58 protein-coding genes and 1 pseudogene (2 of these 59 only partly in view) are annotated in these 57,671 nt (G+C 32.7%); 25 read left to right on the top strand and 34 right to left on the bottom strand.

Annotated features, from left to right (window positions below):
• Positions 1 to 131 carry the 3' portion of a DUF1456 family protein gene (locus HRU50_RS01125; RefSeq protein WP_296347272.1) on the top strand. Its footprint begins 127 nt before the window's first position, so 131 of the gene's 258 nt are visible here — the last part of the coding sequence; its start codon lies off the left edge, out of view; its stop codon occupies positions 129 to 131.
• A gap of 37 nt (positions 132 to 168) precedes the next feature.
• Here HRU50_RS01125 and HRU50_RS01120 read toward each other — a convergent pair whose 3' ends face one another.
• From HRU50_RS01120 to pta, 5 genes are all read right to left on the bottom strand, one after another.
• A complete protein-coding gene (locus HRU50_RS01120; RefSeq protein WP_296347270.1) occupies positions 169 to 522 on the bottom strand; it encodes a hypothetical protein in 354 nt (117 codons plus the stop codon).
• Between the two features lie 143 nt (positions 523 to 665).
• Complete coding sequence (locus HRU50_RS01115) at positions 666 to 1,058, bottom strand: hypothetical protein (protein WP_296347268.1); 393 nt, start codon at positions 1,056 to 1,058, stop codon at positions 666 to 668.
• Positions 1,059 to 1,218: 160 nt separating this feature from the next.
• A complete protein-coding gene (gene sucC / locus HRU50_RS01110; RefSeq protein ID WP_296347266.1) occupies positions 1,219 to 2,409 on the bottom strand; it encodes an ADP-forming succinate--CoA ligase subunit beta in 1,191 nt (396 codons plus the stop codon).
• Between the two features lie 153 nt (positions 2,410 to 2,562).
• Positions 2,563 to 3,732 carry an acetate kinase gene (locus HRU50_RS01105; RefSeq protein ID WP_296347264.1) on the bottom strand — a complete coding sequence of 390 codons (1,170 nt, stop codon included), beginning with the start codon at positions 3,730 to 3,732 and terminating at the stop codon, positions 2,563 to 2,565.
• Positions 3,733 to 3,751: 19 nt separating this feature from the next.
• Entirely contained in the window at positions 3,752 to 5,839 is a 2,088-nt protein-coding gene (gene pta, locus HRU50_RS01100; RefSeq protein ID WP_296347231.1) for a phosphate acetyltransferase, read from the bottom strand.
• A gap of 200 nt (positions 5,840 to 6,039) precedes the next feature.
• Here pta and lysA point away from each other — a divergent pair, with 200 nt between their 5' ends.
• Positions 6,040 to 7,242 (top strand): diaminopimelate decarboxylase, encoded by a 1,203-nt coding sequence (lysA, locus tag HRU50_RS01095; protein ID WP_296347227.1) that lies wholly within the window; start codon positions 6,040 to 6,042, stop codon positions 7,240 to 7,242.
• Positions 7,243 to 7,274: 32 nt separating this feature from the next.
• Here lysA and HRU50_RS01090 read toward each other — a convergent pair.
• A pseudogene (locus tag HRU50_RS01090) lies at positions 7,275 to 8,152 on the bottom strand (PPK2 family polyphosphate kinase).
• Between the two features lie 71 nt (positions 8,153 to 8,223).
• Between HRU50_RS01090 and HRU50_RS01085 the strand changes: the two are divergent.
• Positions 8,224 to 9,432 (top strand): hypothetical protein, encoded by a 1,209-nt coding sequence (locus HRU50_RS01085; protein ID WP_296347225.1) that lies wholly within the window; start codon positions 8,224 to 8,226, stop codon positions 9,430 to 9,432.
• Between the two features lie 10 nt (positions 9,433 to 9,442).
• Here the strand turns inward: HRU50_RS01085 and HRU50_RS01080 are convergent, their stop codons facing one another.
• The 6 genes from HRU50_RS01080 to HRU50_RS01055 form a co-directional block, all read right to left on the bottom strand.
• Complete coding sequence (locus HRU50_RS01080) at positions 9,443 to 10,606, bottom strand: sigma-54 dependent transcriptional regulator (RefSeq protein ID WP_296347223.1); 1,164 nt, start codon at positions 10,604 to 10,606, stop codon at positions 9,443 to 9,445.
• Positions 10,607 to 10,609: 3 nt separating this feature from the next.
• Positions 10,610 to 11,467, bottom strand: a complete 858-nt coding sequence (locus tag HRU50_RS01075) for a mechanosensitive ion channel domain-containing protein (RefSeq protein ID WP_296347221.1) — start codon at positions 11,465 to 11,467, stop codon at positions 10,610 to 10,612.
• Between the two features lie 5 nt (positions 11,468 to 11,472).
• Complete coding sequence (locus HRU50_RS01070; RefSeq protein ID WP_296347219.1) at positions 11,473 to 12,786, bottom strand: ABC transporter permease; 1,314 nt, start codon at positions 12,784 to 12,786, stop codon at positions 11,473 to 11,475.
• Position 12,787: 1 nt separating this feature from the next.
• Positions 12,788 to 13,714 (bottom strand): ABC transporter ATP-binding protein, encoded by a 927-nt coding sequence (locus HRU50_RS01065; protein ID WP_296347216.1) that lies wholly within the window; start codon positions 13,712 to 13,714, stop codon positions 12,788 to 12,790.
• A 217-nt stretch (positions 13,715 to 13,931) separates the two neighbouring features.
• On the bottom strand, positions 13,932 to 15,047 hold the full coding sequence (gene dnaJ, locus HRU50_RS01060; RefSeq protein WP_296347213.1) for a molecular chaperone DnaJ: 1,116 nt from the start codon (positions 15,045 to 15,047) through the stop codon (positions 13,932 to 13,934).
• Positions 15,048 to 15,055: 8 nt separating this feature from the next.
• Positions 15,056 to 15,610, bottom strand: a complete 555-nt coding sequence (locus tag HRU50_RS01055) for a nucleotide exchange factor GrpE (protein ID WP_296347210.1) — start codon at positions 15,608 to 15,610, stop codon at positions 15,056 to 15,058.
• Between the two features lie 165 nt (positions 15,611 to 15,775).
• Between HRU50_RS01055 and HRU50_RS01050 the strand changes: the two genes are divergently transcribed.
• Positions 15,776 to 16,435: a YceI family protein gene (locus HRU50_RS01050; RefSeq protein ID WP_296347208.1), complete on the top strand. Its 660-nt coding sequence runs from the start codon at positions 15,776 to 15,778 to the stop codon at positions 16,433 to 16,435.
• A 193-nt stretch (positions 16,436 to 16,628) separates the two neighbouring features.
• Here HRU50_RS01050 and HRU50_RS01045 read toward each other — a convergent pair whose 3' ends face one another.
• Complete coding sequence (locus HRU50_RS01045) at positions 16,629 to 17,141, bottom strand: fasciclin domain-containing protein (protein WP_296347206.1); 513 nt, start codon at positions 17,139 to 17,141, stop codon at positions 16,629 to 16,631.
• A 127-nt stretch (positions 17,142 to 17,268) separates the two neighbouring features.
• On the opposite strand from HRU50_RS01045, the gene HRU50_RS01040 reads away from it, so the two are divergent.
• Entirely contained in the window at positions 17,269 to 17,823 is a 555-nt protein-coding gene (locus tag HRU50_RS01040; RefSeq protein WP_296347204.1) for a sigma-70 family RNA polymerase sigma factor, read from the top strand.
• A 2-nt stretch (positions 17,824 to 17,825) separates the two neighbouring features.
• A complete protein-coding gene (locus HRU50_RS01035) occupies positions 17,826 to 18,617 on the top strand; it encodes an anti-sigma factor (RefSeq protein ID WP_296347202.1) in 792 nt (263 codons plus the stop codon).
• Here the strand turns inward: HRU50_RS01035 and HRU50_RS01030 are convergent.
• The 4 genes from HRU50_RS01030 to HRU50_RS01015 all read right to left on the bottom strand — a co-directional run bounded on the left by HRU50_RS01030 (position 18,577) and on the right by HRU50_RS01015 (position 21,254).
• The gene (locus tag HRU50_RS01030) at positions 18,577 to 19,524 is read right to left on the bottom strand and encodes a TIGR01777 family oxidoreductase (protein WP_296347200.1); all 948 of its coding nucleotides are present in this window, start codon (positions 19,522 to 19,524) and stop codon (positions 18,577 to 18,579) included. The two genes, HRU50_RS01035 and HRU50_RS01030, sit on opposite strands and share 41 nt — an antisense overlap.
• A gap of 115 nt (positions 19,525 to 19,639) precedes the next feature.
• Positions 19,640 to 20,311: a tRNA (5-methylaminomethyl-2-thiouridine)(34)-methyltransferase MnmD gene (mnmD, locus tag HRU50_RS01025; protein ID WP_296347198.1), complete on the bottom strand. Its 672-nt coding sequence runs from the start codon at positions 20,309 to 20,311 to the stop codon at positions 19,640 to 19,642.
• Positions 20,312 to 20,767: a hypothetical protein gene (locus tag HRU50_RS01020; RefSeq protein ID WP_296347196.1), complete on the bottom strand. Its 456-nt coding sequence runs from the start codon at positions 20,765 to 20,767 to the stop codon at positions 20,312 to 20,314.
• A complete protein-coding gene (locus HRU50_RS01015) occupies positions 20,745 to 21,254 on the bottom strand; it encodes a DUF4920 domain-containing protein (protein WP_296347194.1) in 510 nt (169 codons plus the stop codon). Before HRU50_RS01015 ends, HRU50_RS01020 begins: the two co-directional genes overlap by 23 nt.
• A gap of 119 nt (positions 21,255 to 21,373) precedes the next feature.
• Between HRU50_RS01015 and HRU50_RS01010 the strand changes: the two genes are divergently transcribed.
• Positions 21,374 to 22,441 carry a branched-chain amino acid aminotransferase gene (locus HRU50_RS01010; RefSeq protein ID WP_296347192.1) on the top strand — a complete coding sequence of 356 codons (1,068 nt, stop codon included), beginning with the start codon at positions 21,374 to 21,376 and terminating at the stop codon, positions 22,439 to 22,441.
• 80 nt (positions 22,442 to 22,521) lie between these two features.
• Here HRU50_RS01010 and HRU50_RS01005 read toward each other — a convergent pair whose 3' ends face one another.
• Complete coding sequence (locus HRU50_RS01005) at positions 22,522 to 22,908, bottom strand: nucleoside triphosphate pyrophosphohydrolase family protein (RefSeq protein WP_296347190.1); 387 nt, start codon at positions 22,906 to 22,908, stop codon at positions 22,522 to 22,524.
• Between the two features lie 400 nt (positions 22,909 to 23,308).
• On the opposite strand from HRU50_RS01005, the gene HRU50_RS00995 reads away from it, so the two are divergent.
• The 9 genes from HRU50_RS00995 to crcB all read left to right on the top strand — a co-directional run bounded on the left by HRU50_RS00995 (position 23,309) and on the right by crcB (position 31,093).
• A complete protein-coding gene (locus HRU50_RS00995) occupies positions 23,309 to 23,974 on the top strand; it encodes a hypothetical protein (RefSeq protein ID WP_296347187.1) in 666 nt (221 codons plus the stop codon).
• 3 nt (positions 23,975 to 23,977) lie between these two features.
• A complete protein-coding gene (locus HRU50_RS00990; RefSeq protein WP_296347185.1) occupies positions 23,978 to 25,693 on the top strand; it encodes a sensor histidine kinase in 1,716 nt (571 codons plus the stop codon).
• Between the two features lie 18 nt (positions 25,694 to 25,711).
• Positions 25,712 to 26,332: a response regulator transcription factor gene (locus HRU50_RS00985; RefSeq protein WP_296347182.1), complete on the top strand. Its 621-nt coding sequence runs from the start codon at positions 25,712 to 25,714 to the stop codon at positions 26,330 to 26,332.
• A 54-nt stretch (positions 26,333 to 26,386) separates the two neighbouring features.
• Positions 26,387 to 27,751, top strand: a complete 1,365-nt coding sequence (locus tag HRU50_RS00980) for a DUF5723 family protein (protein ID WP_296347180.1) — start codon at positions 26,387 to 26,389, stop codon at positions 27,749 to 27,751.
• Positions 27,752 to 27,771: 20 nt separating this feature from the next.
• Positions 27,772 to 28,191, top strand: coding sequence for a lipocalin family protein (locus tag HRU50_RS00975; RefSeq protein WP_296347179.1), 420 nt, complete (start codon positions 27,772 to 27,774; stop codon positions 28,189 to 28,191).
• A gap of 106 nt (positions 28,192 to 28,297) precedes the next feature.
• Entirely contained in the window at positions 28,298 to 28,972 is a 675-nt protein-coding gene (locus HRU50_RS00970) for a hypothetical protein (RefSeq protein ID WP_296347177.1), read from the top strand.
• 138 nt (positions 28,973 to 29,110) lie between these two features.
• Entirely contained in the window at positions 29,111 to 29,536 is a 426-nt protein-coding gene (locus HRU50_RS00965) for a LuxR C-terminal-related transcriptional regulator (protein WP_296347175.1), read from the top strand.
• A 152-nt stretch (positions 29,537 to 29,688) separates the two neighbouring features.
• Complete coding sequence (locus HRU50_RS00960; RefSeq protein ID WP_296347173.1) at positions 29,689 to 30,708, top strand: GyrI-like domain-containing protein; 1,020 nt, start codon at positions 29,689 to 29,691, stop codon at positions 30,706 to 30,708.
• Positions 30,709 to 30,727: 19 nt separating this feature from the next.
• A complete protein-coding gene (gene crcB / locus HRU50_RS00955; protein ID WP_296347171.1) occupies positions 30,728 to 31,093 on the top strand; it encodes a fluoride efflux transporter CrcB in 366 nt (121 codons plus the stop codon).
• A gap of 124 nt (positions 31,094 to 31,217) precedes the next feature.
• Here the strand turns inward: crcB and HRU50_RS00950 are convergent, their stop codons facing one another.
• Positions 31,218 to 31,814 (bottom strand): DUF1684 domain-containing protein, encoded by a 597-nt coding sequence (locus HRU50_RS00950; RefSeq protein WP_296347170.1) that lies wholly within the window; start codon positions 31,812 to 31,814, stop codon positions 31,218 to 31,220.
• 230 nt (positions 31,815 to 32,044) lie between these two features.
• Here HRU50_RS00950 and HRU50_RS00945 point away from each other — a divergent pair, with 230 nt between their 5' ends.
• Positions 32,045 to 33,256 carry an MFS transporter gene (locus HRU50_RS00945; protein WP_296347167.1) on the top strand — a complete coding sequence of 404 codons (1,212 nt, stop codon included), beginning with the start codon at positions 32,045 to 32,047 and terminating at the stop codon, positions 33,254 to 33,256.
• A gap of 38 nt (positions 33,257 to 33,294) precedes the next feature.
• Here HRU50_RS00945 and HRU50_RS00940 read toward each other — a convergent pair whose 3' ends face one another.
• Entirely contained in the window at positions 33,295 to 33,741 is a 447-nt protein-coding gene (locus HRU50_RS00940) for an Lrp/AsnC family transcriptional regulator (RefSeq protein ID WP_296347709.1), read from the bottom strand.
• Positions 33,742 to 33,856: 115 nt separating this feature from the next.
• Here HRU50_RS00940 and HRU50_RS00935 point away from each other — a divergent pair, with 115 nt between their 5' ends.
• Entirely contained in the window at positions 33,857 to 34,252 is a 396-nt protein-coding gene (locus HRU50_RS00935; RefSeq protein WP_296347165.1) for a hypothetical protein, read from the top strand.
• Positions 34,253 to 34,257: 5 nt separating this feature from the next.
• On the opposite strand, the gene HRU50_RS00930 is transcribed toward HRU50_RS00935, so the two are convergent.
• The 3 genes from HRU50_RS00930 to HRU50_RS00920 form a co-directional block, all read right to left on the bottom strand.
• Complete coding sequence (locus HRU50_RS00930; protein WP_296347163.1) at positions 34,258 to 34,716, bottom strand: RES family NAD+ phosphorylase; 459 nt, start codon at positions 34,714 to 34,716, stop codon at positions 34,258 to 34,260.
• 10 nt (positions 34,717 to 34,726) lie between these two features.
• Positions 34,727 to 35,230 carry an antitoxin Xre-like helix-turn-helix domain-containing protein gene (locus HRU50_RS00925; RefSeq protein ID WP_296347161.1) on the bottom strand — a complete coding sequence of 168 codons (504 nt, stop codon included), beginning with the start codon at positions 35,228 to 35,230 and terminating at the stop codon, positions 34,727 to 34,729.
• A gap of 266 nt (positions 35,231 to 35,496) precedes the next feature.
• Positions 35,497 to 38,940 carry a methylmalonyl-CoA mutase family protein gene (locus tag HRU50_RS00920; RefSeq protein ID WP_296347159.1) on the bottom strand — a complete coding sequence of 1,148 codons (3,444 nt, stop codon included), beginning with the start codon at positions 38,938 to 38,940 and terminating at the stop codon, positions 35,497 to 35,499.
• 143 nt (positions 38,941 to 39,083) lie between these two features.
• On the opposite strand from HRU50_RS00920, the gene purU reads away from it, so the two are divergent.
• The 3 genes from purU to HRU50_RS00905 all read left to right on the top strand — a co-directional run bounded on the left by purU (position 39,084) and on the right by HRU50_RS00905 (position 40,968).
• Positions 39,084 to 39,938, top strand: a complete 855-nt coding sequence (purU, locus tag HRU50_RS00915; protein ID WP_296347157.1) for a formyltetrahydrofolate deformylase — start codon at positions 39,084 to 39,086, stop codon at positions 39,936 to 39,938.
• 26 nt (positions 39,939 to 39,964) lie between these two features.
• Positions 39,965 to 40,672 carry a DUF4197 domain-containing protein gene (locus tag HRU50_RS00910; protein ID WP_296347155.1) on the top strand — a complete coding sequence of 236 codons (708 nt, stop codon included), beginning with the start codon at positions 39,965 to 39,967 and terminating at the stop codon, positions 40,670 to 40,672.
• Between the two features lie 98 nt (positions 40,673 to 40,770).
• On the top strand, positions 40,771 to 40,968 hold the full coding sequence (locus HRU50_RS00905) for a Lacal_2735 family protein (RefSeq protein WP_296347153.1): 198 nt from the start codon (positions 40,771 to 40,773) through the stop codon (positions 40,966 to 40,968).
• On the opposite strand, the gene HRU50_RS00900 is transcribed toward HRU50_RS00905, so the two are convergent.
• The 6 genes from HRU50_RS00900 to HRU50_RS00875 all read right to left on the bottom strand — a co-directional run bounded on the left by HRU50_RS00900 (position 40,965) and on the right by HRU50_RS00875 (position 46,449).
• Positions 40,965 to 41,471 carry a hypothetical protein gene (locus HRU50_RS00900; protein WP_296347152.1) on the bottom strand — a complete coding sequence of 169 codons (507 nt, stop codon included), beginning with the start codon at positions 41,469 to 41,471 and terminating at the stop codon, positions 40,965 to 40,967. The genes HRU50_RS00905 and HRU50_RS00900 overlap by 4 nt on opposite strands.
• Before the next feature lie 182 nt (positions 41,472 to 41,653).
• Complete coding sequence (locus HRU50_RS00895) at positions 41,654 to 42,436, bottom strand: ABC transporter substrate-binding protein (RefSeq protein WP_296347151.1); 783 nt, start codon at positions 42,434 to 42,436, stop codon at positions 41,654 to 41,656.
• A gap of 1 nt (position 42,437) precedes the next feature.
• Positions 42,438 to 43,259: an orotidine-5'-phosphate decarboxylase gene (pyrF, locus tag HRU50_RS00890; protein ID WP_296347149.1), complete on the bottom strand. Its 822-nt coding sequence runs from the start codon at positions 43,257 to 43,259 to the stop codon at positions 42,438 to 42,440.
• Positions 43,259 to 43,933: a signal peptidase I gene (lepB, locus tag HRU50_RS00885; protein ID WP_296347147.1), complete on the bottom strand. Its 675-nt coding sequence runs from the start codon at positions 43,931 to 43,933 to the stop codon at positions 43,259 to 43,261. Before lepB ends, pyrF begins: the two co-directional genes overlap by 1 nt.
• A gap of 28 nt (positions 43,934 to 43,961) precedes the next feature.
• Positions 43,962 to 45,038, bottom strand: coding sequence for a peptide chain release factor 1 (gene prfA / locus HRU50_RS00880; RefSeq protein ID WP_296347144.1), 1,077 nt, complete (start codon positions 45,036 to 45,038; stop codon positions 43,962 to 43,964).
• Positions 45,039 to 45,162: 124 nt separating this feature from the next.
• The gene (locus tag HRU50_RS00875) at positions 45,163 to 46,449 is read right to left on the bottom strand and encodes an ATP-binding protein (protein WP_296347141.1); all 1,287 of its coding nucleotides are present in this window, start codon (positions 46,447 to 46,449) and stop codon (positions 45,163 to 45,165) included.
• A 504-nt stretch (positions 46,450 to 46,953) separates the two neighbouring features.
• Here HRU50_RS00875 and HRU50_RS00870 point away from each other — a divergent pair.
• Positions 46,954 to 47,613, top strand: a complete 660-nt coding sequence (locus HRU50_RS00870) for an ATP-binding cassette domain-containing protein (RefSeq protein WP_296347139.1) — start codon at positions 46,954 to 46,956, stop codon at positions 47,611 to 47,613.
• On the opposite strand, the gene HRU50_RS00865 is transcribed toward HRU50_RS00870, so the two are convergent.
• The 3 genes from HRU50_RS00865 to HRU50_RS00855 form a co-directional block, all read right to left on the bottom strand.
• Positions 47,614 to 48,792, bottom strand: a complete 1,179-nt coding sequence (locus tag HRU50_RS00865; protein WP_296347138.1) for an AIR synthase related protein — start codon at positions 48,790 to 48,792, stop codon at positions 47,614 to 47,616.
• A 53-nt stretch (positions 48,793 to 48,845) separates the two neighbouring features.
• Positions 48,846 to 49,571 (bottom strand): outer membrane beta-barrel protein, encoded by a 726-nt coding sequence (locus HRU50_RS00860; protein ID WP_296347136.1) that lies wholly within the window; start codon positions 49,569 to 49,571, stop codon positions 48,846 to 48,848.
• Positions 49,572 to 50,140: 569 nt separating this feature from the next.
• Positions 50,141 to 52,327, bottom strand: a complete 2,187-nt coding sequence (locus HRU50_RS00855) for a glutamine synthetase III (protein ID WP_296347134.1) — start codon at positions 52,325 to 52,327, stop codon at positions 50,141 to 50,143.
• A gap of 181 nt (positions 52,328 to 52,508) precedes the next feature.
• Between HRU50_RS00855 and HRU50_RS00850 the strand changes: the two genes are divergently transcribed.
• Positions 52,509 to 53,525, top strand: a complete 1,017-nt coding sequence (locus HRU50_RS00850; RefSeq protein WP_296347132.1) for a glutamine synthetase beta-grasp domain-containing protein — start codon at positions 52,509 to 52,511, stop codon at positions 53,523 to 53,525.
• A 50-nt stretch (positions 53,526 to 53,575) separates the two neighbouring features.
• On the opposite strand, the gene HRU50_RS00845 is transcribed toward HRU50_RS00850, so the two are convergent.
• Positions 53,576 to 54,529 carry a calcium/sodium antiporter gene (locus HRU50_RS00845; RefSeq protein ID WP_296347130.1) on the bottom strand — a complete coding sequence of 318 codons (954 nt, stop codon included), beginning with the start codon at positions 54,527 to 54,529 and terminating at the stop codon, positions 53,576 to 53,578.
• A gap of 154 nt (positions 54,530 to 54,683) precedes the next feature.
• On the opposite strand from HRU50_RS00845, the gene HRU50_RS00840 reads away from it, so the two are divergent.
• Complete coding sequence (locus HRU50_RS00840; RefSeq protein WP_296347128.1) at positions 54,684 to 55,043, top strand: BlaI/MecI/CopY family transcriptional regulator; 360 nt, start codon at positions 54,684 to 54,686, stop codon at positions 55,041 to 55,043.
• Positions 55,044 to 55,045: 2 nt separating this feature from the next.
• On the top strand, positions 55,046 to 57,331 hold the full coding sequence (locus HRU50_RS00835; RefSeq protein ID WP_296347126.1) for a M56 family metallopeptidase: 2,286 nt from the start codon (positions 55,046 to 55,048) through the stop codon (positions 57,329 to 57,331).
• A 99-nt stretch (positions 57,332 to 57,430) separates the two neighbouring features.
• On the opposite strand, the gene HRU50_RS00830 is transcribed toward HRU50_RS00835, so the two are convergent.
• Positions 57,431 to 57,671, bottom strand: partial view of an endonuclease gene (locus HRU50_RS00830; protein WP_296347123.1) — the final stretch only. Its footprint extends 1,718 nt past the window's final position; the window shows 241 of its 1,959 coding nt (coding positions 1,719-1,959); its start codon lies off the right edge, out of view; the stop codon is at positions 57,431 to 57,433.

Here is a 57,671-nt window from a genome sequence, read left to right as displayed (position 1 = left end):
GAGAAGACCATCCTAACTACAGAGAATGTGGTGATCAAATTTTAAGAAATTTTCTTAATGGACTTATCATTCATCTTAGAGGTCCTATGCCTAAAAAGCAAAACCCAAAACATAAAAAAAGCAACAATTAACAATTGTTGCTTTTAAATTTTGTCAAGGTCGTTTAAACTACTTAGTTTTTAACATGGTAACCGGCACAGTAAAATATTTACCATTTGCCATGTCACTAGACACTTTCTTATAGTTTAGTCTGTTTTTAATGTATGCTTCAACATCCTCATTATTAGTTTCAACATATAATACAACTATTTCACCATCCTTATTTACAGCTAATTTTACAGTTGCCTTGGTATCTGCATTAAGCTGTACATACGAATCTTCTAATAATTTACTCACTGTTTGAGAAATTAATTGATTTGAAGAATTGGTCTTTTTTAAATCTTCAACTGGGTTTGTGTCTGCTGAAGCAATACTGCTAAACGTAATTGATACGATTAGTAATAACATTTTAAGAGTTCTCATAATTATTCGATTTTTAGATTGATACTTAATAGACGACTTCTATTTTCATTTGTTACAGTGCTTAACAGTCCTTAACACTGATTAATAGAACTTTAACTTTTTAACACCAAAAAAAAAAGCGCTTGATGAGAGCGCTTTTTCTTTTAATTAGTTCTTCTAAATTTAAGTAATACTTTATAAGTCTCATTTGTATTAATCACTGCATTCTTGATCTTTTCTTTATTAAGATGTCGTATTATAAAGCTTTTTAGGAAATAGCTGTCAGTTTGCACATCAGAAATAACAATTTCGTTTTTGTCATTAATTTCAAATTCAACTACAGCATTTCTGTCCATGTTTAAATCTGCCTCTGCAACACTTAATAGTTCTATAACTTCTTGACCAATGGTTTTAGTCACTTTTAAACCAGTAGGATTGTTTGCGAATGCAAAACCATTAATAGCAAATACTAATGCCAATGCCACAGTTCTTAAACTTCTACTTACGCCAACCTTATTGACGGTTTCATTTTCTTGATTTGTTTTTGAAAAATTCATAATTGTTCGATTTATTGATTGATATAATTAAGACGTCAAAAAAAATAGAATGTTACAGTTAACTAATCAAGGAACATAATCAATACATGCAATAAATGAGTAAATAAAAACAAAAAAGCCTCATCAAATGATGAGGCTTAAATATCTATTTTTTAGAAGACTATGCTAATACTTCTTGTACTTTATCAGCTGCTTCTTGGAATTCTGTTGCACTTAAAACATCTAATCCTGAATTGTCAATTAAATCTTTTGCAATATCAGCATTAGTACCTTGTAAACGTACAATGATAGGAACGTTTATTGTTCCCATGTTCTTGTAGGCATCAATAACACCTTGTGCTACTCTATCGCAACGTACTATACCACCAAAAATGTTTATTAAAATCGCTTTTACATTAGGATCTTTAAGTATAATCTTAAATGCAGCCTCTACTCTAGCAGCATCTGCTGTACCACCAACATCAAGGAAATTAGCAGGCTCACCACCAGAATGCTTAATTAAATCCATAGTTGCCATGGCTAAACCAGCACCATTAACCATACAACCAACATTACCATCTAAATCTACGTAGTTAAGACCTAATTCGCCAGCTTCAACCTCAATTGGATTTTCTTCGCGCTTGTCGCGCAATTCAGCTAAATCTTTATGTCTAAATAAAGCGTTACTATCTAAGGTTACCTTAGAATCTACTGCCATGATTTTATCATCACTTGTTTTTAATACTGGATTAATCTCAAATAATGACGCATCAGACTTTACGTATGCTGTGTATAATGCAGACACAAACTTTGTCATTTCTTTAAATGCTACACCAGATAGACCTAAGTTAAACGCCACACGACGCGCTTGAAATGGCATTAATCCTAATGCTGGATCTATTTCTTCTGTAAAAATTAAGTGTGGTGTTTCTTCTGCAACTTGCTCTATATCCATTCCACCTTCAGTAGAATACATAATCATATTTTTACCTGTACCACGATTTAATAATACAGACATATAGTATTCTTCTGGCTCATTGTCACCTGGGTAATACACATCTTCTGCAATTAACACTTGGTGTACTTTTTTACCTTCAGCAGATGTTTGAGGTGTTACCAAATTCATACCGATAATTTGCCCGGCGATTTCTTTTACTTCGTCAAGGTTTTTGGCAAGCTTAACTCCACCACCTTTTCCACGACCACCAGCGTGAACTTGAGCTTTAATAACATGCCATCCAGTTCCTGTTTCTTCAGTTAACTTTTTTGCTGCAGTTACAGCTTCATCAGCAGTTTGAGCCACAATTCCTCTTTGAATGCGTACGCCAAAGCTGCTAAGTAGTTCTTTTCCTTGATATTCGTGTAAATTCATATATGTTTAAGTTTTATGTTCTCTTACCTTTTTAGGTGGTAAAAGAATGTGAATTTTGCCTCGCAAAAATAAATAACCTTTATGGTTTAAACAATTTTTTTAAAACTGATTATTTAGACTGATTTATATTAAAAAGGAAAAATAACATTACCGTTACAAGCTATATACTTGCTTGGCAATTTCTAACTCTTCATTGGTGGGAATTACTAAGATTTTTTGTTTTGAATTAGCTTTATTGATTTCTCGTATATCGTTTGTTCTGATGCTGTTGAGTTTGTCGTCAATTTCAATACCAAAACAATCTAGGTTTTCGCAAACTAATTTTCTCATAAAAGCTGAATTCTCGCCAATACCAGCCGTGAAAACAATCGCATCTAATCCATTCATAGCTGCAATATAACTGCCGATATATTTCTTTATTCTATAAGCATTAATTTCTAAAGCCAATTGGCAATCCTGGTTACCGTTTTGTGCTTCTTGTTCTATATCTCTAAAGTCTGAATAACCTGTTAAGCCCAACATTCCACTGTTTTTCTGTAACCAATTATTCATCTGAGCTGTGGTTAGATTCAATTTATCCATGAGATAAAAAATCACAGATTGGTCTATATCACCACTTCTCGTTCCCATTACAAGTCCGTTCATTGGCCCAAATCCTAAAGAATGGTCAATGCTTACTCCATCTTTAATAGCAGTTATACTACAACCGTTTCCTAAATGAATGGTTATTAATTTTGAATTATTAAGCTTTAAGTAGTCTGTGGCTTTTTCAGACACATATTTGTGACTCGTACCATGGAAGCCATATAAACGGATGTTATATGCTTCTGACCATTCTTTAGGAATTGCGTAAGTATAAGCCACTTCTGGAATGGTTTGATGAAACGCGGTATCGAAAACTGCAACTTGTTTTGCCTCTGGAAATAAGTCCTCAGCTATATTTATCCCTATTAAATTAGATGGATTATGTAATGGTGCTAATGAAAATAACGATTCAATCTTATCCTTAACAGCGTCATCTATTTCCACCGTTTTTGAAAAATAACTCCCACCATGAACTACGCGATGTCCAACTGCATCAACTGTACTATTGGTCTCCTCTAAAGTATCCTTCAAAACATCAACCATGCTTTCTAAAGCTTGTCTATGATTATGGGCTACAATGATTTTTTCAGAATTAGATGTACTAGACTTATGGCTAATTTTTGGTTCATCCAATCCAATGCGCTCAACTTGTCCTTTACAAAGCACTTCTTGCGTAGGCATTTTGATCAGTTGATATTTTATCGAAGAGCTTCCTGAGTTTATTATAAGTATTGTCATTGCTTCAATTAATTGATTATTACAAATCTTGCGCTTGTATTGCAGTAATGATAACTGTATTAAACACGTCGTCAATAGTACAACCTCGGCTTAAATCATTCACAGGCTTATTTAATCCTTGTAACATCGGCCCAATAGCTAATGCACCTGTTTCTCGTTGTACGGCTTTATAGGTATTGTTTCCTGTATTCAAATCAGGAAATATTAAAACACTTGCTTGACCTGCAACTTCAGAATTAGGTAATTTACTTTTAGCAACGCTCATATCAACTGCAGCATCATATTGAATAGGACCTTCAATTTTAATATCTGGTCGTTTCTGCATTACAATTTCAGTAGCTTGCTTTACGATCTCAACATCTTCACCTTTGCCTGATTTACCAGATGAATACGATAGCATAGCTACTTTTGGCTCAATACCAAAATTTTGACTAGAATTAGCCGAAGAAATCGCAATTTCTGCCAGTTCCTCTGCTGTAGGATTTGGATTAATAGCACAGTCGCCAAAAACCGACACTCTATCTTCTAAACACATAAAAAATACCGAAGACACTACTGAAACACCTGGTTTAGTTTTTACAAATTGTAAAGCCGGTCTTATAGTATGTTGTGTGGTATGCACTGCACCAGAAACCATACCATCTGCATGTCCTTTATACACCATCATTGTTCCAAAATAAGACACATCTACCATCATGTCTTTTGCCATATCTAAATTAACATTTTTATGTTTACGTAATTCATAAAATGTCTGTGCATAATCATCAAAATCTGGCGATGATATCGGATCTACAATATGAGCATTGGTTAAGTCTAAATTTAATTTTGATGCTCTACGTTCAACATCCTCTTTTTTGCCCAATAGTGTAATGTCTACTACACCATTTAGTAATAATCTAGCCGCAGCCGTTAAAATACGATCGTCGTTACCTTCAGGTAGTACAATATGCTTCTTAGATTTCCTGGCTCGTTGCAATAAATTATACTGAAACATTCTTGGCGTGATACCTTCAGGTTTAAACGAGATTAAATTATCTAAAAGAGCAGCTTCTTCCACATGCTGTTTAAATATCGAAATGGACCTTTGAATCTTTTGCTTACTTTCTGCGTATATTCTAGATTTTATATTACCGATACTATTGGCTGCGCCAAACGTACCTTGCTTTACAGATATAATAGGAACACCATGACCAAAACCTTCTATTAGCTTCATTATGGTAGCTTCTGGCACTAAATCACCCGTTAAAATAATACCAGATATTTGAGGATAGTTGTCAGAAATATTAGCTTGTAATGCACCGAGAATAATATCTGCTCTATCACCTGGAGTAATAACCAAACTATTAGGTTTTATATGTTCTAAATAATTTCTTAGCTGCATGGCTCCAACACCAAAACTTCCGGTCTGATTGTCTAAAAATTCTTCACCCAAAATCACACGACCATCGAGTGCTTTTAAAATCTCTTTTAATGTGGGGTTAGATAAATTTTTAACTCTTGGAAACGCATATATCTGCGTATTTTTTGAAATCACCTTATGCAGCTCTGAAGCATAACTATCAAAATTTTCATGATCAATCATATTGGCAACTGCAGCGATAACTTCAACTTCTTTTTCTTTAAAGGTGTTTATTGCTAATTGAAGTGTTGAACTTAATGTATTTTCATCCTTATGTTCTGCACTGCTCACAATAATGGAAGGAATACCTAGATTCTTTGCTATTTCGACATTGAGATTAAACTCATTAATATTTGAGTCGTCTGTAAAATCACTACCTTCTATAACTACAAAATTGAAACGCTCTTCAAGTGCTTTATACTTTTTAATTATGGTGTCAATTATAGTGTCGGTATCATTATTTCTTAGTAGTGTTACTATTTCACTTCTTTTAAATGCATATGCCTCTTCTTGGGACATATCGAGATTAAAGTGCGTTAAAACAGTATTAATATGATTGTCTAACTTATTATCTTTTTGATCATCTATAAAAGGTCTAAAGTATCCTACTTTATCCATATTACCCAAAAGCAGATCCATTAAACCTAGGACAAATAGGGATTTACCACTATGCTTTTCTGTGGTAGAGATGTAAATTGCTTTACTCATGTTTGTTGTAACTTTTTGATGCAAATTTAACCATATTGAAGTAGCTAAATATGATAAAAATCATCGAATTAATAATTGAACTGATATGTGTATTTTTATAGTTTTGTTAATTATATAACATATTGTTTAAAATGTGCTAATTGCTGAAATTTTCATGTTTCTTTGGTATTTACCCATTTATATTTGGTGAAAAATTAAACATGTCGCAACAATTATTAAATATTGCCAAGGAATACGGAAGTCCATTGTATGTCTACGACTCTGAAAAAATAATAGCGCAGTACAATAGATTATCTAAGGCATTTAATAAAGTAAAAAGCTTACGTCTTAATTATGCTGTAAAGGCACTTTCTAATATATCTATATTAAAGGTATTTAATGCTTTAGGTTCAGGATTAGATACGGTTTCAATACAAGAAGTTCACCTTGGATTAAAAGCTGGCTTTAAACCAGAAAACATAATATTTACGCCAAATGGGGTTTCGTTAGAAGAGATTGAAAATGTTGCAAAACTTGGTGTGCAAATAAACATAGATAACCTTTCAATATTAGAACAATTTGGTACTAAACATCCAAACGATCCTGTTTGTATTCGAATTAATCCGCATGTAATGGCTGGTGGAAACACTAATATTTCCGTAGGTCATATAGATAGTAAGTTCGGCATTTCTATTCATCAAATACCATTATTGTTACGTATTGTTGAAAATACAGGAATGAATATTAATGGTATTCATATGCATACAGGTAGTGACATATTAGATATTGATGTGTTTTTATATGCTAGTGAAATACTTTTTGAAACCGCTAAAAACTTTAAAGATCTTCAATTTATTGATTTTGGCTCTGGTTTTAAAGTGCCTTATAAAACTGGTGATATTGAAACCAATATTGAAGAATTGGGTGATAAACTATCTAAGCGTTTTAATGAATTTTGTAAAGAGTACGGCAAAGAATTAACCTTAGCCTTTGAACCAGGAAAGTTTTTAGTAAGTGAAGCTGGTGTATTTTTGGCTAAAGTAAATGTTGTAAAGCAAACGACATCAACCGTATTTGCACAAATAGATTCTGGTTTTAATCACCTTATACGACCAATGTTATATGGTTCTCAACACGAAATTATCAACATCTCGAATCCAAAAGGTCGAGAACGTTTTTATTCCGTAGTCGGTTACATTTGTGAAACTGATACGTTTGCTAACAATCGCCGTATTAATGAGATCAATGAAGGTGATATCTTATGCTTCAAAAATGCTGGCGCTTACTGTTTTACCATGGCGAGTAATTACAACTCACGATATAGACCAGCGGAAGTACTCATTCACAAAGGAGAAGCACATTTGATTAGAAAAAGAGAAACTTTTGAGGACATTACAAGAAATCAAATAGAAATTGCTGTGTAAAAGAAAAGCGTTACTTCTGTAACGCTTTTCTTTTACTCATTTTCCAATTGTTCTCGATAAAAGCCAATGTTATCCTTTTCTTTTTGTGGTAATTCTGGTTCAACGATATCTATATAATTCTTCAAAGTATCATACAAAATCTTGGCTACAATATATCTAGCAGTTGCTTTATCATCTGCAGGAATATTAAACCATGGCGCATGTGACTTAGAACTACGATTTAAAACATCCTCATAACATTCTTGGTATTTATCCCAAAGCTTACGCTCCTTTAAATCGCCAGAAGAAAATTTCCATTGCTTATCTGGTCTATCTAAACGTCTTAATAATCGATTCTTTTGCTCTTCTTTAGACAGGTTTAGGAAGAACTTAAAAATGATTGTGCCGTTTTCAGCAATATGTTTTTCGAAGTTGTTGATTTCTTCAAAACGTTTGTTCCAAAAGGCTTCATCAACATCATCAACTGAATTTACATCTGGCATATTTTCATACATTAAATATTCCGGATGCACACGTGTCACCAAAACATTTTCATAATGCGTCCTGTTAAAAATACCAAACTTACCTCTAGCTGGTAGCGCAATATAGTGTCGCCATAGATAATCGTGCTTTAATTCTAATTCTGTTGGTTTTTTAAAGCTATGAGCAATAATACCTCTACGTTAAATTCCTTAAATACCTCACGTATTAAGCTGTCCTTACCAGCTGTATCCATGCCTTGAATACAAAACAATACTGAATACTTACCATGTGCATACATGGTATTTTGAATTTCAGCTAGATCTTTACTTACATCTCTAAGTGCTTTCCTTAATTCTTTTTTGTCAACACCTAAATCAACCTTTGTAGCTAAGTTTTTTATTTCTATTTGAGACTTTATCTGGAAGTCTTCTATGTTTATGTCTTTCATACTTGAATTATAATATCCTAAATATAATGAAGATTTTGTAGTTTTATCAAACGAAAACCAACCAACTCAACTTGTCTCATAAATTTACATTCTTCGCGTTTTTTACACTCATTGCTTTTAAATGTTTTTCTCAAAAGATAGACAATACATTAGCAGTTCTAGATAAAGATATCAGTAAACCAAGCATTGTGTCAACTCATCCTTATGGTATACTTTTCTCTAGATGGCAAGGTAATTTTCAGACAAAACCTTTAGGACAACATAATTTGGATATCAATTTAGAAAGTGGTAATGTTTGGTCGCCACCTGTTACAGCATATCTCCCAAATAATCCAGAGGTTAGGGAATTTGTTAGTCAGTTTGAATGGCATGCTCGAGAATTTTCCGTAGATGTCAACGAATTAGACGCTCAATCCCTAGAAGTTCAAAACGATGGTGTTATAAAAGGGTTACGCTTAAATCTAAACATTCCTATTAATTCTAAAAATGAGCTTAAGGTCGGTTTACGTTCATTTTTATTAACTGGTGGAAAATTTCCTTTTTCAATAATTACTAGTGACGATACCATAGAATACTTTCATAGTAATATTGCTGGCGGTGAAGATCCGTTTGACAGACAACTTTATCCTTTAAATCGAGGGCTAATAAGATATAAAGACAGAAATGATAATGAAATGATTATTGAAAATGGTGATTTCATTCTAAGTGGATTTGAGTTCTCATATTACAGATATCCTGAAAACTTCATAAAAGGATTTGGTTTTAATTACGGAACTCACATTGGAGTAAATACATCACAGTTTAATAAATCTGTAGATATTGGTGCTTCTGCCAACCTTATTAAAAAGTTCTTACTGAAGAATGAAAAAACTATTAATGCTGGATTAAGTTTAGGCAGCACTAAAAATAACCTCATTGAGTTTAATAGTGATAATATGGACTTTAGCAACAATGCATTCATTGGTTTTTTAGAAAGTATTGTTGAATTTAATTTTTTATCAAAAAACAAACAAACGATTCATAGTATTGGTGCAGATTTTTATCTTCAAACGAGCTTGAACAAAAAAAGTGAATTTGATTACATAATACCCACTAAGAATGGTACTTCTTTTAAATCTTGGAATTCTGGTATTTCAAACTTGTATCGCAATAATAACTATTGGACACTGATGTATTCTTTCACTAGAAAAATGACTACAACATTTTATATTCAACAAGATTTTACAGTGAGTAATAATCCTGATATACAAACTGGTGTTCGTGTATCATTCAACTTATAACTGTCTAAGCTTATTTTGAAGCAAAGGCTTTTACATCACTTTCGCTCACCTCTTTTCCACCAAGAATAATAAGACGTTCAACAACGTTTCTAAGCTCTCTAATATTACCTGTCCAATCATATTCTTGTAATAACTTAATGGCCTTGTTAGAAAAGGATTTTTTAGCGGTTCCTTGTTCTTGAGAAATTTTATTTGCAAAGTATTCCACTAATAAAGGAATGTCTTCTCTCCTATCGTTTAGTGCTGGTACTTTTATTAGAATGACAGCCAATCTGTGGTATAAATCTTCTCTAAAATTACCTTCTTCAATCTCTTTCTTTAAATCCTTATTCGTCGCTGCAACAACTCTTACATTCACCTTGATGTCCTTATCACTACCAACACGCTGTATTCTACTTTCTTGTAATGCACGTAATACTTTTGCTTGAGCAGACATACTCATGTCTCCAATTTCATCTAAGAAGATTGTTCCTCCATTTGCAGCTTCAAACTTACCAGCTCTATCTTTATTAGCGGATGTAAAAGCTCCTTTTACGTGACCAAATAATTCACTTTCTATAAGCTCACTTGGTATGGCTGCACAATTGACCTCTATCATTGGTCCTTTAGACCGCTCACTCTTTTGATGTAACCAGTGTGCTACTAACTCTTTACCGGTTCCATTTGGACCGGTGACTAAAACACGTGCATCAGTTGGAGCCACCTTGTCAATCATATCTTTGATTTGAGCGATGGCATCACTTTCACCAATCATTTCGTAGTTCTTGCTAACTTTCTTTTTAAGCATTTTATTTTCAACTACGAGCTCCTTTCTATCTAAAGCAATGCGCACTGTATTTAATAGTCTATTTAAATCTGGTGGTTTAGAGATATAATCAAAAGCACCTAAACGCATTGTATTCACCGCTGTATCTAAATCACCATGACCTGAAATCATTACTATTGGTGTCTCTGGCTTCATTTTCTTAGCAGCCTCTAAAACCTCGACACCATCCATTTTTGGCATTTTAATGTCACAAAGCACTAAGTCGTAGTCTTCCTTCTTTATTTTATCTATACCAGCTAATCCATCCTCTGCTTCATCCACTTTATAGGTATCGTTTTCTTCAGAAAGAATCTTGACTAGAACTCTTCTAATTGCTGCTTCATCTTCTATGATTAATATTTTAGACATCGTTTATATGTTTTCGTTTTTAACATGAACCACACGTTGCGGAAATGGTATCTCAATTTTTTGTTTTTCAACCTCATTATAGATAGCAAATCGTAAATCACTTTTTATCACAGGGACCTCAAATGTATTTTTTGTAAAAAAGTATAATTTAAAATCTAAACCACTATCACCAAAGTATTCAAATAAACTAAAGGGCTTTGGGTCTTTTAATACCTTGTCGTGTTTTAATGCTACTTCCTCTAATAATATTTTAAACTTATCAACATCTGTACCATACGCTACAGAAATATTTACTTCTTCTCTTACAGTTGGATTATTTTGAGTCCAATTTACAACAACATCTGTTACAAACTTATGATTAGGAATAATCAATATCTTATTATCTTGTGTGATGGCTTTAGTAGTGCGCAGATTTATTTCAAATATTTTAGCCTCAACACCTTCAATAGTAATTATATCATCCAAAAAAATTGACTTATCACTAATGACCACTATACCAGAGATGACGTCTTCAAATAAATGTTGAAGTCCAAAACCTAACCCCACAAATAGCGCTGCTGAAGCTGCAACAAGCGCTGTGATTTTTATACCACTAGCATCTAAAGTCGTAATTATTACCAATAAAAAAATGATATACTTTAAAAAGCCAAATACCGTTCTAAACCTCTGTTTATAGTCTTCAGATAATCTTTTAGTAACTATTAGTCGTATTGCTCGTAGAAAGAGATTAGTTAAAAGAAGGGTTATGACTAGTACCAATAACGTCTTCACATTAATGTGAATATCACCATTATCATAAATTGATGTGTTCAATACATCAGAAAAAAAGTCTTTAAAAGAAAATTCTTTAACCTGATTCAAGAGTATCAATATTTAATCCATTTATATAGTTCCTTATAACTTGGTTTTTTACCGTACATTAAAATACCAACTCTATAAATCTTGGCTGCAAACCAAACCGTAAACATAAATGTCCCAATGAGCATTAAAAGTGATAGCCCTTGCTGCCAAAGTGGAACACCAAAAGGAATACGCATTAACATTACGACTGGCGAAGTCAATGGTATAAATGAGAATATAGTTGATACTGTGCCATGCGGGTCCTCAATCACTGTAAACACACCTACATAAACCGCTAAAATTAGTGGCATAAGAATTGGCAACATAAACTGTTGTGTGTCCGTTTCATTATCAACTGCAGCACCGATTGCAGCATATAACGAACTATACAATAAATAACCACCAACAAAAAATAATATAAAAGCGAAAGCTAAGTTTAAAATTGGTAAGTTTCCGATAGCTAAAAAGATATTTTCTGCCATCATCTGTGCACCTTCAGCTTCTATGGCTTGATTTACTAATTCTTGCTGCGGTGTTGAAGCTTGACTTAAATCTATTCCGAGTATCACCGACACAACCGTCATAAGCACTCCACCTAAAATAAGCCAAATGACAAATTGTGTAATTCCTGCCAAAGATGTTCCTATAATTTTACCTAACATTAATTGCACAGGTTTTACAGAGGAAATTATAATCTCTATTATTCTACTCGTCTTTTCCTCTATAACGCTGCGCATTATCATATTACCGTATATAATGATAAACATGAATAATAAATAACCGGCCATACCACCAAAGGCAAGTTTAACTACGTTATCTACTTTAGAGCTTTTTTCACCTTCAAAACTGACTTGAGAAATATCAATATCTACTTCTGAAGCTTTAATCATCTCAATGCTTACACCATCTTCACGCAGTTTCATTTGTTTTAGGCGACGTTCAATCTTTCCTTCTAAATTAGAAATAACGGATAAGGATGGAGAATCTTCAGAATAGAACTTCACATTATCAACCAAAAGATCTAAAGAATCTACTTTGGCTATATGTAACAAACCATAATCTTCCTTTTCCTTAACAAGAGTCATGGCTGTTTCTAGATCGAGAGCATTAAGAATTGAATACTTTGTATTATCGGTATCTTTAAAAACTCCATCTAAATATCCTGTTTCATCTAATACAGATATTGTACGTTGTTTATCATTATTTACTTGAGATAAATATGCCACGAAAGCAATTAAGGCAATCATTATTAATGGGCTTAAAAAAGTCATAATAATAAATGACTTATTCTTTACCTTGGTAAGATATTCTCGTTTAATAATTAATGGTAAATGATTCATTCTAATTATTTTTTACAGTTTGAATAAAAATATCATTTGCACTAGGTATCACTTCTACAAAGTGGTGTACCTCAGCTTTTGATGTTAAAAATGATAACAAATCATTTGGCGAGGTGTTTTCATTAATCTTAATATTCAACTTAATATCATCATTTAAATTCTTGAAAGTAGCCGGAAGTACTTGAAACTTATCTTTTATTTCAGATACTACCGTACTACTATTTCCTGACTGCAAACCGACTTCAAAGGTATTTGTCTTGTATTGCCTTTTTATATCTGTAAGCTTGCCATCTAAAACCTTATTGGATTTATGAATTAAAGCAATATGATCACACAACTCTTCGACAGATTCCATACGATGTGTAGAGAAAATCACTGTAGCACCTTCTTCCCTGAGTTGCAAAATTTCATCTTTTATTAAATTGGCATTTATTGGGTCAAAACCTGAAAAAGGTTCATCAAAAATTAAAAGTTTTGGCTTATGCAACACGGTTACAACAAACTGAATTTTTTGCGCTTGACCTTTACTTAATTCTTGAATTTTTTTGTTCCACCAGTCACCAATTTCTAACTTATCAAACCAATATTTTAGTCTGCTTTTAGCTTCGGACTTAGACATTCCTTTCAATTGAGCAAGGTATAATGCCTGCTCACCAACTTTCATAGATTTGTAAAGACCACGTTCTTCAGGCAAGTAACCGATATCTTTAATATGCTCTGGTCTTAAGGCATGACCATCTAATTGCACAGAGCCAGAATCTGGCATAGTTATTTGATTTATGATTCTGATCAAAGTTGTTTTACCTGCACCGTTTGGGCCAAGCAATCCAAAAATACTTCCTTTCGGAACAGCGATAGATACTTCATTTAGTGCTCTAAAGTTCCCGAAGTTTTTTGACACGGAATCAGCAACTAATAAGTGGCTCATATATAATTTAGATTTAACTAGAGGTTAGATTGTAAATATATTAAATGTTAAAGATTAATAAGCATAACCTAGAAACAAAAACAAGGTTTCATAAAAAACAAAACCCACCCTTATGGTTAAATAAGGATGGGAAAAAATTGCTATGAAAAAGAAAAATTACCGCTAATAAGCATTAGCGATAATTCAAAGATAGTATTTTTTCTTAAACAGACCCTTTTTATGAAAACATATCTTTCACCTTTTCAAAAAAAGATTTGTCTGAACTCTCAGGTTTTGGCTCAAAATGTTCGTCCTCTTGCATGCTTTCAAAAAATTGTTTCTGCTTTTTACTCAATGTCTTTGGTGTCCAAACATTTACATGAACCAATAAATCACCTTTACCATAACCATTTATACTCGGTATACCTTTTCCTCGTAGTCTTAAAATCTTTCCAGATTGCACTCCAGCTTCAATCTTAATTCTAACTTTTCCGGTCACAGTATCAATTTCTTTCGAAGTCCCTAAAACAGCATCAGGTATACTTACATACATATCGTAATGTAAATTATCTCCTTCACGCTTTAAGGTTGAATGTTCTTCTTCAGTAATTACAACTAATAAATCACCAGAGATACCATTTCCTGGTGCATCATTACCTTTGCCCGTAACTTTTAGTTGCATACCATCAACAACACCAGCTGGAATTTTAACCGAAACAGTTTCTTCAGATACTTTTAATCCTTGTGCATCAGCATCAGACGGTTTTTTATCTATTATTTGACCCGAACCGCCACAAGTTTGACAAGGGGCAGATGTTTGCATACGTCCGAGGATTGTATTAGCAACTCTTGTCACTTGACCTGTTCCGTTACACGTAGTACAAGTTTTGTAAGTAGTTCCGGGTGCTTGAATTTTACGTTTTACTTTAATTTTTTTCTCTACTCCATTTGCCACTTCCTCTAAAGTAAGCTTCACGCGTATTCTAAGGTTGCTTCCTTTAACCATACGTCTGCCGCCTCCGCCGCCGAAGCCACCAAAACCACCACCAAAGGCACCTCCAAAAATGTCACCGAATTGGCTAAAGATGTCATCCATATTCATGCCACCGCCACCAAAACCGCCAGCTCCTTCAAATGCTTGGTGACCAAATTGGTCATAACGTGCTTTTTTATCAGCATCACTCAAAACTTCATAGGCTTCTGCTGCTTCTTTAAATTTTGCTTCAGCTTCTTGATCATCTGGATTCTTATCCGGATGATATTTTAAAGCCATTTTTCGGTAAGCTTTTTTTATTTCGCCTGCGCTCGCTCCTTTGCTGACACCTAAAACCTCGTAATAATCTCTTTTTGCCATACTATTTATTATTGCCCAATTACCACTTTAGGGAATCTAATCACTTTATCACCTAATTTATAACCACGCTCAATAACGTCAATAATCTTACCTTTCAAATCTTCATTAGGTGCTGGAATTTGAGTTACTGCTTCATGATCGTCTGCATTAAAAGCATCTCCTTGATTTACCTCAATTTTAGACAAACCTTTTTGCTCTAAAGTATTTATCAGTTTATTGTAAATAAGTAGTACACCTTTACGTAACTCTTCGGCTTCTTTGTCTTCTTCAATATGAGTTAAAGCACGCTCAAAATCATCTAAAACAGGTAACATAGCTACCATAACTTCTTCACTTGCAGTTTTAAATAACTCAATACGTTCTTTACTCGTTCGTTTTTTATAATTTTCGAATTCCGCAAACAAACGCATAAATTTATCTTTCTCTGCAACGATTTGATCTTGTAATTGAACTTCTACAGATTTTTCATCTCCCTGTGTTTCTACCTCAGCTTCAGCAGTCGCTGTAGTTGTATCCTCTATTTGTGGCTCTTCAACCTTTTTATTTTTATCTTTCTTACTCATGTTAGAGTTGTATTTTAAAATCTTAAATTAAATCTTCGATTTAGAGGTGCAAAAGTACTGCCATTATTATAAAAATGTCAAAATGTCATTAACATTTTTTTATAGAATCTCAGGTTAGATTATACTTAACTTTGTTGAAATCTTATAATTCAAATAAACATTAACATGAAAACATCTTATTTAAAAATTATTGCTCTTGTAGCATTTGTAGCTTTTTTTAGTTGTAAAAACGACGCAAAAGAAGCTGAAACTACCTCTGCTGAAGATGCTGCAGTTGCAGAATCAACAGCTATTACTTATAAAACTAACACTGCAAATTCAACTATTGAATGGAAAGGATCTAAACCTCTTGGATCACATAATGGTGTAATAGCTATCTCTGAGGGTTCTGTTATGGTTAATGATGGCGTTATAGAAAGTGGTAACTTTATAATTGATATGAATACCATTACTGTTGTTGACATCCCAGCAGAAGATGAAGGTAATGCAAAACTTAAAGGGCATTTAACAAGTGCTGATTTTTTTGATATAGAAAAATATCCTACTGCAAAGTTTGAAGTTACTGGAGTTAGCACTGCGGAAGGAAAAACAATGCTTTCTGGAAATCTGACACTTAAGGATGCAACAAATAATATTAGCTTCCCGGTAGAAACTTCTATGTCTGAAGACGGAAGTTCTATGAAATTAAAAAGTGAAACATTTACAATAGATAGAACTAAATGGAATGTTAAATACGGTTCTAAGTCTTTATTTGATAATCTTGGAGATAAGTTTATTAATGATGATATTGAATTAAAAATTACTTTAGTCACTAATAAAGCGTAATTAGTTTTCCGGCTTTCGACTATTAAATTCAAATTATTTAATAATACAAAAAGCACTCACAGTTTGTGAGTGCTTTTCTTCTCCATAGCAATTTTACTTCTAAAATTGCTTCACCATTAATCAAAAACCCATCTCCACAAAATTCGATTAATAGTGTTTAGTAATGCCTATTAACATAACACTAAAAACTCTACTACTTTGGCATTACTACAGAGTCAATTACATGAATCACTCCATTACTTCCTTCTACATCCGTTGCTGTGATTTCGCTGTAATTTCCTGCTTGGTCTTTCAACCATATTTTACCATCTTTTTTGATTACAGTTAATATTTGTCCTGCTAAGGTTTTCACTTCTACTTTTCCTTTTCCTTCTTTTAAAGCAGCCACTACATCACTTGCCATTAATTTACCTGAGATTACATGGTATGTTAAAATCTTAGCTAATGTTTCTTTGTTTTCTGGTTTTAATAGATCAGATAACGTTGCTTTGTCAATTTTTGCAAAGGCTTCGTTTGTTGGTGCAAATACTGTAAATGGACCATCACCTTGTAAAGCAGCAACTAAATCACCAGCTTTTAAAGCTGCAACTAGAGTTGAAAAATTTTCATTTCCTACTGCTGCATCTACAATTGTTTTTTGTGCTGTAGCCATTTGAGAAAATCCTAATGCCACTACAGTTGTTAATACAAATACTAACTTTTTCATAATTTTTTTAATTTTTGGTTAAACTCTAACACTCAAATTTCATTTTTGATGTGCTTTCGTTTATATTTACACAAGCTCGTTTCTGATGGATGAGCCCATCCATTTTTTTGTGAAATCTTTAACATTGATGCAAAACGATACCGCGCAAATAGAACAAATACAAAATAAAGACGAGCGCGCGTTCTCATTACTCTACGACAAATACGCTGGTGCCATTTACAGTGTCATTCTTAAAATGACTAAAGATGAAGGTAAGGCTCAAAACCTTCTTCAAGATACTTTTATGACGGTATGGAATAAAGTTGACACTTACGATGCTGATAAAGGACGTTTTTATACGTGGATATATCGCATAGCAAAGAATAAAGTGTTAAATAGTTTAAGAAAAACAGATTTACTCATCCAAACCGAAGATTTTAGTGTATATGAAAATAAGGAAGAAGATAGTAACATAGATTCTGAGCACTTAGAGCTGAAAGGTGCAATTACCATGTTAGAAGCGCATCATAAAAAAGCCATAGAACTTGTCTATTTTAATGGACTTACGCATAGAGAAGCCCATTTACAAATGGATGTTCCTTTAGGTACTTTTAAGTCTTACATTAGACAAGCGCTGAAGTTATTACGTAAAACCTACACGAAGACACTTAGTTTTCTGTTACTATTATTTAATTTGATGTGAAGATGAAGTGGGATAATAAAATAATAATCGAAAATGGCCTGTTAGAACAATATCTTCTAGGCGAACTCAATAATAAGGAATGTCAACAAATTGAAGAAGTATTAGCTTCAAATGCTGATTTAAAATCATATTTTGAAGACCTTGAAAAAGATTTTGAAACTCTTGGTCTTGAAAATGCTGTGGCTCCTCCTGAAAAGTTGAAAACTCAACTATTATCTCAAATAAAAGAATCTGATTCACCCGAAGTAAAAGTTGTAAGTATTGAAAACAGAAGCAATACTAGAGCCTATTTCAGAATCGCTGCAAGTATAGCGGCATTACTGATGATAAGTACATTTTGGTTGTATAATCAGTTAGCAGACTTTAAAAAAGAACAAAAAATTGTTAATACCGAAAATGAAAAGTTAATTAATACACTTGAAAATCTTAATAATAAATTAGAATCAGAAACTGCACTGTTTGCCACATTATCACATTCTGACACTGAACAATACATTTTAAAAGGTAATGCCCTCATGCCAAATGGCAAAGTAGTGAGTTATATTAACCATAGCACTAAAGCAGTTGTAATTAACACTGAAAAATTACCAATATTAGATGACGACCACGATTACCAAATGTGGGCAGATGTTGAAGGCGAAATGATTAACATGGGCGTGATACCAAAGGACAATAACCTGTTAGCCATGAGTTACATTGAAAACTCTGAATCATTAAATATTACGATTGAACCTGCGGGTGGAAATGATCATCCTACGGTTGAGAAATTGGTGACGAATGTTTATCTCCGATAGGCTCAAGCAACAAATCCTCTAAAGCAGGTCGTAAATTAGCATATAAAAAATTATAGCCTGTACTTTCAATTTTTTGTGAACTTACGCGCTGGCTTTCAAACAAAAGCATGTGCATTTCACCAAGTACCAATTTCATAGCAAATTTAGGAACATTAGGAAGTATTAATGGTTTTTTAAGTACACTAGCAGCTATTTTAGTCAATTCTTGATTGGATACAGCATTTGGTGCTCCACCATTATATACACCTTCTAAGTGATGCTCTATCGCATGAATAAAAATTCCCGCTAGATCCTTGAGATGCACCCAACTTTGCCATTGTTTACCATCACCAAAAGCAGCTCCTACTCCTATTTTTATTGGTCTTATAATTTCTGGTAAAGCACCACCTTCATTTGCTAACACTAATCCGATTCTAATTTTGGCAACTTTACAACCAAGTTGTTTAAAACCATCAATAGCTTCTTCCCATTGTTGAACAACTTCACCTAAGAACGATTTAGAAACTTCAGTATTATTTTCCTCATAATAGTGAGTAGAACATGAAGGATAAATTCCTATAGCACTTGCCGATACTACATAATCAATTTGATAATTATGATTTTTTATAGTATCCCGCAGTAATTGAGCTGTAAGTGTACGACTTTCAAGTATTTCTCTCTTGTATGATTTTGTCCATCGCTTAGAAATCGATGCACCTACTAAATTTATTATTGCATCAACACCTTCAAGACACTTATGATCTATATCCTTTGTCTTAGGATTCCAGTAAAATCCTTTATAATTACTCTCATTACTTAACTTAGATTTTGAAGTTGTTAAGTAATGGACATTAAAACCTTTTTCGTGACATTGCTTTACAATCTCCTTACCAATTAATCCTGTCGCACCCGTTATTAAAACCGTCATTCTTCTCTTTTTAACAAAGATACAAAAGGGTAAAATGGGTTATTGCAACTTTAATTTGGATTTAACGTTTGCCAATGCAGTTAATAAAATGTTTGCTAGGTTTAATATTTAGCACTTATTTGTGAGCTCTTAACATTTCACGTTTTCCAGGTGGTCCAGGAAGTCGTTCTACTTTAAAACCAACTGCTTGCATTGCACGTCTTACACTTCCTTTTGCTGAATACGTCACCAACACACCTTTTTCTATTATAGCCTTAAACATGATTGCAAAGATATCTTCAGTCCAAAGCTCGGGCTGAACTCTTGGGCCAAAGGCATCAAAATAAATAATGTCAAAACTATTTTCGGAATCTATCTCTTTGAAGAACTTTTTCTGTTTCTCTAATTTAAAATGAGTGGTAATCTCATGCTGGTTTTCCCAAGAGACTTTGTGTAGTTTTTCAAATTCTAATTGATGGGCTTTTGAGATTAATTCAATGTAATTTAATTCTGAAATCTCATCAATTGAAACTGGATAAGCTTCTACTCCAACATAGTCGATTGTTTGATGTAATTCTTCAGCCTTCAGAAAAGTTAAAAAGGCATTAAGTCCGGTACCAAAACCAATCTCTAAGATGTTCATTGATTTTGGTTTTGAAACATTTTCAAAATAATAAAGCAAACCATGTTTAATAAACACATGGTTTGCTTCATTTATTGCACCATGAATGGAATGGTATTGTTCATTCCAATCTTCAATCTGAATGGTTTTAGAACCATCAGCCGTGGTGATAATCTTTCTATTCAACTATTTAATAAGTAGTTTTTTAATCTTAGGAATTGGCCCTGTACATTCCGTCTTATGACACTGCAAACAATTATTGATAGAACTATTATACCGTTCCTTTAATTCTATATTTGATAAAGTATCTAAAACCGCTTTTTGAGATTCAATAAAAACATCTACAACATTATTCCAAGCTGCAGTACGTTTATTGCCTTTGGTCATTTCGGCAGAATGTAACGTCATTAAATCTAAAGGCATAGACACTGGTACTTCACCTTTTTCTATCTGCGCTTTAATTTGCAGATTATAGACGTACATCGCGTTCATAAAACTGGCCATTTCAGAAGGTTGATACATAATTAACTCTTCTTTCTCTGGCTTAGTTTCTTCTACTTTTTCTTCTTCATTTTTACAGCCTATAAAGCCTATAAAAACAAAGAGAAACACATAAAACTTATTGTTTAAGAAGGACTCCATCAGCTAAGAATCGATATTCAAACTTAGATTCTGTAATTGCAGCAATCTCTTCTTCAGATTTACCTGCATCTTCCGCGTAGTGTCTTAATTCATCAACTGTTGTTTCTGTAACAAACGCTTTTCCGTTAACCACAACTTCGCCTTCAGCATTAAGTGGCATAAAGAATCCATAATCTTTAAATCTCACAAACACTTCATCTTCATTACCCATATCTAATTTCATCCAACATCCCTTTTTAGAACATACATCTGTAATAGTTCCTCTCATTTTTGCAGGAATAGTGTCACCGGCTTTTAAATCTTTGTAATGTACCATCATACGCTCAGCAGATAAGGCATCAGCATCGTTAATTTCCATTCCGAAAGAAGCATAGGCAATTTCTTCATTTTGAGTTGTTTCATCAACTTGATCCTCAGTAGTTTTCGCATCATTTTTACATGCAAATAAGGCTAAACAAACCAGTGTACTTAAAAGAATTTTTTTCATTATTTATTGTGTTTAATATTGATTAATTATCGAAATGCAAATTTACAAAATTTAAAGAAAATAGCTTTTATTTAAAGCCATTGATTGTGTATTTTTGCAAAACAAAATAAGCAACTATTATGGCCACGATTTATACTGAGGATATCTTAATTGAAAAGGCAAAAACATCAAAAATCAACGATGTTGATTTCAACAATTTAAGCTTTGGAAGCACTTACACAGACCATATGTTTGTTTGCGATTACGAAAATGGTAAATGGCAAACTCCTAAGATTATGCCTTATCAACCAATTAGTTTAGATCCATCTTCTAAGATTTTCCATTACGGTCAATCTATTTTTGAAGGTATGAAAGCTTACAAAGATGCCGCTGGTGATGTATTTTTATTTAGACCTTTAGATAATTTTAACCGTATGAACATTTCTGCTAAGCGTTTAGCTATGCCAGAAATGCCAGAAGCTTATTTTATAAATGGTCTGAAAACACTTTTGAAAATTGAAAAAGACTGGATACCAACTGCTGAAGGAAGTGCGCTATACATAAGACCTTTTATGTTTGCTACAGGAAAAGGGTTTCATGCGTCACCAGCTGATGCATATAAATTAGTGATTGCTTTTGCTCCTTCTGGACCATATTTCTCTGGGAAAGTAAATGTACTCATTGAAGAAAAATATTCGCGTTCTGCAAATGGTGGTGTTGGTTTTGCAAAAGCTGGTGGTAATTATGCCGGACAGTTTTACCCAACACAACTCGCAAAAGATAAAGGTTATCAGCAAGTAATTTGGACAGACGATAATACGCACGAATATATCGAAGAAGCTGGCGCCATGAATATTTTTGTAAGAATAAATGATACTTTACTAACAGTGCCAACTAGCGATAGAATATTAGACGGTATTACAAGAAAGAGTATTTTAACAATAGCGGAAGCTGAAGGTATAAAAACTGAGGTTAGAAAAATAAAAGCCACTGAGTTAGTTGAAGCTGCAGAAAACGGAAGTTTAAAAGAAATGTTTGGTGCAGGTACTGCTGCGGTAGTTTCTCCAATTTCTGGCTTTGGTTATAAAGGCAAAGACTTTGAATTACCAGAATTAGAAAACACATTTGGACAATTCTTAAAGAAGAAGATTACAGATATACAAACAAATAAGTCAGAAGATCCTTTTGGATGGAGAGTTAAGGTATAGTAGTAAGTAATTATAAGTAAAAAGGGATAAGTTGTTAGTTAATCACTAATTTCTTATCCCTTTTTCTATGCACTATTAGCTTATTTATCTAAAATTTCAGCAATATTAGGCTTAAAGTAGTTAGGTCCTTTTAAAACCTTACCGTCTTCTCTATAAATGGGTTCACCATCTTCACCCAATTTACTCATGTTACTGCGTTGTATTTCTTCAAAAACTTCCTCAATTTTATATTGTAAACCGTGCTCTATAATTGTTCCGCAAAGAATGTATAACATGTCGCCAAGAGCATCGGCCACTTCAACCAAATCATTATCATTTGCAGCCTCCAGATATTCTTCATTTTCCTCGCGCATTAACTTATAGCGTAACATATTTTTTTCTAAACCTAAATCTGCTTTTGGTGTTTCTCTATGCCCTATTTTAAAAGCTGTATGAAAGGCTTTAACAGCATTAATCTTGTCTTGCATTTAAAAGGTAAATTTCATTTCCGTAGAAACGGAAATCTTAGTTTTTATAGTTAATTTTGCTTAAAAATAAACTAATGTTCTCAACCGGTCAATTGATTTTTGGATTATTATTCTTCATCGCTTTTGTTATCGTCATTGCATTTCAATATCGAAAGGACAAAAGGATTCATAAGACACATTATAAAGGCACAGTTTGGATACTTATTGCGTTCATTAGCTTTATAGCTCTAATTGCTACTGTAAAGTTTATTTTTATGTAACTAGGATAGGTTTCGTCTTATTTTTCCTATAATTTTCATTTTATTTTATAACTTCATAATCTAATATACCTGATATTGGGTATGTTATGATGCAATACGCTATTGCATCTTTGTATTATTAATCAAATAATCCCACTAAAATGAAAACTAAATTTTTAAAACTAAGTGTATTTACATTCTTTCTGTTAGTATTTCTTGCTTGTAATGATGCCAAAAATAGTTGCGAAATAGAACAAGCTGAAATTGAGTCTTTAACAAAGAAACTAGATAGTGTTGTCAAGATGAAATCATCAGACAGAGAAAACTCTGAGGTTAATATTCTGAGCAGTATTAGACGTATCAAACAAAATGAAGTACAATACTACGACTATAATTATCAAATTGTAAATAATCAAAGTAAACTAACTGATGACACAATGGAACTTAAAGTACCCGTTTCAAATGAAAACTTTAGGCATCACAACACTTTTGATATCTCTTCATCGACTAGAAGTGCTATATTATACCATATCTCAGATGGCACAATAGACGAAAGATCTAATAATCCAATAACACATATTTTAGAAGATAAAGTGCACACTACAATATTAAATGATGGAATTAAGAACGACTCTGTAATAGTATTGGTTATTAATGATAATTCAACAGAATTTAATGCAAATAGAAGTGCAATTTTAAATGAAGCTAGAGAATTTATAGCTACAGGGGTAGAACCGACTAGTATTTCGTTATGCGAGGCAATTAAAACTGCAGATTTTGATAAATTCCGACCTCAAGAAGCTTGTGGAGGTATCATCGTAAAATAATTAATGAATCACTTCATAAAACATTTACTAATATTAACATTAGCAGTTTTTACAACTGCTAATGTATTTTCTTTTAACGAGGACTCAATTAGTTTTTATAGACAAGAAATAAAGTCTACAAAGAACAGTACAGTCAAAGCTAAATCTATATTTCTTCTCGCTCAGCAATTTGACAACCTTAATAAAGCAGACTCAGCTTTCTTTTATTACACCAAAGCTCTTAAATTAAATAAGGATCTCAATAGTGATTCTGAAACAGCCTCTTGTAACAGAGCTATTTTTACACTATTGGTAGCGCAAAACCAGTTGAATATCGACCCGATTTCTTATCTAGATGCTTATTACAACTATGTGAAGTCTACTGATGACCAACAACAACTTTTACAAGTAAAGCTAGATTATGCTTCTTATTATTTTAATCCAAAAGAACACAAAAAAGCAAAAACCTATTACTTGGATGCCTTGACAGATGCAAAGAGTTTGCAGGACAGTTTCACCATGGCAAAAATTAATACTAATTTAGGGCTATTACATTCTGGTTTCTTTTCACAAGATTCTGCTAAAGTCTATTATAAAAGGGCTATTTCATTATATAAGCAAGAACATTCTGATCAACTATTTAGTACATATATCAACTACGCTAACGCTTTTGAAAAAGAAAAGAACTTTGTTGAAGCCATAAAACATCTAGAACAGGCGAAAAAGTTTAAACTCACAAAGCACGAAAAAATGTACCATAAAATTCTATATGGTAAACTCTCTAATTGTTACGAACAGTTAGAAGATTACAAAAGTGCTTTAAATTATTATGATAAGTACATTAATATAAAAGACAGCCTAAACATTGAAGCACAAAACGTGGAAATTTCAAAAGTCAAAGAACAATTTGATAACGAAAAACTAAGAGCAGATAATCTTGAAAGTGAAGCAAAACGTATACAGAATCGCAACCTACTTTTCGGTTCTTTAGGTGTAATACTTTTTGGAAGCATTACTTTTTTCCTCATTCAAAAAAACACACGAAAAAAACAACGATTAGCAGAACAAGAAAAACAGCTAGAATCTCAAAAGCTTGCCACTACCTTAAAAGAACAAGAATTAACCGCTATTGATGCCATGATAGAAGGTCAAGAAAAAGAACGTCAACGTATAGCTAACGACCTTCATGATGATCTTGGTGGTCTTATGGCGACCGTAAAACTGCATTTTAACGCCTTAAAGGATAAAAGTACACCAGAACTTTTTGATAAAACTAACAGTCTTATTGATGAAGCCTATCAAAAAGTACGTACTGTGGCGCATGCTAAAAGCTCTGGGGTTATTGCGAAACAAGGCCTTTTAAAAGCTGTACAACATATGGCTGATAAAATATCTGTTGCTAATAAAATTCAAATAGATGTCCTAGACCATGGTTTAGACCAACGTCTAGAGAACAGTTTAGAACTCACACTTTTTAGAGTAATACAAGAGCTCGTAACAAATGTCTTAAAGCATGCTAATGCTTCAGAAGTTACCATACACCTCACCAATCACGAAGACAGTATCAACATCATGGTTGAGGATAATGGTAAAGGATTTAATCCAAGTCAAATTACTAAATCCAACACCGGAATGGGTATTAATAGTATAGACAAACGTATAGAGCACTTAGATGGTAAACTCACCATTGAATCGGAAATAAATCAGGGAACTACCGTAATTGTTGATATACCAATTTAATTAAATAAATAAAATAACATGATACGACTAGCCATAGCAGAAGATCATCAATCTTTAATTGACGGTATTAAACTTCTTCTCGAATATGAAGATGATATTGAAATTGTAGGTGCTGTAAATGATGGCGAAGCACTTATTGATTTAGTACGATTAAAACAACCAAATGTAGTTATAACCGATATACGAATGCCAAAAACAGATGGCATTACAGCAACAAAAACTATTAAAAAGGAACACCCATACACTAAAATTCTAGGCTTTACGATGTTCGATCAAAAGGATGCGATTCAACAGATGATTGATGCCGGTGCCTCGGGATATTTACTTAAAAACTCTCCTTTAGATGAAGTTCTTAAAGCTGTAAGAGCTGTTTATAAAGGTAATACTTATTACGATTCTAATATTACCATTGAAGCTGAAAGCAATAGTAATAAAAAAGGAAAAGGCAAATTAACTAAACGTCAAGTTCAAATATTAGGATTAATCGGGCAAGGAAAAACATCTAGAGAAATTGCTGATGAGCTTTTTATTGGCATACATACCGTTGACACACATCGTAAAAATATGATAAGAATTCTTGGCCTTCATGGCAAAGGTGAGTTAATGCGTTATGCTTTAGAAAAGAAATATCAATTTTAATTCGCTTATTTACTATAAAACAGTATCTTAGAAAGACTATAAACCAACTTAATTATGAAATCAATCTTCCAATTAAACCTCAAAGGGGTTTTTAAAAAACAACTCATTCTGAGTGTATTTCTTTGCATCGCAGTTAACTTTATGTCTTCCCAAAGTTATATCGGTCATAGTATTGACAATTATTCTGGTGTGCACGGTATCATTTATAACCCATCTAGTGTGGTTGGCTCAAAGGTTAGAGCCGATATTAATTTGGTATCCGCCAGTTTCTTTGGAGGTAGTGACTATTTTGGTATAAATGTAGGTGATATTATTAATGGTGATGGAGAATTTGATTTTGATGAAGATGCTGAACGTTTTACAAGTAATAAAAACAACTTTTTTGTTAATGTGGATGTATTAGGACCTTCATTTATGTTTAACTTAAGTCCGAGAAGTAGTATTGGTATTACAAGTAGATTAAGAGCTTTTGTAAACATTAATAACATTAATGGTGAATTATTTGAATCGTTTGAAGATGGTTTTGACACCGACAAAGACTTTGAATTTAACTCTGAAAACTTAAGCGCTAACATTCATGCTTGGGGTGAAGTTGGTCTTACTTACGGAAGAATTTTAATTGACAGACCTCATCACGTTTTAAAAGGTGGATTTACATTAAAGTATTTACAAGGTGCTGGTAGCATTTTTGTAAGTAGTAGAGGGCTCCAAGGACAATATGATTCAACTGCTGAAACTATTTCAACCACTGGTGATTTAAGCTATGGTACCAGCAGAGATTTAGATGATAATAACGATGATATTGATTTTACTGATTTAACCGCCGGTTTTGGTGCAGATATCGGCTTTACTTATGAATGGCATCCTGATAGAGAGAATAATGGAGAACCGAGTTATAAAGATAGATATAGACTAAAAGTTGCTGCATCTGTGACAGATATAGGATCTATTAATTACGAAGACGCTATAGTTAATAATTATAGTTTAGACGTTAACAATGTTGACGTTTCAAATATTGAGGATGTGGAAGAGTTCTTGGATGAGAATTATTCGAGCACTGAAACTAGAGAAGCCACAAAAATACAGTTACCAACAGCGCTTCATGCTATGGTAGATTACAGATTGGCTAAAAAATGGTATTTAAGTGCACAAGCTGATTTCTCACTAACAGATGACAGCTCAGAGCTTGGAAGTAGAATTATAAACACTATTGTAATTGCACCAAGACTTGAAACAAAATGGTTTAGCCTTTATGCACCATTAAGTTTTAGAGAATATGGAGACACATCTTTTGGTGCTGGTCTGCGTTTTGGACCTTTAACTGTTGGTTCAGGTTCTGCGATAACAAATCTAATTTCAGACAGTTCAAAAACAACTGACGTGTTTTTTGGCCTTAAGATTCCTTTATATAGAAAATAATACAATTAAATAAAGACTTTATGAAAACAAATAAGTTATTAGCCATATTATGCCTGTCACTATTTTTGTTCAACTTTACCTGTAGTGACGACGACAATGACGATGATCAAACAACAGCTAACGAAGAAAATATTATTGGCACTTGGCAATTTCAATCGAGTACTACAAATGGTGTAATAGATACCGATAATGACCCATGTCTATCGCAACTAACTATTACTTTTAGTGCAACTAAAGTCACCACTAATGATGTCTATGGTGAAAATTGCGAAATGATGGAAACTTACGTCAACGGTTATAGTATAAACGGAAACATTCTAACTGTAATAGATGAAGGAGAAGCTTATGATTCTGAAATCTTAACGCTGAATGACACTAGCTTTACCATTGAAGATTTTGATGAAGGTGATGTTTATACCGAAACATACATTAGACTTTAATTTTTAACCACCTAATAATTAAATTAAAAATCCCCAATATTGGGGATTTTCTCGTTTTTGCTTTCATTCTAAATTGCCATCAGTTATTAATCCAATTGTTATTTTTATGAAAGCTATTAAAAACATCTTTTTAATTTTATGTATTACTTCATTATTTACATCTTGTAGTAAGGACGATGAAAACAATACAGACGATTTTGATGGAAGTATTGACTCCATAGAAAATTTCTACACACCAGAACTTTTAGCCGCCTTAGAAGACCTAGGATTTACTTTTAATGTAGGTGATAACCCTCCAATGATTAACGGAACTTATCTGGCAGATGCTGTAACGCTTCAAAGCAGCAATATTGCACAAGATAACATTGGTAATACATATTCAGACATCACCTTAATATTTTCTAATCAAAACAATCAAACGTTAAGTCTTGACTTTTTAGGATATGAGAACAATTCTGTTATTGAAAGTATAGAAACCTATGTTTCGGGAACTGATGATGATTTTAATGTTTTTCTAAAGGTAGAGTCTACAAGAAATGAACATACAACACTATTAGCATATGCAATTTCAGGCACAATGACTACTGATGGCATTATCAACTATCAACTTGTATTAATCATGCTTGATGATAATGGTGATCCAGAAAATAATTTAATTGAAAACAATCAAGGAAGACTTTTTGTAGAAAGTGATGCATTATGTGAATCTATAGACCCAGATTCAAGGCAAAACATAGACACAAACCATAGACAAAATGAAATCACCACTACCTCAAATTAAAATATAAAACAATAGTTAGTTGTTAGATAATTGGATTGCTATTAATCAAATCTAGGGAAATCTTAAAATTCCAATTATCGTCAAAAATCCTCAATATTGGGGATTTTTTTGTGCCATGTTTAAAACTACATTTATTACATGGAAAAACCACTCATCACCGCCAAATATCAAATTGTAAAACTTATTCAATTACTGGGTATGACAAATAAGAACATCTCTACAGAAGAACTTGTTTGCATACTAGAGAACACCAAGAGCATTTACTACAACCATGCTATTCTAGATGCTATGATCTTTAGCTTAAAATCATTGTCTCAGAACAAATTGTATAAAAAAGAATGTCTTACACAAAGAGAACAAGATGTAATGCTAATGATAGGGAATAGTCAAAGTAACGTTCAAATTTCTGAAGCATTAAAGCTTAGTGTTTCGACAGTAGAAACGCATCGAAAAAACATTAGAAAGAAAATAGGTATTAAAGGAAATTCTAATTTCATGGTATTTGCAATTGTGTATAGACTACAGCACCAGAACCTTACGGAATCATCAAAGTATTTGTCATGATTATATTATGTATTTACTTAACCATAAAAAGTTACCTACTAAAACTTCAAAGTGGCAAAAAGAAACCTGCAATGAAATAGTTGCGAACACATATTAAGGGCAATGTAATTTTTAAATTGCTATCTTTGGTTAACTACTAAATCAACTAACTAATGAAAGCATTAAAATACATCCTATTACTTCTTCTTGTTCTTATTATTGGATTTTCTATTTATGTTGCGGTGCAACCTAATGAGTTTAAATTTGATAGAAGCAAAACCATAAAAGCACCTGTTAGTTTAATTTTCAACAAAGTCAACGATTTTAAAAAATGGCCAGACTTCTCACCTTGGATTGAACAAGAGCCTGATGCACAACTTACTTTTGGAGACGTTACAGTTGGAAAAGGTGGAAACTACTCTTGGCTAGGGGAAATATTGGGTGAAGGTTCTATGAAGACCATTGCTACAGAAGATAATAAGAGTATAACTCAAGAAATTAATTTTATTAAACCCTTTGAAGCCCAATCTAATATTAACTGGAACTTTGAAGAATCTCCAGAAGGCACAAAAGTCACTTGGGCAATGGATGGCAATCAAGATTTTGTAACAAAACTTGTAACGGTTTTTATGGGTTCTATAGAATCTCAAACAGGTCCAGATTTTGAACGTGGTTTATTTAAGTTAGATAGCATAGTGCAAGAGGACATGAAACGTTACGATGTTAATATAAATGGTGTTACTGAATATGGTGGTGGCTTTTATATCTACAAGACCACAAACGCCAATTCTAAAAACATTAGTGCTAAAATGGGTGAAAACTATGGTTTCATAATGCAATTTATGGGACAAAACGGTTTAAAACAATCAGGAATGCCTCTAACTGTATATAATGAAATGTCTGAAAACGGTGTCATTATGAGTAATGGTATACCAGTTAATGAAAAAGTTGAAATACCTGAAGGTGCTGACGTAGCCTTGGGTTTCATACCCAATATGAAAGTTATTAAAACAACATTAACGGGTAATTACACCAATCTAAGAAAAGCTTATGAAGCTGCTTATAAACATCTTGCGGAAAATAAATTAGAGCCAGCTGAGCACAAACCTTTTGAAATCTACGTCACTGACCCTGGGAATTATCCTAATCCTGCTGACTGGAAAACTGAGATTTATATCCCCATAAAAGAATAACACTAGTTTTAAAGCAATAATGAAACAACTTTTATTGGTTTTTATTGGTGGAGGTTTTGGAAGTGTATTACGCTTTCTTTTAGGCAAATGGCTCAACAACTCAAATGATGGGATTCCTTACGGTACTTTTGCAGCCAATATCATTGGTAGTTTGCTAATTGGTGTCATTTTAGGATTAGCCGCTAAAAACGAAACGCTTTCAACCAATCAAACACTTTTATTAGCCACAGGTTTTTGTGGAGGTTTTACAACATTTTCATCCTTTGCTTATGAAAATCATGTGTTCTTAAAATCTGGAGATTTTACAAGTTTTGCTATTTACACCATAGCAAGTTTTATTATCGGATTCTTAGCTGTTTTCTTTGGAATGTATGTAGTAAAGTAATAAGTGGTTCGCGGTTCGTGGTTTGTCGTCAGTAAATCTATCATTTCACACTTCGTACTTTACACTAAACACTTCCAACTTTACGATTCTAGTTTCTAGCTTCTGACTCAAAAGTAATTACTTATCACTTTTTCTTAAAAGCCTTAACACCAGCTTCAATCCTTGTAGCAACATAGTTTTCTCTTGGCACAATTGGACAAGAATACTTTTCATTATAAGCACAATATGGATTAAAAGCCTTATTAAAATCTACCTCAATGGAATCACCTTCAGGAATTTTTAAATCAATATAGCGACCACCAGCATAACTCCCATTACCATTGGTGTCATCTAAAAAGGGTAAAAACAAATAATCAGGCATTGCACCTTCTTCATCAGGGCTTTCTTGATATACATTAAGTTGATAAATTTCACCTTTTAATTCAAATTCAATAATACCATAAACACGTTCTTTTGAAACCCTATCGGTTGTAGTTTTCATATCAAACCAATCAGAATCTGGAGTAGGCTTTAAAATTGACTTCACAACATAAGCTGAATCAAACTTAAAAAAATCTAATTCAACAAAATTTTTCCTATCCTTATCCTTTAAGGGTGACTTTGAGGCATCTTTAAAATCAGCATTCATTTTTTTTTGCCAAGATGTCTCACCTTTAAGAGCTTGTTTGCCAGAACAACCTAAAAAAACTAGGCTTATAAATCCAATAACTAATAATCTCACGATGATGAAATTTTTGTTTCAAAAATACAACTTATCAAAATTTATTGTAGCTTTGATTCAACAATCAATGATAATGATGTTACAAATTAGATATACAAAACAGAATAACTGTGTGATTTCTTCGGGAAACACTCGGGCGCTTTATCTATTGTAACAACTTCTATATACCATTAACAATATTTAAAAGTCCGACATTACGTCGGACTTTTTATTTTTATATAACAACCAAAATGAAAACACTATTTAAAAACTACTTTAAGACATTTGAAGGTCTTTCTAGAGAAGTATGGTGGCTTGCCTTAATTACATTCATTAATAGATCTGGCACAATGGTTATTCCATTTCTAACACTCTACCTAAATGAAAACCTATCGTTCTCATTATCTGAAATTGCTTGGATTATGAGTTGCTATGGCGTAGGCTCAGTTGTAGGTACGTGGTTAGGTGGAAAACTAACTGACCAAATAGGTTATTATAAAGTAATGGTTAGAAGTCTATTTAGTACAGGAATAGTGTTTATTGCTCTGCAGTTTTTAACATCACTATCTCATGTATGCCTCGGCATATTCTTAGTAATGGTTGTTGCGGACACCTTTAGACCTGCAATGTTTGTAGCCATGAGTGTTTATAGTAAACCTGAAAACAAAACGCGTTCTGTAACACTTATAAGATTAGCTATAAATCTTGGTTTTTCGGCAGGTCCTGCTATTGGAGGATTAATTATTGCACATTTGGGATATGGCGGTTTGTTTTGGGTAGATGGTATCACCTGTATTCTTGCAACTTTACTCCTTATAAAAGTGTTAAATCCTAGAGTTGCTAAACCTCTTGATGACATTAAAACCGAAAACCCAGAATCTGCTTATAAGGATAAACCTTATTGGGTGTTCTTTTTAGCTATGTTCTTATTCGCTGCTATTTTCATGCAATATTTCTCTACAATGCCATTGTATTACAGAAATATTCATGAGTTGACTGAAGTTGAAATAGGATTACTATTAGGTTTTAACGGCTTCGTTATTGTGGTATTAGAAATGCCTCTAATTCATTGGTTAGACAGATGTAAATACAACAAAATAATTTTAACAAGTCTTGGCATTATATTGACACTATTGAGCTTTACTGTTTTAAACCTTACGTCGTACTCCGGAATATTAATAATGAGTATCCTATTAATGACTATTGGCGAAATGATTGGGTTTCCATATTCAAATGCCTTTGCAATGGAAAGATCTAAAAAAGGGAAAAAAGGACAATATTTAGCGATGTATTTAATGGCTTTTTCTTTAGCCAATGTATTTGCTCATAATGGTGGATTGCAACTTATTGATCATTTAGGCTATGATGCCACTTGGCACATAATGTCGGCATTAGGTGTGTTAGGAGTATTCTTATTATACATTTTGAATATTATTCTAAAAAATGAGGCATCACAATCTTAAATGTTTAAACATCCTTCAAACTTTTTTTCGAAGGATATTTAAACTTTAGGTGGTTTAATCTCACTATGTTTTATAACATGAGACAACACTATTTGTGTTTTAGTTTCACCATATGTTATAAGTTGATCAATAAAAGATTCTAAATGCTTTTGATTTTTAAGTACCACTTCCATAACGATATTCTCATTACCAGTAATGCGATAACAATTTACTACCTCATCATAGGTTTTCACTTTTTCTAAAAAAGGCTTTAACATGCCCATAAAAGCTCTGAGTGTAATAATGGCCTTTAATTGATAACCGGTTTCTAATGGTGACACAAATGTTGTATAGCCTTCTATTATCTCAGCATCTTCCATCTTTTTAATACGCTCATTTACAGCTGGTGAACTTATTCCAACTCGCCTACCAATCTCTGCATTAGACATACGAGAATTCTGTTGTAGTAGCTTTAAAATCTTCCAATTTAAATTATCCATAAATATTAAACCAAATACATAATATTGAATTAATTATTAAATCAAATATACACTTTTGCTTTAATTATTAAAGTTTAAAACCATGATTAGTCCGTAATTTCGTATCACTTGCTATTTAAAAATGAATTATAACCTACCATCACATCTCTCTGAATTGCCGATATACAAAAAGGCTATGGATATTATTATGCTTTCTCGAAGTATATCAACCTATATCAATCATGATTTATCTTATTTAAATGATGATGGTTCTGAAGACAGTAATATTTACTTTACAGGTGATATTATACAACAGTCTAGTAATCTAGCACCAGAAATTATAAATGCAGAACGCGAACGTTTCTCAGATAAGAAACACCAACATATCGCAAGCTTAGATAGATTAACTTCTCAACTTTACAGCAACTGCAAACGACTAGAAAGATCTAAAAGTAATGGAAGAGATTATCTACCAATTCTGAGAGGTGAACTTAAAAAGTTTAGAAAACTTCAAAGAAGTTGGATGATGACCTTATAGAAAGTCTATTTCAATACTCTTTGATCTAAATCTAAAAACCCTTTTTTGACTATCTTAATTTTTGAAAAATCCTTATGATTTGGATTAATTAAGTAATTAAACTCATTTGGCAACACTGCTGAAGGCACTTTTAATATTAAGTTTTTGTTTTGCTGCAACCATTCGCTACCATAATCTTGAGTAAATGAAAGCGGCGGATTATGTCTCCACTCTTTTTTTAAAATAGAAGTTGGTAATTTCGACTGTTTAATATCATCTGGAAGGTCAATTTCTATAAATCTGAAATCTTCTTTGACAAACTTCATATCTATATGTACCAATAATTCTAAAACACTTAATGATAAATGCTGCGAAGTGTATAAAACATTGAAGCCCCTTTTATTCCATCTTCCACCAAATAAGCGTGCACCTTCACCGGATAGATCATTTATAAAATTTTGCTTAGCAATTCGATATACTTTCACGATCTAGCCTTTACGAATACACACCATAAGCTATACGACCTAAAGTATCTTTAATAAGTTTTGTACCAAAACTTGTATCTAAAAAATCTATAGGTTTTTTATAATCTAAATGACGAACTTCTGTATGCAACCAATCTGAAAATGTGGAAATAGAACCCAAAACTTCAATGCCTTTAGAAATAACTTCAGCTATTTCTAAAATTTGCTCAGTACTATAAACATTTAGTAAGTCTGTATCAGACTTGCGTTGTATTGTTCTATGAGACACGTGTATTAGCTGACTCATCTTCTCCATTGAAATACCTAGAATATCACTAACTGTTTGTATAACAGATTTTGGTAAACCCTTTCTGGTAATTTCTATAAGATCTATATCGCTATTTATGGGCTGGCTTACTGCTACACTACCACCAAGAATACTTGTAATACGATCATATTTATTGCTTAAACCGTAAAAGTGCTGAGGTTCCTTAACAATATTTTTTATTGATTCTCCTTGTGAATAATTTTTCATAATAACGACATTTGTCTCAAATTTACAGCTTTTTGTCGTATTTAGAAAATTTACCTCAAATTTTTAAGACTGAATCGATAACAATATTCAACCCATACTGTAAAGTTTTAGGCACTTTACAAGGTTTAATAAAAAAACTTACACGAACTCAAGGCATTTGAGTCGTGTAAGTTCTATTTCTTGGAAAATGAATTTTTGAGATTCTGAAGCTGCTCATCATAGGCGACTCACACAAGTTATTCTTTACAAAAAACTTGGTTCTCTGCTTACATATTTCTTCTATACTGACCACCAACTTCAAATAACGCTGTTGTTATTTGACCTAAAGAACAATATTTGGTAGCTTCCATTAATCTCTCAAAAATATTTTGGTTATTAACTGCAGCTTCTTGTACTTCTGCCAATTGCTTTTCAACTATTTTAGCGTTTCGTTGATTTAGATTTTGAAGTGTCTGTATTTGTTCTTGTTTCTCTTCTTCAGTTGCTCTAATCACCTCTGCAGGAAGCACTGTTGGTGATCCTTTACTACTTAAGAATGTATTTACACCAATAATTGGAAATTGACCATTATGTTTCAACGTTTCATAATACAAGCTTTCTTCTTGTATTTTACTGCGTTGATACATGGTTTCCATTGCGCCTAAAACCCCACCTCTTTCGGTGATTCGGTCAAACTCTTCTAAAACTGCTTCTTCAACCAAATCTGTTAATTCTTCAATAATAAAAGCACCTTGTATTGTGTTTTCATTCTTTGCTAGACCTAATTCTTTATTAATTATCAACTGAATTGCCATTGCACGTCTTACAGATTCTTCTGTTGGTGTTGTAATGGCTTCATCATATGCATTGGTATGCAATGAATTACAGTTATCATAAATAGCATATAAAGCCTGAAGTGTTGTTCTTATATCATTAAAATCTATCTCTTGAGCATGCAACGAACGTCCTGAAGTTTGAATATGATACTTCAACATTTGCGCTCTTGGATTAGCACCATATTTATGCTTTAAAGCCTTTGCCCAAATACGTCTTGCTACTCTACCAATTACAGCATATTCTGGATCAATTCCGTTAGAAAAGAAAAAGGATAAATTTGGTCCAAATTTATTGATATCCATTCCTCTAGAAAGGTAGTACTCTACATACGTAAAACCGTTAGCTAAAGTAAAAGCCAATTGAGAAATTGGATTTGCACCAGCTTCTGCTATATGATATCCTGAAATGGATACAGAATAGAAGTTTCTAATATTATGATTAATAAAATACTCTTGTACGTCACCCATTAAGCGTAGTGCAAACTCAGTAGAAAAAATACAAGTATTTTGTGCTTGATCTTCTTTTAAAATATCTGCTTGTACAGTTCCACGAACCTGAGCAATAGTCTTAGTTTTAATTTCGTCATAAATAGCTTCTGGTAAAACTTGATCACCAGTAACACCTAATAACATTAAGCCTAAACCGTCATTACCTTCAGGAATGTCTCCATTGTACTTTGGACGCTCCTTACCTTCATAAATTGAAGCAATCTTAGCTTCAACTTCTTTTTCTAAACCGTTTTCTTTTATGTACAATTCGCATTGCTGATCAATAGCAGCATTCATAAAGAAACCTAACAACATAGGCGCAGGTCCATTTATCGTCATACTTACTGAAGTCATTGGATCTGCTAAATTAAAACCAGAATATAGTTTCTTAGCATCATCTAAACAGCAAATGGATACGCCAGCATTACCTATTTTACCGTAAATATCAGGTCTATGATCTGGGTCATTACCATAAAGTGTTACAGAATCGAAGGCTGTCGATAAACGCTTAGCAGGCATTCCTAAACTCACATAATGAAAACGTCTATTAGTACGTTCTGGCCCACCTTCACCAGCAAACATTCTCGTCGGATCTTCACCTGTACGTTTAAATGGATATAACCCTGAAGTATACGGAAATTCACCTGGTACATTTTCTTGAAGCGTCCATCTCAGAATATCTCCCCAAGCACTATATTTTGGAAGTGCTACTTTTGGAATTTGAGTATGCGACAATGACTCTGTATGTGTGTCAATCTTAATCTCTTTATCTCTAACCTTAAAACTATAAACAGGTGCTTTGTAACGATTTACTTTGTTTTCCCAGTTTGTGATAATTTCCCAATTGTAGGGATCGAGATTCATTTTTACACGGTCAAATTCAGCTATTAATAGTTTTATAAAATCTTTTTTGTCCTCCTGAACTTGATTCAGGATCTCATCTTGCTCAATGCCTTGTTTGCCAATCAAAGATCTTTCGACTGTGCTCAAGGTAATATTGGCTACAGAACAAATCGTTTTAAAAATGCCATATAACTTTTGAGCAACTTCAACCTGGTTATTAGCTTTTACATCATAAGCTCTATTGTTCTCTGATATCTCAGATAAGTATCTTGTTCTCGCTGGTGGAATCACAAAAATCTTCTCACTCATTTCTTTCGAGATCTCAAATGTAGACTGTAAATCTGAATCTGTCTTTTCAACCAACTTATCCATGATCGCTTTGTAAAGCGTATTCATTCCAGGATCATTAAACTGAGAGGCAATGGTACCAAAAACCGGCATTGTATTAGGGTCTTCATGCCACAAATTATGATTGCGCATGTATTGCTTCTTTACATCACGCAAAGCATCTTTTGCACCTCTTTTATCAAACTTATTTATTGCCACAAGATCAGCAAAATCAAGCATATCTATCTTTTCTAACTGCGTAGCTGCACCAAATTCTGGTGTCATAACATATAAAGACACATCACTATGCTCTAGGATTTCTGTGTCAGATTGACCAATACCTGATGTCTCTAAAATTATTAAATCATATTCTGCAGCTTTAAGAACTTCAACTGCTTCATTAACATATTTAGATAAGGCTAAATTTGATTGACGCGTGGCTAAGCTACGCATGTACACACGTGGTGAATTAATAGCATTCATACGAATACGATCACCTAATAACGCACCACCAGTTTTTCGCTTTGAAGGATCTACAGAAATAATACCAATAGTCTTTTCTGGAAAATCTATCAAAAAACGACGAACCAACTCATCAACTAAAGAAGATTTTCCTGCACCACCAGTACCAGTTATTCCTAAAACTGGTGTTTTTGAATTTTTATTCTTGGTATGAATGGTATCTAATGTCTCTTTCGCTACATCTGGAAAATTCTCAGCAGAAGATATTACTCTCGCAATTGCTTTTGGATTCTTTTCTGAAAGAATGTTCGCTTCACCATTTAATGTATCACCTAAAGCAAAATCAGATTTTTCAACCAAATCATTAATCATACCTTGTAAACCTAATTCTCTGCCATCATCTGGTGAATAAATTCTAGTGATCCCATAATCCATTAGCTCTTTAATCTCTTCCGGAAGGATTACTCCACCTCCACCGCCAAAGATTTTAATATGTTCAGCACCTTTCTCTTTTAAAAGATCGTGCATATATCTAAAATACTCATTATGTCCGCCTTGATATGAAGTCATCGCAATAGCATTTGCATCTTCTTGTATTGCTGTATTTACAACTTCTTCAACACTTCTGTCATGGCCTAAATGAATCACTTCAACACCTGTGGATTGAATGATTCTTCTCATAATATTAATGGCTGCATCATGCCCATCAAATAATGAAGCTGCAGTTACAATTCTGACTTTATGCTTAGGTTTATACGGCGGAATTTGATTCATTCGTAAAGAATTATGATTTTAAGATTACAAATTTACATATTATTCAAAAAAAGACACTTGAAATTAACAATTTTCTAAAAATCAAAATCTCATGGCTTCACTTACTATTTTATTTAATTTTAAACTTTTTTAAAGGTGGAATTATGAATAAAATCACACTCTTAATACATTGTAAAGATCAACCGAATATTATCGCTTCTGTCACGAATTTTATTGCTTCTAATAGAGGTAATATCATTTATATTGATCAGCATGTTGATAGAGAACAAGATATCTTCTTTATGCGTTTAGAGTGCGAATTCGAAAATGATGATTTCTCAATTAAAGGGTTTAAAGATCTTTTTAGCAAAACCTTAGCTATTGATTATGGTTTACAATGGAATATCTATTCTGCAAATAAAAAACCAAAAATGGCCTTGTTTGTCTCTAAATATGATCATTGCCTGTATGACATTCTTGGACGTTATAATTCTGGTGAGCTGCATTTAGAAATTCCCTTCATATTGAGTAACCACAAAGATTTAAAACCAATTGCAGATAGTTTTAAAATTCCTTTTTATCATGTCCCTATCTCTAAAGAAACAAAAGCAGAAGCTGAAGAAAAACAGTTGGAGTTGTTGAGTTCCTATGATATAGATTTTGTTGTATTAGCGAGATACATGCAGATTGTTTCTAATCGACTTATTGATAAATACCCGAATAAGATTATTAATATTCATCACTCGTTTTTACCTGCATTTGTTGGTGCTAAACCTTATCATTCAGCATATAAAAGAGGTGTCAAAATAATTGGGGCTACAAGTCACTATATAACCGAAGAGCTTGATGCAGGACCAATTATTGAACAGGATGTAGCACATGTATCACATACACATTCAATAAAAGATCTCATTGCAAAAGGACGAGATTTGGAAAAAATAGTGCTGTCTACAGCTATTAAACTACACGCTAACAGAAAAGTAATGGTTTATAACAATAAGACCGTTATTTTCTCCTAAATATTAATACTTTTAAAGAAAAACTCATGAAACGTATTCTACTTTTAATTGCGATCTTATTTATATTCCAATCTTGTGCGGAACTCCAGCAAGTTGTGGATTCGCTACCACAAACTGGTAATGTTTTAAGCAATGCTGATATTGCCACTGGCCTAAGACAAGCTTTGGATAAAGGTATTGAAAAGCAAGTATCTAAATTGACACAACGTGATGGCTTTTATAAAAATGACTTAGTAAAAATATTACTACCAGAAGAATTACAAAAAGTGGATAATGCGTTAAGAAAAGTAGGATTAAGTAGTCTCGCTGACGAAGGTTTAAAGGCACTTAATAGAGCTGCTGAAGATGCAGTAAAAGAAGCCACACCAATTTTTGTTAATGCTGTAAAGGATATCACTTTTGATGATGCTAAAAACATTTTATTAGGTGACGATAATGCGGCAACTACTTATCTTAGTTCTAAAACAGAAACTGCTTTATATAATAAGTTTAAACCTGTAATCAGCAATTCTTTTGGTAAAGTAGGTGCTGATCAAATTTGGACAAATCTCATCACAAAGTACAACAACCTACCATTGACCAATGATGTTAATCCGGATTTAACTGATTATGTAACAGGAGAAGCTCTCAAAGGTGTTTACACAATGATAGCTGTTGAAGAGAAAGAAATTAGAAATAAGGTGTCTAGCAGAACCACAGATTTACTAAAAAAGGTATTTGCTTTGCAAGACTAAACTTACAAAGTGTTCTTTTAAGCAAATAGTTATAAACATTTTTCAATTTTTATATATTTATTTATTACATTTAAAGAGCTGATAATAAATGTAATACTGTGAATTATTCTAAAAAACTGGCTCAAAAAAGGAATATGCTTATGCAGGAGTATCTTGGATTAATTGAAGATGCTTATAATCTTAGACAAACAGATCATGCATTAAGTGACTTCTCAGAATACAGAGCTAAAAAGGTTTTACATGAAATTAATAAGTTATCATTTATAACTGATAATTCATTTCTGAGAACTAGTTAATCTTTTGGTTTATACAAGCCATCAAAGGCTACTACAACATCTTGTCCTTCGGTAAAGGTTTCCCATTTTTGCCTTACAGTACCATCTGCATTATCAGTCCAGGTCACTTGATGATAAAATATTTTTCCTCCTGCATTTTTTTCGTCGTCAGTTCTAAGAATCATCTGATTACCAACTTTATTACCTTTTAGATGTAAGCTTTGTCCTTGGTTATCTACCCAAACTTGCTCCCACTGATTCGTTTTAGAATTATAAAAGCTATTACTTGTACCCGTATAACCTGGTGTTGCGCTCGTCCAGTTTTCGCGTAAAACGCAATTATCTTCAACCTTTATTAATACGTTATGACCTGCCTTAGTACCATTAGGATTTGTTACTTCCCAAGTTCCTATCCAAAAATCAAATTCTGAATGTTTCTCCGTGCAACAAGCGCATGTATTATTTTGTGCAGTTGCAAAAATTGAAAGAAATAAAAGGCTGTAAAAAAGTGATTTTGTTTTCATGATTGACTGATTTGCTACAAGTTAGTAAACTACATTTAATTATATGCTAATATTTTCATAACATAAAACCATCAAAAAAAACAGATATTTGCAAAGCAAAAGATACATTAAATTGAGTCTTAAAAGAGATTAGAACAGTTAGTTAGATTAGAAAAGTCGGTAAGTAGTTAGTGCCGGCTTTTTTATTTTATTAAGGTTTCAAAATAAGTAAATGAATGCTTCAGCCTGCTACCATACCATGAAAATAATTCACCATCTACAATGATAATCTTTTTTTCAGGGAATTTAAATTTAAGCTCATTTACATGTTCTTCTTTAAATGGATAAGGTTCGCTAGAGAGAAAGATCAAATCCGCCTTCTTTAATAAAGAGTGGTTCATATTAATTTCTGGATAACGTTCTAAATCACTAAAAGCATTCTCAAAACCAGCTTCAGTTATCATGCTATCAATGAATGTGTGAGACGCAGCAACCATCCAAGGCTTTTTCCAAATGAAGTATGCGATTTTTAATTTAGTTTTATGTTGAATCTTTTGCTGAAATGTTCCTCGTAGAGCTTCAATATCTGATATAATTTCTTCAGCTTTTGCCTGAACCTCAAATACATCACCATACATTGCCATCAACTCATAGCAATCTTCAAGATTATAAATATCGCTAATATGAATTGGCGCCACATCTTTTAAAGACTCTATTATCTCTCTAGAATTCTCTTCTTTATTGCAGAGAATGATATCTGGTTGTAAATCCTTTATTTTTTGAACTTTAACATGCTTCGTTCCGCCAACAACTTCAACTTCCTTTCTAAGACTGCGAGGATGCACACAAAACTTGGTCACACCAACTATTGACGATTTCAAACCTAAATCAACCAGCAATTCGGTTTGAGAAGGCACCAAAGACACAATGCGTTTTGGCACACGATCTAACTGAATACGTCTATTTAGTTGATCTTTATACGTCATTTCAGAAATGACGATTAAGTTCTTCTTTCATTTCTACTTGAAGTTCAGAAGCTTTACTTGCCGCTGCGGCAGCAAAATCTTCATTTTGAGAAGCATAGATAATACCTCGAGAAGAATTAATTAATAAACCTACAGAATCATTCATACCGTATTTACAAACGTCTTGCAAGTTTCCTCCTTGAGCACCAACACCAGGCACTAATAAAAAACTATCCGGAATTATAGTTCTGATGTCTGCTAAAAACTCTGCTTTGGTAGCACCAACAACATACATTAAATTATCAGAGTTAGTCCAAGTTTTTGAAGTTTTAAGAACTGACTTATATAATTCTTTTCCTTCTACTTGTTTTGTTTGAAAATCAAATGCACCTTGATTAGAAGTTAAGGCTAAAAGAATAGTATGCTTATCCTCAAAAGCCAAGAATGGTTCTACAGAATCTTTACCCATATAAGGTGCAACCGTAACACTATCAAACCCTAAATCTTCAAAAAATGCTTTCGCATACATGGTACTAGTATTACCTATATCACCGCGTTTTGCATCAGCAATGGTATAGATTTCAGGATAATTTTCATTTAAGTAATTAATGGTTTTCTCTAATGCTTGCCATCCTTTTAAACCGTAAGCTTCATAAAAAGCAGTATTTGGTTTATAAGCCACACACAAATGATGTGTGGCATCTATAATAGCTTTATTAAATGCAAATATTGGATCTTCTTCTTCCAATAAATGTTTAGGTATCTTATTTAAATCTACATCTAACCCAATACAAAGAAAGGACTGCTTTTTTTTGATTTCTTCTACAAGTTGGTTTGTTCTCATCAAAATTGAAGTATCAATGTTCCTAATATATTTTCATAATCCACAAAACCGCGGAATCTAGAATCTAGTGAATTATCTCGATTGTCACCTAGAAAGAAATACTTTCCTTCTGGCACAATTATAGGTCCAAAATTATTTGAGTCCCATATTTTATGTTTTGACGAAATATCTTTAGAAACATGACTTAAGTCGTTTACATAAAAATATCGTTTAAGCTTTAGTTTCTTATCCTTAAAATAATTCTTATCCAAAAAAACTAAGCATGAATCTTTTTCAATATTAAAAATATCAAATGATTCATCATTTTTAAAATCCTTATACAAATGTTCTGCTTGATTTTTATGAACCTTGTAAGAATACCTTAGATTTAGATCTTTATCAACATTACGATCATTAATATAAATCTCACCATTAATGGATTGCAACTTATCACCTGGCAAGGCAATGAGTCGTTTTATTAAAGTCATACCATTTATGCTATCAGAGAACTTAAAATATGCAAAATCTAATCGTTGAGGTTTTATCAAATTAGTTCCTATAATCCTTGAATTGAATTTAATGTTTGGCTCATTAGAAGTACTTGGAACGTTATAATAACTTAACATTCCTGTTATTCTCCCAATAATTAGGATCGAAGCTAAAACAGATAAAAGAATTAATAATTTCCTCTTCATAAAAAAAGCCTCGAAAAGAGGCTAGAATTTAAATTATATCGTCGTTGGCTTTAAGTAGTTCTGTATTTTCAGCTAACATGAGTTCATCTATAATTTTTTGAATATCACCATTAATGATGTTAGAAAGATCATATAAGGTTAAACCAATTCTATGGTCTGTAACACGACCTTGTGGATAATTATAGGTTCTGATCTTTTCACTTCTGTCACCACGTTTTATGATACTCTTTCTTCGTTCAGAATCAGCTTCTAGCTGCTTCTCTAACTCTCTTTCATAGAGTCTAGAACGTAAAACCTTTAATGCTTTCTCTAAGTTTTTATGTGATGATTTCTGATCTTGACAACTTACAATCATACCAGTTGGTTCGTGATGAAGTTTAATAGCAGAATAGGTTGTATTTACTGATTGTCCTCCAGGTCCTGTTGATGTAGTTCTTTCAATTCTCACCTCAGTCATGTCTAACTCGTAATCAAACTCCTCAACTTCTGGTGAAACCATGACAGTAGTTGTACTTGTATGTACACGACCTTGGGTTTCTGTTTGTGGTACACGTTGTACACGATGTACACCAGCTTCAAATTTTAAAGTTCCGTAAACATCTTCACCGTTGACTTCAAAAATGATTTCTTTAAAACCACCTGAAGTTCCTTCACTGATGTTTACCACACTAGTACTCCAACCCTTATCAGAACAAAACTTAGAATACATTCTATATAAATCACCTGCAAAAATACTAGCTTCGTCTCCACCAGCTCCTGCTCTAATTTCAACTACAGCGTTTTTACCATCATCTGGATCTTTAGGAATTAATAAGAAACGTATTTCCTCTTCGATAGCGGGTAAAGCTTCTTTAGCTTCATCTAACTGCATTTTAGCCATTTCAACCATTTCTGCGTCAGAACCATCAGAAATTATTTCTTCAGCTTCAGCGATATTATCAAGAAGTTCTTGGTAAATAACACCTTTATCCACTATCTTTTTTAAGTCCTTGTATTCTTTATTTAATTGTATATATCGTTTTTGATCTGATATAATATCTGGTTGAATAATTAAATCGTTCACCTCATCAAAACGTTGCTTTACAATTTGTATTTTCTCTAACATCTATCTTCAAAAATTGATTTTCAAAAATACGATAATTTATGAATTCTAAAGCGCGTGTTTACAGGACATATTAACAAAAGTCAACACATCCTGTCTCACAGTAAATGCTGGTGGTTTTTGAATATTATTTTTTTATAGTAAAGAAGAAAGTAGTTCCTTTTCCCTCTTCACTTTCTAACCAGATTGTACCTTGGTTTAATTCTACTACTTTTTTAACAATAGCAAGGCCAACACCTGAAGAAGAACTTGAGCTCTCTAGTTTTGTAAATGTTTTAAAGATTTTATCAAAATAAACAGCATTTATCCCTATACCATTATCACTGACTGCAAACTCATAATGATCGTCTTTTGTCTTACAAGTCACCTCAATAATACCTTTGTCTTTGTCATTAAACTTAATGGCATTTTGAATTAGGTTTTGAAAAAGTTGTTGAAATTTTAATTTATTTCCATAAAGACTTGGTAAATTCTCCTGAACAATGACAAAAATATTCTCAGAAATTGCCATCATCATTTTTAATTCTGCCAAAAGCTCATTTAAATCAACTTCGTTATTTAAAGAATCTTCTTCTGAAACTACAGAATAGTCAAGTATTCCTTTAATTAACGCATCCATTTTTTCAGCATTAAAAAGTACGTTCCTTAAAGGTTGCATACGTTCTTCACTAATAAGATCTTTATTATCCATAATAAACCATTCTACAAGGTTATTCATATTAATAAGTGGTGATTTCAAATCATGAGACACCATCTGTGCATATTCATTTAACTTCTCATTGCGATCCGATAAATTCTTAAGTAAAATTTCCTTTTTACGCTCTTGTTCCTTAATAATATCATCTTGTTCTTTTCTTTGTTGAACGTTAGCCAACATATTGGCAAAAACAAACAAAATATCCTTTTCGTTGTCTGAGTAGTTATAGATATGTCTTACTGAATCAAAACCTACAAAACCAATGAGTTTATTATCTCTTATTTGTGGTATTGCTATTAGGCTTTTAATTCCTTGAGGTTCCAAAAGATTCCTTAAACTATACTCGTCTTCAGACTTTGGAAGTAAAGCTACCTCAGGCACATAAAATGCTTTTCCTTTTTCATGAGCATTCATCCAATCTTTAATAAAATCTACAGGTACATTCTGTAAATTTTCTTTTTCAGGTTGAATCCCAATGTTACACCACTCATGCGTGTTTGAAGTGGTTTTATTAACGAGGTCATAGGTAAAAACATAACTTCGATCAGCATTAACAAACTGGCCTATTTGACGTAGAGATGTTTCTATTAAATTATCTATATCCGAAAGATCGTGATTGATAAATTTTTCAGAAATACTAATTAATAAGTCTTGAAATTGAATTTGATTATCGACAATGTTTCCATCCACAATGTCGATGACTTTTGCGTTTTTCATGAGAGTAGGGGCTTAAAAGTTGAGGTAAAGATATGTAATTTAATCGATACTTTTGTGTATTTCATCGAAAATAATGTTAAAAAAATCGACACAAAATGACCAAACCGGCTAAAATGAAGCCAGTTTAAGAATAAAATCAATTAATAGCAATAATTAACAATCAAAAAAAATAAGAAATAAATTCTATAGATTATACGTTAGGAATATATGATGCAGAGATTCCTAGCTATACTTGCATTTTACAAACCGTTTGTAGTTTGGTCTTCTATAATAACAGCTCTTATAGGATTTTTCAATCCGCATTTAGTACCAGCTATAGTCACCAAATTATTTTTAACGGTTTTTGCATGGTACTACGTAAGAGAAACACCAAATAAACGAAAATTGACCTTTTATAAAAATCTTGGAATTACGCCGTTAAGGCTTTTTTCTTCCATGTTTATTTTAGACTGCGTTTTAACGATCAGTTTCCTTATTGTGTTTAAGGAATTTACATAATTAATAATGATATTTGAACTAGATAATGTAGAACTCTACTTTAATAATACACGTATTTTACATGGTATTTACCTAAAAGGAGAAACCGGAATAGTTACTTCTATTTTAGGTCAAAACGGTTGCGGAAAAAGTAGCCTTATGAATATTGCTTTTGGAAATTTACAACCAAAATATAAATTGGTTAGAATAAACAATACACCTATTCTAAAACCACTTTATAAAACCGGTCTTGTAAAGTTTTTACCTCAATATAACTTTATTCCAAAAAGTATGAAGCTATCTTATGCTTTCAATTTATTTAAAATTGATTGGAATGACTTCATTATGAATTTTGAGCCTTTTGAGAATTATAAAAATTCGCGGCTAAAAGAATTGTCTGGCGGAGAAAGACGGATTGTTGAAACCTATATTATTTTAAAATCAGAAAGTAAAATTGTTTTTTTGGACGAACCATTTTCTCATATCGCACCTCTTCATATAGAAAAAATAAAACAATTAATTATTCTTGAAAAGGCGCATAAAATAATGATTATCTCTGATCATATGTATAAGCACGTCATTGATTGCTCAGACGACATATACTTACTAAAAAACGGTACAACAAAAAAAATTGGAAACCTTTCTGAACTCGAAGATTACAAATACCTTAGTGAAGGTACACTTTGATTAATACTCAAAAGTGCCGTATTCACTTCTTATAGTAAGTTTTTTGGTGTCTGACGCTTCTACTCTACCAATAATTTGAGCATTAACATTAAAAGAATTTGAAATGGCAATGATGTCCTCGGCAATTGCAGGATCAACATAAAGCTCCATGCGATGACCACAATTAAATACCTGATACATTTCTTTCCAATCTGTTTTTGATTGCTCTTGTATCAATTTAAATAAAGGAGGAATTGCAAACATATTATCTTTTACAATGTGAAGGTCATCAACAAAATGAAGAATCTTAGTCTGTGCACCACCACTACAATGTACCATACCATGAATAGTATCATTATTGTATTTATTTAAAATTGCCTTTATAATTGGTGCATAGGTTCTTGTAGGTGATAATACAAGTTTACCAGCGTCAATTGGTGAGTGTTCAATACTATCAGTTAATTTAGTTTGACCAGAATACACCAATTCTTCTGGTACAGCAGCGTCAAAACTTTCAGGATATTTTTCAGCTAAGTATTTAGCAAAAACATCGTGTCTTGCAGAAGTAAGGCCATTACTTCCCATGCCACCATTATATTCAGTTTCGTATGATGCTTGTCCAAAAGACTCCAATCCAACAATAACATCGTCAGCTTTTATATTGGCATTGTCAATGACATCTTCGCGCTTCATACGTGCTGTTACAGTTGAATCGACAATAATCGTTCGCACTAAATCACCCACATCTGCTGTTTCACCTCCAGTAGAGTGTATTTCTACACCAAAAGATTTTAAATCTGCAATTAATTCTTCTGTTCCGTTGATGATTGCAGAGATGACTTCACCTGGGATTAAATTTTTATTTCTCCCTATTGTTGATGACAGCATGATATTATCTGTGGCACCAACACACAATAAATCGTCAATATTCATGATTAAGGCATCCTGCGCAATTCCTTTCCATACAGAACTATCGCCTGTTTCCTTCCAATACATATATGCCAACGATGATTTGGTCCCGGCACCATCAGCATGCATTATTAAACAGTAATCCTCATCGTTTGTTAAGTAATCTGGAACAATTTTACAAAAGGCTTTAGGAAACAAACCCTTATCAATATTCTTAATGGCATTATGCACGTCTTCCTTAGATGCAGAAACACCTCTTTGCGCATATCTTTTACTTACCGAATTACTCATTGAGAAGTCTTATTTATTGGAAATGCAAAAGTAAGAATTGAAATGAATTATTGTTATTCTTCTTCAATCAAATTTGATTTGATTACTGTTGGAATACTTTCAAGTCTTCTTTCTTTTTCTTTTGATCCACCAAAATAGAAATTTAAACCAACACCTACTCTAATAATGGTATCATCATCTTGATCATTGATTAAAAACTCCATATCATCATCCATGCTATGGTTATATTCACCAAATAATCGCACACCTAATTTATCTGTCACAATATATTCCATACCAAAACCTAACTGTAGTTTTATTGAACTTACCTCAAAAGAATCTAATGCATTATATCCAAAACCAGCATAAAAAAATGGTGTATACTCATCATATGGGAGTACAATATATTCAAAGTTAAAATCTATAGAATTTAATTGCTGTTCTATTTCTATCGCTTCTTGATCAATTAAACTATAAGATAGTTTATAGTTATTGTAAGATACTCCTAAAGCAAAATGATCTAAAATATGTCTCTTATAGCCCAGCCTGTAATAGAATCCGTAATTATTATTATCAGTATTTCCTGTAGCAAGTGTGGCAGCACCAAAAGAAACATCAAAGGCGTTTGTACCCCTATAATCGTAAAACACGAGCTTAGCATATTCTCTTTGCCCATTTTGAAACTCAGATTTATTATATGGATCTAGTTGATCATAGTCTCGTGTATCCTGTGCATTAGACAAAGTGAGTCCTAAGCATAAAACAAAATTTAAAACTAAAAATTTAGATTTGAGCATCATGTAAAAACAACTATTCTGTGTAAGGTCTAGCTAAAGATCAAATGGGGATTTCAATATAAGAAATAAAAAATAAGCACAAAAGATTAAGATAAAATCTATTACTTACAATAGTTTTTATCTTAATATTAATGAGATTAAAATTCTGACAATTATTTATCTGACTTAAGACTCTGCCTGTAGCTTTGATTGTATACTTATAACATCCTCTTTAACAACATCTTTCATGTTATCCGAATCATTGTCAAGTGACAAAATAAATGTTGCCCCTACAAGAATTGCTACGCTTAGTAGTAATTTCTTCATTGTGATAATTATTGATTAATAGCATTACAAAAATACAGAATAAACATTTTTACAAAGAAGTGAAATTGATAAATTTATTAGAAATTTCGAAGGTTTTCGATGATTAACGCCTGACACCGACAAAAAGCACACAATCTACAGCTTAACTGATTTTAACGACTATTCGTCGCCCCGTTAAAACTCGCCATCTAACATAAAATATCGATGAATGAAAAGGTTAAACCTAGAATTATTTAAATCTATCAATAAAATAGAACGAATTAAGACTATTTAGTGAATAGTAACTCTCTGTATTTTGTTAATGGCCATAACTCATCATCTATCATTAACTCTAGTTTATCACAATGATATCTAATATCTTCAAATAAAGGTTTTACTTTTTTACAATATCCATTTGCCTTTTTGCCTATGTCAGAGTTCTTATTTAAAGTTTTTCTCTCATCTATCATCTTGGTTACCAATGAATTAATGGCTTCGATGTGCTTTGAAATTTGCTCTATAAGTTCTAACTGTTCTTTTGCATAAGCTTTAAATTTATCTCCATATATTGTTTTGAGACCTGTAACATTTTCAATCAAAATATTCTGATATCTTACTGCCGTTGGCACCACATGATTTCTGGCAATATCACCTATAACCCGACTCTCTATTTGGGTATGAAGAATGTACTCCTCCATTTCAATCTCATATCGCGCTTCAACTTCGACTTTATTCATTACTCCGAGACCATCAAACAGCTCTATCACAGGTTTACTAATTCTCACTTTTAGTGCTTCTGGCGTAGACTTGTTATTACTTAAACCTCGTTTCTTAGCTTGATTCTCCCAGTCTTCACTATACCCATTACCTTCAAACAGAATCAATCTTGAGGTTTTTATATACTCTCTTAGCACATTGAAGATAGCGTCATCCTTTTTCATTGATTTTTCATCAATCAAATTGTCAACCTCCTTCTTAAAATCTAGCAGTTGTTTTGCAACTATAGAATTCAGAACTGTCATTGGATTTGCACAATTGGCTTTTGACCCAACTGCTCTAAATTCAAATTTATTACCTGTAAATGCAAATGGAGAAGTTCTATTTCTATCGGTATTATCTAATAGTATCTCAGGGATTTTCCCAACAACATTTAGTTTTAAATCTGTTTTCTCTTTAGGTGACAATTTACCTTTTGTAACCGTTTCTAATTCCTCGAGCACTTTGGTTAATTGTTGACCAATAAAAACAGAGATAATTGCTGGTGGTGCTTCATTAGCCCCAAGTCGATGATCGTTACTAGCCGAAGCTATAGCACCTCTTAGCAATTCTTCGTATGTCTGAACCGCTTTAATAGTATTAATAAAAAAGGTTAAAAACTGAAGATTACTCATTGGAGTTTTTCCAGGTGACAATAAATTAACACCCGTATCTGTACTTAAGCTCCAATTATTATGTTTACCAGATCCATTTACACCGGCAAATGGTTTTTCATGCAAGAGCACCTTAAAATCATGGCGCTTAGCAACTTTCTGCATTACATCCATTAATAACGAATTATGATCAACAGCTAAATTTGCTTCTTCAAATATAGGCGCCAATTCAAATTGATTTGGCGCGACTTCATTGTGTCTAGTCTTTACAGGTATTCCAAGTAACATACATTCATTTTCTAAATCTCGCATGTATGCCATCACTCTATTAGGTATAGTTCCAAAGTAATGGTCATCTAATTGCTGACCCTTTGCTGGGGAATGACCTAATAATGTTCTTCCTGTTAAAACGATATCTGGTCGAGAATTTGCAAGAGCATTATCAATTAAAAAATACTCTTGTTCCCAACCTAAAGAAGCACTTACCTTTCTTACATTCTTATCAAAATACTTACAAATAGCAACCGCAGCCTTATCAACAGCATGCAAAGCACGTAACAATGGTGTTTTATAGTCTAATGCTTCACCTGTATACGATACAAAAACTGTTGGAATACATAATGTTGTACCATAAACAAATGCAGGCGACGTCGGATCCCAAGCCGTATATCCTCTTGCTTCAAATGTATTTCTAATTCCACCATGTGGAAAACTAGAAGCATCAGGTTCTTGCTGTACCAATTGACTGCCGTCAAATTTTTCTATAGCTAAACCGTCTCCAATAGTCTCAAAAAAGGCATCATGCTTTTCAGCTGTCGCACCAGTTAAAGGTTGAAACCAATGTGTATAATGCGTAGCACCTTTGGATATGGCCCATTCCTTCATTCCTATAGAAATGTGATCGGCTAATAAACGATCTATTTTTGAACCCTTTTCAATTGCTTCTAAAATACTTGTTAGAGCATTTTTAGATAAAAACTGACGCATCGCCAATTCATTAAAGACGTTTTGACCAAAAATCTCAGACCTACGTTTAGATTCATTTATCTCTAAAGATTTCCTTTTTAATGATTCTTTTACTGCATGAAATCTTAATGTTGCCATATTCTCAAAAATTTAGGTCAAAAATACGATATTTTCAAAAAGAGAAATATTAACCCTACAAAAATTAGGGTTATCAACAACTATTGATAACATTTCACCTAAAAGACCCTCATTTTTTTGACCAGACAAAAAAAATCCCAATATTTGCACTTCGAATTTTATTACATTAAATATCAACAAAATGAGTAAGTCTAAATTAGAGTACATTTGGTTAGATGGTTACTTTCCAACTCAAAACATGAGAAGTAAAACTAAAATTGAAGAAAATTTTAGCGGTAAATTAGAAGATTGTCCTATTTGGTCTTTTGATGGTTCATCAACAAGACAAGCTGAAGGTGGTTCTTCTGACTGTTTATTAAAGCCAGTAGCGATTTATCCAGATCCTGCACGAAGAGATGGTTATTTAGTAATGACAGAGGTATTAAACGCTGATGGAACTCCACACGTTTCTAACGGTAGAGCAACTATTGATGACGAAGATGATGATTTCTGGTTTGGTTTTGAACAAGAGTACTTTATCATGGATACAAAAACTCAGTTACCTTTAGGTTTCCCAGTTGGAGGTTACCCTGCACCGCAAGGTATGTATTATTGTTCTGTTGGAGGTAAAAACACTCATGGTAGAGAATTAGTAGAAGAGCATGCTAACTTATGTATTGATGCAGGATTAAACTTTGAAGGTATTAACCAAGAGGTTGCTTCTGGTCAGTGGGAATTTCAATTGTTTGCTAAAGGAGCTAAAAAAGCTGGTGATGAAATTTGGGTGGCACGCTATTTATTAGACAGACTTACTGAAAAATACGGCTGGTATATTGAGTATCACCCAAAACCATTAGGTAAAGATATGGACTGGAACGGTTCTGGTATGCACGCAAACTTCTCTAACACTACTTTGAGAACTGCTGGCAACAAAGAAACCTATGAAAAAATATGTGAAGCATTTAGACCTGTGGTTAAAGAACATATCGAAGTTTATGGTGAATTCAACGACCAACGTTTAACTGGAGATCATGAAACTGCTGCAATTACAGATTTCTCTTATGGTGTATCTGATAGAGGTGCTTCTATCCGTATTCCAATTATTACTGTTGAGAAAGGCTGGAAAGGTTGGTTAGAAGACAGAAGACCTGCTTCTAATGGTGACCCATACAAAATTGCTGCGAGAATTATTAAGACTGTAAAGTCTGCAGATGTATAAATCCTAGTCTACTAAATATATAAATGAAAAGCCTGCAATTGCAGGCTTTTTTATTTTAGAGTGATGTAGATAAAAAACAAATATGCCCCAAATAATAGCATCCCTTTGTAACGACCCAATTCCATACGTTTTGGAATTAACATTAAAGGAATTAATACTGCAGCAAATGCAATCATCCAAAAAATATTGGTTGAAAGAATTTCAGGTGTATTTGGATTAACAGAAATTGGTTTTATGATAGCAGTTAAACCTAGTACTGAAGCAATATTAAAAATATTTGAACCAATTAAGTTACCTAAAGAAATGGCCTTTTCCTTTTTTAAAGCTGCAATTACAGAAGCAGCTAATTCTGGGACACTTGTGCCAATTGCAATCACAGTTACAGAAATGGCATAATCGCTAATACCAACAGCTTTGGCAAGCTGTTTAGCACCATCAACCAACCATTCTGAGCCATAATATAATCCTGCCGCACCAATTAATAACCAAGCTATTATTTTAAAATTTGAAACTTTAGCCAAAGCATCATCCACTTCTTCTAAGTTTGCTTTTTTCGTGGATTTTATTGAATTGTTTATAAGAACTATTAAAAATATAACAAGTGCTATAAACAAAATTGCTCCTTCAACAGCCGTTAAAACTTCATCATTCTTTAAAAAATAATACAATGCAAAAGAGACTAACATCATCATTGGCCAATTGTATTTATAAAAATCTCTTTCTATAACCAAAGGAGAAATAATAGCTGTTATTCCTAGGACCAATCCAATATTCGCAATATTAGATCCTATTACATTTCCTAAGGCAATGTCAGAAACTCCATCAAATGCCGCTTGAAGACTCACCAATAATTCTGGCGCAGAAGTCGCGAATGACACAACTGTCATACCTATGACAAGCTTTGAAATGTTTAATTTAAAGGATAGTCCTACTGAAGCTCTGACCAGAAAATCACCACCAACAACCAATAAAACTAACCCAGCAACAACTAATAATATGCTCATTTTTTATTTTCAAAATTAATCCATCTGTAATAGTAGTACGAAGATAGTATTTCATTTTCACAGAAACTAAAAACTAAATTTTTCGTTAAATAACTATAAAAATAGTTTTAAAACTATTTTTATAGTTATATTTGGATTCCAATAGATAATAGACATGCAAAAACTAACAAATAAAGAAGAAGAAATTATGCACATTTTATGGAAGCTAGAAAAAGCTTTTGTAAAGGATGTACTTGCAGAAATTGTATCTGAAAAACCACATTATAATACGTTATCTACTATCATTAGAAACCTTGAAGAAAAGGGTTATGTGAGTTATAATGCTTACGGTAAGACACACCAATATTATCCAATTGTATCCAAAGAAGATTACAAAAAACGATTCATGTCTACAGCCATTGAAAACTATTTTAACAGCTCCTACAAAAACGTGGTTTCATTCTTCGCGAAAGAAGAGAAAATAAGTGTTGAAGAACTTAAAGAAATTATTGCGCTAATTGAAGAAAAAGAATAACTATGGAATATCTATTAAAATCAACAGCGGTAATTGCAGTTTTCTACTTATGTTTTTATTTCCTATTAAAAAGAGAAACCTTTTTTAATCACAATAGATGGTTTTTGATAGTTGGATTAGTTGTGGCAACACTATTCCCATTTTTAGTTATTCCAATTCATGTTCCGATTAAAATTGTTGAAATTTCGAACACCAACTATATCATAGAAGAAGCTACTAAAAGTCCTGAAATGATTGTGCCTAAAGAAGCACCTTTTAATTGGGTAGAACTAATCCCCATATTATATTGTATCGGGCTATCTCTATTCTTCATTCAATTCTTAATGCAATTTGGTTCTTTGCTTCTTTTACTTATCAAACATCCAAAAAACAAAGATGGCATATACACTTATGTCATTGTCAATAGCAAAGTATCACCATTTTCGTTCTTTAAATGGATTGTGTATAATCCAGAGAATTACAAAGATGAAGAGTTACAATTGATGCTTATGCATGAAAAAATTCATGTAAAACAATGGCATACCATAGACATAGTACTTACCCAACTAGCTTGTGTTGTGTTTTGGTTTAATCCTCTTATATGGTTATATAGAAAAGAAGTGCAACAAAACCTTGAATACATCGCTGATTACGAAACTCAGAATTCATCAAATGACACCAAATATTACCAACGCTTATTATTAAAAACTAGTGTTGGTGACACTAATTTTTCATTATCAAATAATTTTTACAATTCATTAATCAAAGAACGAATAGTTATGCTACAAAAATCAAGATCAAACAAAAGAAACCGATGGAAATATCTGTTAATTCTGCCTGTTTTAACTGGCTTACTCCTTAGTATGAATACGGAAAAAGTATTTATAGAAAATTCTACCTATGCTTCAGAATTCAAGAAAACCATAGAATTCATAGTTGACAAAAACACAACGGACAACGAGCTGAATCTTATGTCTAAACGTATAGAAGAAAATGGTGGAACATTGTTATTTAGCAAGCTGCAACGAAATGATCAAAATGAACTTACCAACATTTTTGTTAAATTAAATAACCATAGTTATGGTAATGGTAATTTTAAATCACCAATAGATGACTTTATAATCTATAAAGAATTTTTTGGCGAGAATGGTGGATATGTTGGTAGACCACATGCTGCAACAATGCATTTTGACAAGAAAGAACTTCTAGACGAAAGAGAATACAAAAAATTAGAAGAAAGAGCCATTGTACAAATGCAAAAACTTGGGTTAGAATTTCCTGATAATCTACTAAAAAACAAAGAAGAAAAAAGCAAGAAGAATTTAAAAAAGCAATCTACACAGAAAAAAGGCACTTCTAAAAACAAACAAGCTGAAAACTCTAGATCAGTTAGTAAAGAAATTTCAATCACATTAATTGATAAAAACACTACAGATAGCGAATTAGAAGACATAAAAAAGGATTTAGAACAAGAAGGGCTTACTGTTAAGTTCAAAAAAATAAAGCGCAATAAGCGTGGCGAAATTACTGCTATAAAAATCGAAGCAAAGTCAGATAAATCTAGCACAAGTTATAGTGTAAGCTCATCTGATGAAGCCATCGAACCAATAAAAATTGTCTATAATGACGAAAACAATAGTATTTCTATAGGAAATAGCAATAAAAAGAGTAAAACCAACACCTATGTATATGAATCAACAGGTGGCAAAGATTATAAAATTGTTGAATCAAATGGTGGGAATAATGTCATTATTATTACCGAAGAGGAAAATGATCAGAATGGTCGAAAGGTGATTATAAATGATAAAAGAATTGCTAAAAAAATTAAAGCAAAAAGTAAGTCTGCAAAAGTGGAAGTAATCACAGAACAAGATGGTTTATACGAAGTTACTGTAGAAGAAGAGTCTGGCAACAATGAAGATGTAATCATTATTGAATCTAATGACGGTGAAAATATATGGGTTGAAAAAGATGGTGAAAAAGAAAAAGAAATCATCATAAACAGCAACAAAATAAAATTAAAAAGCGATGATGCTAGTGAAAAGGTAATCATCATTGAAGAAGTATCTAGCAACAGCAAAGAAGACCACATCATACTTAAAAACTCTAGCGATAAAGTATTTATTTCAACAAATGGTAAAGACCCATTATATATTATCAATGACAAAGAAGTTTCTAAAGAGAAGTTTCAAAAACTGTCACCAGACAATATAGAATCTATAACAGTCCTTAAAGATAAAGCTGCCAAAGAATTATATGGCAAAAAAGCCAAACATGGTGTTGTAAAAGTAGTCACCAAAAAGAAATAAGTCTAATTAAAATTTCATCAATCAATTATTTATTAAGTCGAAAAAAGCCAAACTCTTAAATTTTAAGTTTGGCTTTTTTAATGTGTCAAATTGAAGGTTTTACTCTTTAAGAATCTTCCTTATTATTACTTTATCATTTACCATCATCTTCATGATATAAATCCCAGCCGGAACCTCTAAATCAATATAATTATCAATATTTTCAAACTGACTTATTCGTTTACCTTCAATTGAAAACACTTCAATTTTATCTACAACATTGGTAGTTTGAATGTAAACTCTTCCATCTGTTGGATTCGGATAAATTGAAACCATATTCAAACTCTCATCTTCTAAACTT

It is taken from the genome of Winogradskyella sp. (assembly GCF_013213835.1).
Classification (GTDB): domain Bacteria; phylum Bacteroidota; class Bacteroidia; order Flavobacteriales; family Flavobacteriaceae; genus Winogradskyella.
This window is presented reverse-complemented; position numbering and strand designations above follow the sequence as displayed.

Excerpts from the sequence above, each read along its gene's own strand:
- HRU50_RS00855 (WP_296347134.1), bottom strand. The coding sequence starts at position 52,327 with ATGGCAACATTAAGATTTCATGCAGTAAAAGAATCATTAAAAAGGAAA.
- HRU50_RS00975 (WP_296347179.1), top strand. The coding sequence starts at position 27,772 with ATGAAAACAAATAAGTTATTAGCCATATTATGCCTGTCACTATTTTTG.
- HRU50_RS01055 (WP_296347210.1), bottom strand. The coding sequence starts at position 15,610 with ATGAGTAAGAAAGATAAAAATAAAAAGGTTGAAGAGCCACAAATAGAG.
- HRU50_RS00850 (WP_296347132.1), top strand. The coding sequence starts at position 52,509 with ATGAGTAAGTCTAAATTAGAGTACATTTGGTTAGATGGTTACTTTCCA.
- HRU50_RS01045 (WP_296347206.1), bottom strand. The coding sequence starts at position 17,141 with ATGAAAAAGTTAGTATTTGTATTAACAACTGTAGTGGCATTAGGATTT.
- HRU50_RS00875 (WP_296347141.1), bottom strand. The coding sequence starts at position 46,449 with ATGAAAAACGCAAAAGTCATCGACATTGTGGATGGAAACATTGTCGAT.
- HRU50_RS00995 (WP_296347187.1), top strand. The coding sequence starts at position 23,309 with ATGAAAACTAAATTTTTAAAACTAAGTGTATTTACATTCTTTCTGTTA.
- HRU50_RS01120 (WP_296347270.1), bottom strand. The coding sequence starts at position 522 with ATGAGAACTCTTAAAATGTTATTACTAATCGTATCAATTACGTTTAGC.
- HRU50_RS01105 (WP_296347264.1), bottom strand. The coding sequence starts at position 3,732 with ATGACAATACTTATAATAAACTCAGGAAGCTCTTCGATAAAATATCAA.
- HRU50_RS01040 (WP_296347204.1), top strand. The coding sequence starts at position 17,269 with ATGCAAAACGATACCGCGCAAATAGAACAAATACAAAATAAAGACGAG.
- HRU50_RS00835 (WP_296347126.1), top strand. The coding sequence starts at position 55,046 with ATGGAATATCTATTAAAATCAACAGCGGTAATTGCAGTTTTCTACTTA.
- pta (WP_296347231.1), bottom strand. The coding sequence starts at position 5,839 with ATGAGTAAAGCAATTTACATCTCTACCACAGAAAAGCATAGTGGTAAA.
- HRU50_RS00840 (WP_296347128.1), top strand. The coding sequence starts at position 54,684 with ATGCAAAAACTAACAAATAAAGAAGAAGAAATTATGCACATTTTATGG.
- HRU50_RS00980 (WP_296347180.1), top strand. The coding sequence starts at position 26,387 with ATGAAATCAATCTTCCAATTAAACCTCAAAGGGGTTTTTAAAAAACAA.
- pyrF (WP_296347149.1), bottom strand. The coding sequence starts at position 43,259 with ATGAGAACAAACCAACTTGTAGAAGAAATCAAAAAAAAGCAGTCCTTT.
- HRU50_RS00985 (WP_296347182.1), top strand. The coding sequence starts at position 25,712 with ATGATACGACTAGCCATAGCAGAAGATCATCAATCTTTAATTGACGGT.
- HRU50_RS01015 (WP_296347194.1), bottom strand. The coding sequence starts at position 21,254 with ATGAAAAAAATTCTTTTAAGTACACTGGTTTGTTTAGCCTTATTTGCA.
- HRU50_RS00910 (WP_296347155.1), top strand. The coding sequence starts at position 39,965 with ATGAAACGTATTCTACTTTTAATTGCGATCTTATTTATATTCCAATCT.
- HRU50_RS00870 (WP_296347139.1), top strand. The coding sequence starts at position 46,954 with ATGATATTTGAACTAGATAATGTAGAACTCTACTTTAATAATACACGT.
- HRU50_RS00970 (WP_296347177.1), top strand. The coding sequence starts at position 28,298 with ATGAAAGCTATTAAAAACATCTTTTTAATTTTATGTATTACTTCATTA.
- HRU50_RS01030 (WP_296347200.1), bottom strand. The coding sequence starts at position 19,524 with ATGACGGTTTTAATAACGGGTGCGACAGGATTAATTGGTAAGGAGATT.
- HRU50_RS01115 (WP_296347268.1), bottom strand. The coding sequence starts at position 1,058 with ATGAATTTTTCAAAAACAAATCAAGAAAATGAAACCGTCAATAAGGTT.
- purU (WP_296347157.1), top strand. The coding sequence starts at position 39,084 with ATGAATAAAATCACACTCTTAATACATTGTAAAGATCAACCGAATATT.
- dnaJ (WP_296347213.1), bottom strand. The coding sequence starts at position 15,047 with ATGGCAAAAAGAGATTATTACGAGGTTTTAGGTGTCAGCAAAGGAGCG.
- HRU50_RS00960 (WP_296347173.1), top strand. The coding sequence starts at position 29,689 with ATGAAAGCATTAAAATACATCCTATTACTTCTTCTTGTTCTTATTATT.
- HRU50_RS01005 (WP_296347190.1), bottom strand. The coding sequence starts at position 22,908 with ATGCAAGACAAGATTAATGCTGTTAAAGCCTTTCATACAGCTTTTAAA.
- HRU50_RS00845 (WP_296347130.1), bottom strand. The coding sequence starts at position 54,529 with ATGAGCATATTATTAGTTGTTGCTGGGTTAGTTTTATTGGTTGTTGGT.
- HRU50_RS01070 (WP_296347219.1), bottom strand. The coding sequence starts at position 12,786 with ATGAATCATTTACCATTAATTATTAAACGAGAATATCTTACCAAGGTA.
- HRU50_RS00925 (WP_296347161.1), bottom strand. The coding sequence starts at position 35,230 with ATGAAAAATTATTCACAAGGAGAATCAATAAAAAATATTGTTAAGGAA.
- lysA (WP_296347227.1), top strand. The coding sequence starts at position 6,040 with ATGTCGCAACAATTATTAAATATTGCCAAGGAATACGGAAGTCCATTG.
- HRU50_RS00895 (WP_296347151.1), bottom strand. The coding sequence starts at position 42,436 with ATGACGTATAAAGATCAACTAAATAGACGTATTCAGTTAGATCGTGTG.
- HRU50_RS01050 (WP_296347208.1), top strand. The coding sequence starts at position 15,776 with ATGAAAACATCTTATTTAAAAATTATTGCTCTTGTAGCATTTGTAGCT.
- HRU50_RS01035 (WP_296347202.1), top strand. The coding sequence starts at position 17,826 with ATGAAGTGGGATAATAAAATAATAATCGAAAATGGCCTGTTAGAACAA.
- HRU50_RS00965 (WP_296347175.1), top strand. The coding sequence starts at position 29,111 with ATGGAAAAACCACTCATCACCGCCAAATATCAAATTGTAAAACTTATT.
- HRU50_RS00945 (WP_296347167.1), top strand. The coding sequence starts at position 32,045 with ATGAAAACACTATTTAAAAACTACTTTAAGACATTTGAAGGTCTTTCT.
- HRU50_RS01080 (WP_296347223.1), bottom strand. The coding sequence starts at position 10,606 with ATGTCTAAAATATTAATCATAGAAGATGAAGCAGCAATTAGAAGAGTT.
- HRU50_RS00935 (WP_296347165.1), top strand. The coding sequence starts at position 33,857 with ATGAATTATAACCTACCATCACATCTCTCTGAATTGCCGATATACAAA.
- lepB (WP_296347147.1), bottom strand. The coding sequence starts at position 43,933 with ATGAAGAGGAAATTATTAATTCTTTTATCTGTTTTAGCTTCGATCCTA.
- HRU50_RS00860 (WP_296347136.1), bottom strand. The coding sequence starts at position 49,571 with ATGATGCTCAAATCTAAATTTTTAGTTTTAAATTTTGTTTTATGCTTA.
- sucC (WP_296347266.1), bottom strand. The coding sequence starts at position 2,409 with ATGAATTTACACGAATATCAAGGAAAAGAACTACTTAGCAGCTTTGGC.
- HRU50_RS00920 (WP_296347159.1), bottom strand. The coding sequence starts at position 38,940 with ATGAATCAAATTCCGCCGTATAAACCTAAGCATAAAGTCAGAATTGTA.
- HRU50_RS00990 (WP_296347185.1), top strand. The coding sequence starts at position 23,978 with ATGAATCACTTCATAAAACATTTACTAATATTAACATTAGCAGTTTTT.
- HRU50_RS00900 (WP_296347152.1), bottom strand. The coding sequence starts at position 41,471 with ATGAAAACAAAATCACTTTTTTACAGCCTTTTATTTCTTTCAATTTTT.
- HRU50_RS01010 (WP_296347192.1), top strand. The coding sequence starts at position 21,374 with ATGGCCACGATTTATACTGAGGATATCTTAATTGAAAAGGCAAAAACA.
- HRU50_RS00865 (WP_296347138.1), bottom strand. The coding sequence starts at position 48,792 with ATGAGTAATTCGGTAAGTAAAAGATATGCGCAAAGAGGTGTTTCTGCA.
- HRU50_RS01065 (WP_296347216.1), bottom strand. The coding sequence starts at position 13,714 with ATGAGCCACTTATTAGTTGCTGATTCCGTGTCAAAAAACTTCGGGAAC.
- crcB (WP_296347171.1), top strand. The coding sequence starts at position 30,728 with ATGAAACAACTTTTATTGGTTTTTATTGGTGGAGGTTTTGGAAGTGTA.
- HRU50_RS01020 (WP_296347196.1), bottom strand. The coding sequence starts at position 20,767 with ATGGAGTCCTTCTTAAACAATAAGTTTTATGTGTTTCTCTTTGTTTTT.
- prfA (WP_296347144.1), bottom strand. The coding sequence starts at position 45,038 with ATGTTAGAGAAAATACAAATTGTAAAGCAACGTTTTGATGAGGTGAAC.